General features: G+C 65.0%; 47 protein-coding genes (2 of these 47 running past the window's edge). 14 read left to right on the forward strand and 33 right to left on the reverse strand.

Going from position 1 to position 57671, the window contains the following annotated elements; all coding sequences use genetic code 11:
* The 6 genes from wecC to LFL96_RS23375 form a co-directional block, all read right to left on the reverse strand.
* Positions 1 to 1021 carry the 5' portion of a UDP-N-acetyl-D-mannosamine dehydrogenase gene (gene wecC / locus LFL96_RS23350; RefSeq protein WP_281003069.1) on the reverse strand. 233 nt of this gene lie to the left of the window's left edge, so only the first 1021 of its 1254 coding nucleotides appear in the window; its start codon is at positions 1019 to 1021; the stop codon falls past the left edge of the window.
* A 49-nt stretch (positions 1022 to 1070) separates the two neighbouring features.
* Positions 1071 to 2192, reverse strand: coding sequence for a UDP-N-acetylglucosamine 2-epimerase (non-hydrolyzing) (wecB, locus tag LFL96_RS23355; protein ID WP_281003070.1), 1122 nt, complete (start codon positions 2190 to 2192; stop codon positions 1071 to 1073).
* 43 nt (positions 2193 to 2235) lie between these two features.
* Entirely contained in the window at positions 2236 to 4443 is a 2208-nt protein-coding gene (locus LFL96_RS23360; RefSeq protein ID WP_281003071.1) for a polysaccharide biosynthesis tyrosine autokinase, read from the reverse strand.
* 3 nt (positions 4444 to 4446) lie between these two features.
* The gene (locus LFL96_RS23365; protein ID WP_281003072.1) at positions 4447 to 4884 is read right to left on the reverse strand and encodes a low molecular weight phosphotyrosine protein phosphatase; all 438 of its coding nucleotides are present in this window, start codon (positions 4882 to 4884) and stop codon (positions 4447 to 4449) included.
* Positions 4881 to 6035: a polysaccharide biosynthesis/export family protein gene (locus tag LFL96_RS23370; RefSeq protein WP_281003844.1), complete on the reverse strand. Its 1155-nt coding sequence runs from the start codon at positions 6033 to 6035 to the stop codon at positions 4881 to 4883. The genes LFL96_RS23365 and LFL96_RS23370 overlap by 4 nt, the downstream gene beginning before the upstream one ends.
* 158 nt (positions 6036 to 6193) lie before the next feature.
* Complete coding sequence (locus LFL96_RS23375; RefSeq protein ID WP_281003073.1) at positions 6194 to 7609, reverse strand: undecaprenyl-phosphate glucose phosphotransferase; 1416 nt, start codon at positions 7607 to 7609, stop codon at positions 6194 to 6196.
* Positions 7610 to 7943: 334 nt separating this feature from the next.
* On the opposite strand from LFL96_RS23375, the gene LFL96_RS23380 reads away from it, so the two are divergent.
* Entirely contained in the window at positions 7944 to 8921 is a 978-nt protein-coding gene (locus tag LFL96_RS23380) for a 2-dehydropantoate 2-reductase (RefSeq protein ID WP_281003074.1), read from the forward strand.
* Positions 8922 to 9036: 115 nt separating this feature from the next.
* On the opposite strand, the gene LFL96_RS23385 is transcribed toward LFL96_RS23380, so the two are convergent.
* The 3 genes from LFL96_RS23385 to oxlT all read right to left on the reverse strand — a co-directional run bounded on the left by LFL96_RS23385 (position 9037) and on the right by oxlT (position 13012).
* Positions 9037 to 10488, reverse strand: coding sequence for an aldehyde dehydrogenase family protein (locus LFL96_RS23385; RefSeq protein WP_281003075.1), 1452 nt, complete (start codon positions 10486 to 10488; stop codon positions 9037 to 9039).
* 103 nt (positions 10489 to 10591) lie between these two features.
* Positions 10592 to 11638, reverse strand: a complete 1047-nt coding sequence (locus LFL96_RS23390; RefSeq protein ID WP_281003076.1) for a LysR family transcriptional regulator — start codon at positions 11636 to 11638, stop codon at positions 10592 to 10594.
* Between the two features lie 30 nt (positions 11639 to 11668).
* Positions 11669 to 13012 carry an oxalate/formate MFS antiporter gene (gene oxlT / locus LFL96_RS23395; RefSeq protein WP_281003077.1) on the reverse strand — a complete coding sequence of 448 codons (1344 nt, stop codon included), beginning with the start codon at positions 13010 to 13012 and terminating at the stop codon, positions 11669 to 11671.
* Positions 13013 to 13346: 334 nt separating this feature from the next.
* Here oxlT and LFL96_RS23400 point away from each other — a divergent pair, with 334 nt between their 5' ends.
* Both LFL96_RS23400 and LFL96_RS23405 read left to right on the forward strand, forming a co-directional pair.
* Positions 13347 to 14294: a LysR family transcriptional regulator gene (locus LFL96_RS23400; RefSeq protein ID WP_281003078.1), complete on the forward strand. Its 948-nt coding sequence runs from the start codon at positions 13347 to 13349 to the stop codon at positions 14292 to 14294.
* Positions 14295 to 14390: 96 nt separating this feature from the next.
* Entirely contained in the window at positions 14391 to 14702 is a 312-nt protein-coding gene (locus LFL96_RS23405; RefSeq protein ID WP_281003079.1) for a hypothetical protein, read from the forward strand.
* Positions 14703 to 14903: 201 nt separating this feature from the next.
* On the opposite strand, the gene LFL96_RS23410 is transcribed toward LFL96_RS23405, so the two are convergent.
* From LFL96_RS23410 to LFL96_RS23430, 5 genes are all read right to left on the reverse strand, one after another.
* Positions 14904 to 15722 carry a fumarylacetoacetate hydrolase family protein gene (locus LFL96_RS23410; protein ID WP_281003080.1) on the reverse strand — a complete coding sequence of 273 codons (819 nt, stop codon included), beginning with the start codon at positions 15720 to 15722 and terminating at the stop codon, positions 14904 to 14906.
* A 55-nt stretch (positions 15723 to 15777) separates the two neighbouring features.
* On the reverse strand, positions 15778 to 17025 hold the full coding sequence (frc, locus tag LFL96_RS23415; protein WP_281003081.1) for a formyl-CoA transferase: 1248 nt from the start codon (positions 17023 to 17025) through the stop codon (positions 15778 to 15780).
* Positions 17026 to 17063: 38 nt separating this feature from the next.
* Positions 17064 to 18836, reverse strand: a complete 1773-nt coding sequence (locus tag LFL96_RS23420) for a thiamine pyrophosphate-binding protein (protein ID WP_281003082.1) — start codon at positions 18834 to 18836, stop codon at positions 17064 to 17066.
* A gap of 336 nt (positions 18837 to 19172) precedes the next feature.
* Positions 19173 to 19892, reverse strand: coding sequence for a GntR family transcriptional regulator (locus tag LFL96_RS23425; RefSeq protein WP_281003083.1), 720 nt, complete (start codon positions 19890 to 19892; stop codon positions 19173 to 19175).
* On the reverse strand, positions 19870 to 20091 hold the full coding sequence (locus tag LFL96_RS23430) for a hypothetical protein (protein ID WP_281003084.1): 222 nt from the start codon (positions 20089 to 20091) through the stop codon (positions 19870 to 19872). Before LFL96_RS23430 ends, LFL96_RS23425 begins: the two co-directional genes overlap by 23 nt.
* 280 nt (positions 20092 to 20371) lie before the next feature.
* Here LFL96_RS23430 and shiA point away from each other — a divergent pair, with 280 nt between their 5' ends.
* The 3 genes from shiA (at position 20372) to LFL96_RS23445 (ending at position 23587) form a co-directional block, all read left to right on the forward strand.
* Positions 20372 to 21691, forward strand: coding sequence for a shikimate transporter (gene shiA, locus LFL96_RS23435; RefSeq protein ID WP_281003085.1), 1320 nt, complete (start codon positions 20372 to 20374; stop codon positions 21689 to 21691).
* A gap of 353 nt (positions 21692 to 22044) precedes the next feature.
* Positions 22045 to 23448 (forward strand): OFA family MFS transporter, encoded by a 1404-nt coding sequence (locus LFL96_RS23440; protein ID WP_281003086.1) that lies wholly within the window; start codon positions 22045 to 22047, stop codon positions 23446 to 23448.
* Between the two features lie 10 nt (positions 23449 to 23458).
* A complete protein-coding gene (locus tag LFL96_RS23445; protein WP_281003087.1) occupies positions 23459 to 23587 on the forward strand; it encodes an oxalate:formate antiporter in 129 nt (42 codons plus the stop codon).
* A 170-nt stretch (positions 23588 to 23757) separates the two neighbouring features.
* On the opposite strand, the gene LFL96_RS23450 is transcribed toward LFL96_RS23445, so the two are convergent.
* From LFL96_RS23450 to LFL96_RS23460, 3 genes are all read right to left on the reverse strand, one after another.
* Positions 23758 to 27354, reverse strand: a complete 3597-nt coding sequence (locus LFL96_RS23450; RefSeq protein WP_281003088.1) for a YadA-like family protein — start codon at positions 27352 to 27354, stop codon at positions 23758 to 23760.
* A gap of 430 nt (positions 27355 to 27784) precedes the next feature.
* A complete protein-coding gene (locus tag LFL96_RS23455) occupies positions 27785 to 28210 on the reverse strand; it encodes a DUF3830 family protein (RefSeq protein WP_281003089.1) in 426 nt (141 codons plus the stop codon).
* 538 nt (positions 28211 to 28748) lie between these two features.
* The gene (locus tag LFL96_RS23460) at positions 28749 to 29660 is read right to left on the reverse strand and encodes an AraC family transcriptional regulator (RefSeq protein WP_281003090.1); all 912 of its coding nucleotides are present in this window, start codon (positions 29658 to 29660) and stop codon (positions 28749 to 28751) included.
* Between the two features lie 177 nt (positions 29661 to 29837).
* Between LFL96_RS23460 and LFL96_RS23465 the strand changes: the two genes are divergently transcribed.
* Complete coding sequence (locus LFL96_RS23465) at positions 29838 to 30839, forward strand: LuxR family transcriptional regulator (RefSeq protein WP_281003091.1); 1002 nt, start codon at positions 29838 to 29840, stop codon at positions 30837 to 30839.
* Positions 30840 to 31023: 184 nt separating this feature from the next.
* On the opposite strand, the gene LFL96_RS23470 is transcribed toward LFL96_RS23465, so the two are convergent.
* From LFL96_RS23470 to LFL96_RS23480, 3 genes are all read right to left on the reverse strand, one after another.
* Positions 31024 to 31416, reverse strand: coding sequence for a nuclear transport factor 2 family protein (locus LFL96_RS23470; RefSeq protein WP_281003092.1), 393 nt, complete (start codon positions 31414 to 31416; stop codon positions 31024 to 31026).
* An 8-nt stretch (positions 31417 to 31424) separates the two neighbouring features.
* Entirely contained in the window at positions 31425 to 32210 is a 786-nt protein-coding gene (locus LFL96_RS23475; RefSeq protein WP_281003093.1) for a glucose 1-dehydrogenase, read from the reverse strand.
* 67 nt (positions 32211 to 32277) lie between these two features.
* The gene (locus LFL96_RS23480) at positions 32278 to 33162 is read right to left on the reverse strand and encodes an alpha/beta fold hydrolase (RefSeq protein WP_281003094.1); all 885 of its coding nucleotides are present in this window, start codon (positions 33160 to 33162) and stop codon (positions 32278 to 32280) included.
* Between the two features lie 231 nt (positions 33163 to 33393).
* Between LFL96_RS23480 and LFL96_RS23485 the strand changes: the two genes are divergently transcribed.
* The 6 genes from LFL96_RS23485 to dmpG all read left to right on the forward strand — a co-directional run bounded on the left by LFL96_RS23485 (position 33394) and on the right by dmpG (position 40403).
* Entirely contained in the window at positions 33394 to 34344 is a 951-nt protein-coding gene (locus LFL96_RS23485; RefSeq protein WP_281003095.1) for an SDR family oxidoreductase, read from the forward strand.
* A gap of 150 nt (positions 34345 to 34494) precedes the next feature.
* Positions 34495 to 36069, forward strand: coding sequence for a DUF1302 family protein (locus LFL96_RS23490; RefSeq protein WP_281003096.1), 1575 nt, complete (start codon positions 34495 to 34497; stop codon positions 36067 to 36069).
* Positions 36070 to 36161: 92 nt separating this feature from the next.
* Positions 36162 to 37541, forward strand: a complete 1380-nt coding sequence (locus LFL96_RS23495) for a DUF1329 domain-containing protein (RefSeq protein ID WP_281003097.1) — start codon at positions 36162 to 36164, stop codon at positions 37539 to 37541.
* A gap of 112 nt (positions 37542 to 37653) precedes the next feature.
* Positions 37654 to 38436, forward strand: coding sequence for a 2-oxopent-4-enoate hydratase (gene dmpE / locus LFL96_RS23500; protein ID WP_281003098.1), 783 nt, complete (start codon positions 37654 to 37656; stop codon positions 38434 to 38436).
* Between the two features lie 34 nt (positions 38437 to 38470).
* Positions 38471 to 39367 carry an acetaldehyde dehydrogenase (acetylating) gene (locus tag LFL96_RS23505; protein WP_281003099.1) on the forward strand — a complete coding sequence of 299 codons (897 nt, stop codon included), beginning with the start codon at positions 38471 to 38473 and terminating at the stop codon, positions 39365 to 39367.
* A 10-nt stretch (positions 39368 to 39377) separates the two neighbouring features.
* Positions 39378 to 40403, forward strand: coding sequence for a 4-hydroxy-2-oxovalerate aldolase (gene dmpG / locus LFL96_RS23510; RefSeq protein WP_281003100.1), 1026 nt, complete (start codon positions 39378 to 39380; stop codon positions 40401 to 40403).
* 290 nt (positions 40404 to 40693) lie between these two features.
* Here dmpG and LFL96_RS23515 read toward each other — a convergent pair whose 3' ends face one another.
* Positions 40694 to 41638 (reverse strand): IS110 family transposase, encoded by a 945-nt coding sequence (locus LFL96_RS23515; protein WP_280999422.1) that lies wholly within the window; start codon positions 41636 to 41638, stop codon positions 40694 to 40696.
* Positions 41639 to 42282: 644 nt separating this feature from the next.
* Here LFL96_RS23515 and LFL96_RS23520 point away from each other — a divergent pair.
* Positions 42283 to 43131 carry a tyrosine-protein phosphatase gene (locus LFL96_RS23520; protein ID WP_281003101.1) on the forward strand — a complete coding sequence of 283 codons (849 nt, stop codon included), beginning with the start codon at positions 42283 to 42285 and terminating at the stop codon, positions 43129 to 43131.
* An 83-nt stretch (positions 43132 to 43214) separates the two neighbouring features.
* Here LFL96_RS23520 and LFL96_RS23525 read toward each other — a convergent pair whose 3' ends face one another.
* From LFL96_RS23525 to LFL96_RS23580, 12 genes are all read right to left on the reverse strand, one after another.
* The gene (locus tag LFL96_RS23525; RefSeq protein ID WP_281003102.1) at positions 43215 to 44291 is read right to left on the reverse strand and encodes a Rieske 2Fe-2S domain-containing protein; all 1077 of its coding nucleotides are present in this window, start codon (positions 44289 to 44291) and stop codon (positions 43215 to 43217) included.
* A gap of 133 nt (positions 44292 to 44424) precedes the next feature.
* Positions 44425 to 46929 carry an MMPL family transporter gene (locus LFL96_RS23530; protein WP_281003103.1) on the reverse strand — a complete coding sequence of 835 codons (2505 nt, stop codon included), beginning with the start codon at positions 46927 to 46929 and terminating at the stop codon, positions 44425 to 44427.
* A 109-nt stretch (positions 46930 to 47038) separates the two neighbouring features.
* Positions 47039 to 48133 (reverse strand): YCF48-related protein, encoded by a 1095-nt coding sequence (locus tag LFL96_RS23535; protein WP_281003104.1) that lies wholly within the window; start codon positions 48131 to 48133, stop codon positions 47039 to 47041.
* Positions 48134 to 48157: 24 nt separating this feature from the next.
* Complete coding sequence (locus tag LFL96_RS23540) at positions 48158 to 49363, reverse strand: acetyl-CoA C-acyltransferase (RefSeq protein ID WP_281003105.1); 1206 nt, start codon at positions 49361 to 49363, stop codon at positions 48158 to 48160.
* Between the two features lie 52 nt (positions 49364 to 49415).
* On the reverse strand, positions 49416 to 49976 hold the full coding sequence (locus tag LFL96_RS23545; RefSeq protein ID WP_281003106.1) for a MaoC family dehydratase: 561 nt from the start codon (positions 49974 to 49976) through the stop codon (positions 49416 to 49418).
* Positions 49976 to 50779 carry an SDR family oxidoreductase gene (locus LFL96_RS23550; RefSeq protein WP_281003107.1) on the reverse strand — a complete coding sequence of 268 codons (804 nt, stop codon included), beginning with the start codon at positions 50777 to 50779 and terminating at the stop codon, positions 49976 to 49978. Before LFL96_RS23550 ends, LFL96_RS23545 begins: the two co-directional genes overlap by 1 nt.
* On the reverse strand, positions 50776 to 52029 hold the full coding sequence (locus tag LFL96_RS23555) for an acyl-CoA dehydrogenase family protein (RefSeq protein ID WP_281003108.1): 1254 nt from the start codon (positions 52027 to 52029) through the stop codon (positions 50776 to 50778). The genes LFL96_RS23550 and LFL96_RS23555 overlap by 4 nt, the downstream gene beginning before the upstream one ends.
* Entirely contained in the window at positions 52029 to 53417 is a 1389-nt protein-coding gene (locus LFL96_RS23560) for an acyl-CoA dehydrogenase family protein (protein WP_281003109.1), read from the reverse strand. Before LFL96_RS23560 ends, LFL96_RS23555 begins: the two co-directional genes overlap by 1 nt.
* A gap of 4 nt (positions 53418 to 53421) precedes the next feature.
* Positions 53422 to 54297, reverse strand: a complete 876-nt coding sequence (locus tag LFL96_RS23565; RefSeq protein WP_281003110.1) for an SDR family oxidoreductase — start codon at positions 54295 to 54297, stop codon at positions 53422 to 53424.
* Positions 54298 to 54361: 64 nt separating this feature from the next.
* Positions 54362 to 55513: an acetyl-CoA C-acetyltransferase gene (locus LFL96_RS23570; RefSeq protein WP_281003111.1), complete on the reverse strand. Its 1152-nt coding sequence runs from the start codon at positions 55511 to 55513 to the stop codon at positions 54362 to 54364.
* A complete protein-coding gene (locus LFL96_RS23575; protein ID WP_281003112.1) occupies positions 55510 to 56574 on the reverse strand; it encodes an acyl-CoA dehydrogenase family protein in 1065 nt (354 codons plus the stop codon). Before LFL96_RS23575 ends, LFL96_RS23570 begins: the two co-directional genes overlap by 4 nt.
* 77 nt (positions 56575 to 56651) lie before the next feature.
* Positions 56652 to 57671: the 3' portion of an acyl-CoA dehydrogenase family protein gene (locus LFL96_RS23580; protein WP_281003113.1), read on the reverse strand. 162 nt of this gene lie beyond the right edge of the window; only the last 1020 of its 1182 coding nucleotides appear in the window; the start codon falls outside the window, past its right edge; it ends in the stop codon at positions 56652 to 56654.

A 57671-nucleotide genomic window follows, 5' to 3' on the forward strand; every position in this document is an offset into this window, starting at 1 on the left:
GTTCGAGCGTGATGTCGAGCGCGGGACTCTCGCGTAGATCGTCGATATTGGCCTTGAACGCCAGCCCGAGGCACGCGATCACCGGTTCCCGGAAACGCCGGGCCGCGCGCTCGACCCGCTCGATCACATGGCGCGGCTTGTCGTCGTTGACGTTTCTCGCGGTGCGGATCAGGCGCGCATGATCCGGCGCCGAATCGACGATGAACCACGGGTCCACCGCAATGCAGTGTCCGCCGACGCCCGGTCCCGGCTGCAGAATGCTCACGCGCGGATGACGGTTCGCGAGCCGGATCAGCTCCCATACATTGATGTCGAGCGTGTCGCAGATCACCGACATCTCGTTGGCGAACGCAATGTTCACATCGCGAAACGAGTTCTCGGTCAGCTTGCACATTTCGGCGGTGCGGGCATCGGTAAGAATGCATTCGCCACGCACGAAGCACTGGTAGAGTTCGCGCGCCAGCTCGCCGCAGCGCGGCGTCATCCCGCCGATCACGCGATCGTTCTCCACCAGTTCGCGCACCACATGTCCCGGCAAGACGCGCTCGGGACAATGCGCGACGCGAATGTCCGAATGCTCGCCCGCCTGCTGCGGGAACGTCAGATCGGCACGCAACGCAGCCATCCACGCCGCCATCTGTTCGGTTGCGCCGACCGGCGACGTCGATTCGAGCACGACCAGATCGCCCTTCTTCAGCACGGGCGCAATCGCCTCGCTCGCCGCCTGAATGAAACTGAGGTCGGGTTTGTTGCCGTCCAGGAATGGCGTCGGCACCGCGACCAGGAACGCCTCCGCCGGCTCCGGCGTCGAGCTGGCGCGCAGATAGCCTTGCGTCACCGCCGCGTGCACCAGCATGTCGAGTTCGGGCTCGACGATGTGGATCTCGCCGCGATTGATCGTATCCACCGCCTGCCGGTTCACGTCCACGCCGATCACCTGTTTTCTGCGCGCGGCGAACGCCGCCGCCGTCGGCAAACCGATATAGCCCAGACCGATTACCGATATCGTTTCGAAACTCATCGTTCTTCTCTCTTTCCGTTGTTGTGTTTTTTTCCGCGACGGTGTCGCGTCAGAACGCCGCCAGCGCCTGCGCGATCTGCTCGCAGGCGTGTCCGGTGCCATAGGGATTGCCGCCGCGCGTCATCGCGCGATACTGGCCGGCATCGTTCAACAGTTGCAGCGCGTTGTCGGCGATCCGCCGCGCGCTGGTGCCCACGAGCCGCACGACGCCCGCGTCGATCGCTTCCTGGCGCTCGGTCGTATCGCGCATCACGAGCACCGGTTTGCCGAGCGACGGCGCCTCTTCCTGCACGCCGCCGGAGTCGGTGAGAATCAGCGTCGCGCGGTCCATCAACCGTACGAAGGGCAGGTAGTCGAGCGGTTCGAGCAGATGAATGTTGGCGACACCCGTCAGCAGCCGATTGACCGGCTCGCGGACAGCCGGATTCAGATGCACCGGATAGACGATGTCGACATCGGGCTGCGCGCGTGCAATCTGCAACAGCGCCGCGCAGATCTGCTCGAAGCCGGCGCCGAAACTTTCGCGCCGGTGTCCCGTCACCAGCACCACGCGGCGTTCTGGCGCGAAGCACGGCAGCATGGCATCGGCGGCGCGGCACAGCGCGGCGTCGGTGGCGAGGCGCTGGCGCACCTGCAACAGCGCATCGATCACGGTATTGCCGGTCACCACGACGTGCCGCGCGGCGACGCCCTCGGCGAGCAGGTTGGCGCGCGCCTGTTCGGTCGGTGCGAAATGCAGCGCGGCCAGCACGCCGGTCAACCTGCGATTCGCTTCTTCCGGCCACGGCGACAACAGATCGCCGGTGCGCAGACCCGCCTCCACATGACCGACGGGAATCCGCTGATAGAACGCGGCGAGACTTGCCGCCATCGTCGTGGTGGTATCGCCATGCACGAGCACCGCGTCGGGCCGCCACGCGTTCAGCACGTCGCGCATGCCGAGCAGGATGGCCGCATTCAGGTCGTACAGATCCTGGCCGGGTTTCATCACGTCGAGGTCGAAGTCCGGGCGAATCGCGAACAGGTCGAGCACCTGATCGAGCATCTCGCGATGCTGGCCGGTCACGCACACCCGGCAATCGAAGCGGGCGTCCGTGCGTAGCCGCTCGACGAGCGGCGCCATCTTGATCGCCTCGGGGCGGGTGCCGAAGGTCAGCAGAATTCTTCTCATGCGTGCATCTCCATCTGTGCGTCTCGCCATCGCGACATGGCGCTCACGCCGCCGTGTCGGGCGTACTGTGGTAAGGGGAATAGGCGTAGTCGGAGGCACGCAGCGGCACGTCGCCCAGCACGACGCCGTCGATCGACACGCCCGCGGCACCCAGCAGGCGCGTGGTCTCGCGCAACTCGGCGGCACTGTGGCGCGCGTGGCGCATCACCAGCAGCGTCGTGCCCGCGTGCTTGCCGATCAGCGCCGAATCGGTCACGGCGAGAACAGGTGGCGTGTCGAGAATCACGATGTCGTAGGCCTGCGCGAACTGTTCGAGCAGCGTGCCGAGACGCTCGCCGTACAGCATTTCGGCAGGCATCGGCGAACCACGTCCACGCGTGAGCACGTCGAGACCCGGCAGCACCTGGCGGTGCAGCACGGCATCGAGTTCCGCGCCGGCGATCATGTCCGGCAACCCGCGTTCGCGCGACAATCCGAAGTACCGATGCAACTCGCCGCGCCGCATGTCGCCGTCGACGATCAGCACGCGCTTGCCCACCGACGCCAGCACCACCGCGAGATTCGCCGACAGGAACGACTTGCCGACGTGCGGACGCGGACCGGTGATCATCACGACGTTGTTCGGCGCTTCGGCGAGCCGGAACTGCAGCGCGGTGCGCAGGCTGCGCACGCCTTCCACCGCGATGTCGTCAGGCGCGCTCACGGCAAGAATGTGAGCGCCCTGTTCGCCCCGGCTCGCGGCGCGTTGCAAACGCATCTGCCGTTCGCTGTGCGAGATGACCGCATAAACCGGCGCACGCGCGATCTCTTCGATTTCGAGCGGACTGTCGAGGCCGTTGCGCAAGGCCCGCCGCACGAAGGCGGCAGCCGCGCCCAGCATCAAACCCAGTGCGCCCGCCGCCGCGATCACGAGCGCCTTTCTCGGCTTCACGGGCTGCTCGGCGGTGACCGCGTAATCGACCACGCGCACGTTGCCTAACTGGCCAGCCTTCAGCACGCCGAGTTGCTGCGCGCTATCCATCAGATTGGTGTAGAGGCCCGAATTGATATCGACCTCACGCAGCAGGCGCACAGCCGCTTGCTGCGTGTTCGGCAGCGCGGCGATCTTCGCGTCGAGCACGTTCTGTCGACGGCGCAGATCCGCCAGTTGAGCCTCGAGCGCCGTCACCGATGGATGCGTCGGCGTGAATCGTTGCAACAACTCCGAACGTTGCCGCTGCAACGCAAGGACTTGCGCGTTCGCGTCGGCGGCACCCTGCAACAGCAGACGGCTCTCCGCGTCGAGATCGATCGTGCCGTTGCGATTGCGGAACGTGTTGTAGCGCTGTTCGGCGTGCTCCAGATCGGCGCGCAACTGCGGCAACCGGTCGCCGAGAAATCCCAGCATCTGTTGCGCCCGCGCGGATTTCCAGCCGACATTGCGTTGCACGTAGGCACGCACGATCGCGTTGACGGTCGCGGTGGTACGCGCGCTGTCGTCGCCGTCGAGCCGGATGCCGATTACACCCGACTGTTTCGTTTTCTCGGCGACGTCCAGCGTTTTCTGCAATTGCACCGTGGTGAGCTGCGTCGATGTGCGGCTCAATCTGAACTCGGTGCCGCTTCGCGCGATCACGCTGTCCACGCGCAAACTGACGGGACCGTCCCCGGTCATGCCGGTGGCGACCTCGCCCACGCGTCCGTTGAGCACGGTCTCGCCGGTTGCACTTCTTAGCTCGAAATGTTCGTTGGTGCCGGCGATCAAGGTGAATCGCTTCGTGTACAACGTGGGCGGCACGTCGAACTGGGACACGCGCAGCGTCTCGCCGCCCCACGCGAAACGGCCCAGACCCCACACGGGCTCGGCGAGCGTGCCGTCCGCCGCCGTGCGCGCGATCGCCCGGCCGATCAGGGGAAAATAGCGCGGCTGCGCGTCGATATCCAGATGCAGCTGACGCACCGTATCGTCGACAACCGACCTCGAGCGGATCAGTTCGATCTCGGCGTCGGCCGTGCCCTTGCCGCTGAAAATCTGCGCGAGGTCGCCGAGCTTGTCGTTCAGCGCGCCGGTATCGTCGTCGACCTGGACCGTCGCGTCGGCGCGGTACACCGGCGTGCCGAGGAACGCGTAGCCGACGCCGAGCGCGAGCACCGTTGCAGTGATCGCCGCAATCAGCGTACGGTTTTCGATCAGCACGGACGTCACTTCGGAAAGATCGATTTCATCGTCACGATGCGCTACGACCGCGGTGGGATTGAGATGCATGCTCATGATTCAGCGCACCACCGCGGCGATCGCATCCAGCCAGCGCTGCACGCCCTGCTCGATCTGCGCGATGGCCAGTTCAAACGTGAAGCGGCCGCGCCGGTACGGATCGACGATATCGAGCCGCTCGTGCTCGCCGAGCCGGTAGACGCGGCCACGCGCGAAGGGAAACGCGTGCTCGATCAGCGCGCACTGCGCTCGCGTCATCGCCAGAATCAGGCGGGCGCCGCGTACCTGCGCCGGCGTCAACACGCTCGACACATGCGGACGCAGATCGATGCCCCGGCCGTCCATCAACTCGACGGCGAGCGCGGGGGCGCGACGCCCCACGAGCGCGCGCGTGCCCGCCGAATGCACGGCGACGCGCGGCAGCGCGGCGGCCAGCAACGCGGCCGCCATCGGACTGCGGCAGAGATTGCCTTCGCATACCATCAGCACGTCGGTCATTTCGCGATCACTCCCGCCGTCAGGCCCGAACTGATCAACGGCATCAGCAAACTCAGCACGCGATTGAAGCGAACCAGCCCACTACCGTCGACGTACACCACATCCTTCGATTGCAGCTCGAAATCCTTCGCGAGCAGCATCGCCACCGGCGAATGGCCGTCGAGGTGAAACACCTGCGGCGCGCCGTTCGTCGAGCCGCGAATCACGAACATCTGCGCGGCGTCCGCGGTCGACGCGTTCACGCTGCCGGCCTGCGCCAATGCATCGGCCAGCGTGATACGGCCGGTCCGGTGCGGCACGGCCGAGACGGGTTTGTTCACTTCGCCCATCACGTACACGTCGTTTTCATCGCGCGCCGTCACGCGCAGCAGGTCGCCCGGGTTCAGAAAGAGCCGCGACGGACTGACACCCTGCGCCAGCATCTGCGTCAGATTCACGCGATGAGACAGGCCATCGCGCACCAGCACCAGCGCGCTCTGATCGGCGCTGTCGCTGAAGCCGCCGCTGCGGCCGAGCGCTTCGTATAGCGTCATGGGCACGTCGTTGACGGCGAGCGCGCCGGGATTGCGCACCTCGCCATCCACATACACCTGACTCGCGCGGTACGACGCCACGCGCACCGTCACCTGCGGCTTGACGAAGTACTTCGCAAGCGCGGCGCTCAGACGCTGCTGGATCTCCTCGGTCCGCAAGCCCGCCACGCGCAGCGTGCCGGCATAGGGAAACGTGATCGTGCCGTTCTGCTCGACGGTGAAGCCGGACAGGGGATCGCCCGCGCGCGCCGACGAATCGAGTTGCGACGAACCGAGCGCCGCCGCGAATTCCGGATGGTCCCAGATCACGATGCGCAACACGTCGCCCGCGCCGACGGTGTAGGCGCGCGACGTACCGGCCAGCAGTTGCGACAGTTCGAGCTGCTGGCGCTTGCGGTTTTGCATCAGCCGCGCGACGAGCGCTGCGTCGATTTCCGTAATCGGGATGTCGGGCATGGCGGCGTTCGCGTCCAAGACGGCCTCGCTCGGGACGGTTCCGGTCGCGGCGATTTCATCCGTCGTCCCAGCCATCGAACGAGGCTCGACCGCCACTCGCGAGGTATTCATTCGCATGCCCGGCGCCACTGCGCATGCGCTATTCAACAATACCGCCGCCATCGACACATACAGCCGGAACCGGCGACAACTCTTCAATAATGCAAACATCGTGTTCAACCTGCTCCTCGAACGAGTGTGCAATCGCGCAACTCGTTATCACGCACATAATCAGCCATACCAACTAATCTGCAAAAACCGAATCACGCTCCATCTCTTCTTCAATAGGCATTGCGGTTCATCAAGCCCTTCACCACCGTCGCCACGACGATCCGCATGTCGAGCGCGAACGACCAGTTGCGCAGGTAATACAGATCGTGTTCCACCCGCCGCTGCATTTTCTCGATGCGGTCGGTCTCGCCGCGAAAGCCATTGACCTGCGCCCAGCCGGTAATACCGGGCTTGATCCGATAGCGATGGATGTAGCCGTCGACGATGGTCCGGTACTGATCGTCGTGCTCGATCGCATGTGGCCGGGGGCCGACCACCGACATCTCGCCGCGCAGCACGTTGAGAAACTGCGGCAACTCGTCGAGGCTGGTACGGCGCAGAAACGCCCCGACGCGAGTGACGCGCGGGTCGCGCCGCGTCGCCTGCCGGACCACGCCGGCTTTTTGCGCGTGCGCGCGCATCGAACGAAACTTGAAGATGCGGAACACGCGCCCGTTCGCCCCTTTACGGCGCTGCGTAAACAGCACCGGCCCCTTCGATGTGACCTTGACCGCAACCGCGATGGCGAGCATCAACGGCGCCAACGCCACCAGCACGGCCGCGGCGAACACGCGGTCGAACAGCGCTTTTTGCAGCAACGAATAAGGCGTCATCGGCGACGCGACGAGATTGATCGCGGGAGAACCCAGCAGATCGACCACGTGACGGTCGAACATCACGAGACCGCGCACGTCGGGCAGAAAGCGCAGGTTGACCAGATCGCCGCTGAATTCCGCGAGCACTCGCAGCAGCATGTCCTGCTCGGACATCGGCAGCGCGAGCCAGATTTCGTCGACCTGTTCGCGGCGCACCCAGTCGGCGAATTCGCCGAAACTCCAGAAGCCCGGCAAGCCGTGCACAGTCGTTTCGCCCCCGCCCGCCGTGTGAAAAATAGCCACGGCGCGAAACCCCGCTTGCGGCGATGCCGTGAGATTCGCGATCACACCGTCGCGATGCTTGCCCGCGCCCATCACCGCCACCGTGCGCAGATTGCGGCCCGCGCGCCGCATCCGGCCCAGCGCCGCATGCACCAGCAGCCGCGAGGTCACCAGACCGCCGGCGGTCAACGCGGTCCAGCTCACGCACCACAGCCGCGAAAGCGACGCGGTGCGATGCAGCAAAAACATCACCGCGAGACCGCAGACCTGCACCGCCAGCCAGCCGATGACGATGCGCACGCTCAAGTGCCATTTCGAGCGCCCGCGCCACGAGTCGTACACGCCGAACCACGGCAGCAACAGAATCGCGAGCGCCATATCGAACGCGACGAAGGACGCCTCGACGATCGCCCGGCCCGGCTCCGGCAGCCACAACCACGAAGCCAGCGTTGTGCCCAGGCCAATCAGCATGACATCGAGCAGGCGCGCGACCGCGCTTTCCATATCGGCGAACTCACGGCCTGTAGGCTGGCGAATCACTGTGTGCATGGCGTGGGTAACGCATCACTCTTTGAAGGGACTCGAATTCTGCCCGCGCTGTAGTGGCTTAGGTCTGAGAAATTTCCCAAATCGTCGCAGCATTCGCCGGGGCGCTCTGCGCGTTGCGATGGAGCAATCTGAGCGTAGTCCTGACCTTGTCAGAGCGGCTCTTACATAACCGATTCCTAATGCATCGACCGAGAAACTTTAACTATCCGTTTTCTCACTGCGTCCGTATCCTCAGGACGTGGCCCGCCGCCGGTCGTTGCGCATTGCATGCTGCTTTGCACGACGCACAGCCGGCATCGGGCGAGCGCTTTCTCATCGTCGCAGGAGCGGCATCATGAAGATCTGCATCTTTGGAGCGGGAGCGATCGGCGGGTTGATGGGCGTGCAACTGGCGCGCGCCGGCGCCGACGTGAGTTTCGTCGCACGAGGCGCGCATCTCGCGGCGATGCGCGAGCACGGCGCGCGTCTGATCATGGACGGCGAAACCTACACCGCGCCCGTGCGTTGCACGTCCGACCCGAGCGAACTCGGCGTGCAGGACGTCGTGATCGTCACGCTGAAGGCGCACTCGCTGCCGGGCGTGGTCGAGACCATGCAGCCGCTGCTCGGCAAGCACACGGCGATCGTCACGGGCGTCAACGGCATCCCCTATTGGTACTTCTACCGGCACGGCGGTAAGTTCGCCGGCACGCGCCTGGCCAGCATCGATCCGGACGGCACGCAATGGACCCGGCTGGGCCCCGAACGCGCTATCGGTTGCGTGCTGTATCCGGCAGCGGAGATCGTCGAGCCGGGCGTGATCAAGCACGTGTACGGCAAGAAATTCCCGATCGGCGAGCCGGATGGAGAACGCACGCCGCGCATTCAGCAGTTGCACGAGATCATGCAGGCGGCCGGGTTCGAGGCGCCGATCCGCGACAACATCCGCGACGAAATCTGGCTGAAGCTATGGGGCAATCTCTGCTTCAATCCGATCAGTGCGCTAACCCACGCGACGCTCGACGTGCTCACCAGCGACCCCGGCACGCGCGCCGCGTCGCGCACGATGATGCTGGAGGCGCAGCGCATCGCCGAACAGTTCGGCGTGCACTTTCGCGTGGATGTCGAGCGGCGGATCGACGGCGCGGGCGCGGTGGGCGCGCACAAGACGTCGACGCTGGTCGATCTGGAGAACCGGCGGCCGATGGAGATCGATCCGCTGCTGACCGTCGTGCAGGAGATGGGGCGGCTGGTGGCGGAGCCGACGCCGACTATCGATGTCGTGCTCGCGCTGATCAAGCTGCGCGAGAGGATGGCATTGCAGGGCGAGTGAACATGGCGAGTTTCGCGGCATAGGCATCAGGTGCTGAAATGACGTAAAAGGATCGAACGCGCGATGCGTTCGATCCTTTTTTCATGGCACCAGCTCTTGCCGCCGGCCGTTGCCGCTATTGATCGATCGCGAGCCACACCGCCTTCGGCTCGGTAAAGTTCTCGATCGCCATATCGCCGTGCTCGCGGCCAAACCCCGAATCGCCCGCTCCGCCCCACGGCAAACGCACATCGGTATAACCATAGGTATTGATCCACACGGTGCCCGCCTTCAGATCGCGCGCGACCCGATGCACCCTGCCGATATCCGCGCTCCACACGCCCGCCGCCAGACTGTATTGCGTGCCGTTGGCGATCCGCAGCGCGTCGGCTTCGTCGTCGAAACGGATCACGCTTGCGACCGGACCGAAAATCTCTTCCTGGGAAATGCGCATCTCGTGCTCGACGTTGGCGAACACCGTCGGCTCGACGAAGAAGCCGCGCTCGCCGATCCGCGCGCCGCCCGCGACCAGCGATGCCCCTTCGGCGCGCCCTGTTTCGACATAACCGAGCACCGTCTTCATCTGCGCGGCGGAAATCAGCGGACCCATCGACGTTTCGCGCTTCGACGGGTCGCCGACCTTGATCGATTTAGCGCGCGCCGCGAGCCGCTCGACCACGTCGTCGTAGATGTCGCGATGCGCGAGGATCCGCGAGCCCGCCGAACACACCTGGCCGGTGTTGAAGAAGATTCCCGAGGCCGCCGCGCGCACCGCGTTGTCGAGATTCGCGTCGGGAAAAATCAGGTTGGCCGACTTGCCGCCAAGCTCGAGCGTCACGCGTTTGAAGTTGCCGGCCGCGCCTTGCAGAATGCCGCGCCCTACCGAGGGCGAACCGGTGAAGGTGACCTTGTCCACGCCAGGATGCGCGACGAGCGCATCGCCCACCACACTGCCCTTGCCGGTGACGATGTTCAGCACGCCGGGCGGCACGCCCGCTTCGAGCGCGAGTTCGCCGACGCGCAACGCGGTGAGCGGCGTGATCTCCGCCGGTTTCACGATCAGCGTGCAGCCGCACGCAAGCGCCGGGGCGATCTTCCACATGCCGATCATCAGCGGGAAATTCCACGGCACGATCGCGGCGACCACGCCGACCGGTTCGCGCAGCGTGTACGTCAGCGCGTCGGGACGCACCGGCACGACCTGGCCGGTGATCTTGTCGCACCACCCGGCGTAGTAGTCGAGCGTATCGATCGCGGCCGGAATGTCCTGGCGCATCACGGCGGCGATCGGCTTGCCGGCGTCGAGACTTTCGAGCGCGGCGAGTTCGTCGAGATTCGCGCGCATCAATTCGGCGAGGCGCGCCAGAATCCGGCCGCGTTCCGCCGCGCGCATGCCGTTCCACACTTTCAGCGCGGCGCGCGCCGCGCGCACGGCGGTATCGACATCGGCGGCACTGCCCTGCGCGACCCGGGCGATGGGAGCCTCGGTGGCGGGGTTGATGTCGATCGAGTATTCGCCGGTGCCCGGAGGCAGACGCTTGCCGTCGATCAGCAGATCGTGGCGCTGGATTTCGGTTGCGGTATCCATCGTGACGCTCCTTGCGTGAGGTAGGGAGTGAATGTCGGAGTCGGGTTGCGTGGGCCGGTTATGCGCGGACCGCCCGGTGGCATGGCATGCGTGATCCGCGCGGTCAGGGCGAGGTGGTGGATCGGCGCTCGGGTTCGTGCGACGCGGCGCCGTCGCGCGGCGCAGCCTTGCGCGCGACACAGGATGAGCCTGCCGGTGCGTGTGTCGAGGATGAAGCCCGGCTTTGATCCGGCGATGCCGATACCGGTGCCGATGCCGATGCCGGTGCCGATGCCGCGAACTGTGCCCACACCTCGGCCGCATTCGGCCGAAGCGAACGCTTGCGCCGATGCACGAGCAAGGTGGTCAGCTTCATCTCCGGCACGAGCGGCCGGCTCACCAGCGCTGCGCCGAACGATGGCCAACGCGCATCCACGGGCAGCACACCGACGCCGAGGCCCAATTCGACCATTCGCGTTACCGCTGCGACGTGCCCCATTTCCTGCAGCGGCCGACGCTTCAGGCCGTTCGCGGCAAACGCGAGATCGAGCGCGGCGCGCACGCCCGCATCGTCGTTCAACGTCACGAGCGGCCACTCGTTCAGGCTCGTCCACGCGATGCCGGCGTGCCGCGTCAACGGATGCCCGCACGGCAACACGGCGTGCAACGGCGTGGAGAAAACCGCTTGCGCATGCAACTGATCGCCACTCAACGGCTGCGCCAGCGACACCACGCCGAAATCCGCCTCGCCCTGTTCGACGCTCGCGAACACGCTGCTCTGCGGCTGATCCTCGACCGACACGACGAGGCCGGGAAACGCCGACGCGCAAGCGGCCAACCCCTGCGCCACCCATGCCGACGACATCACCGGATTGCTTGCGATGACCACCACGCCGGTATGCCCATCGAACGCCGCGCGTTCCTCGCGCAAGGTCAGGTCGATCTCGTCAAGCAAGCGGCCGATCCGGCGTTCGAGACTCGCCCCCGCGCTCGTCAGCTCGACCTGGCGCGTGGTCCGGTCGAACAGCTTCAGTTCGACCGCCTCTTCGAGTTCGCGCACGCAGCGGCTCACCGCCGACTGCGTGAGATCGAAGCGGCGCGCCGCACGCGTGAAACTCCGCTCGCGCGCCACGGCCACGAAAACCTTCAGCTGTTGCAACGAAACGTTCATGACGTGCGCACCGATCGCGTTCGCTTCACGCTATTCCCCGGTCTGTTCCGGCCACCGGCCCAGACGCGAGGGCTTGCCGTTGCCGGCCACCGCCAGCACGCCCTGCGGTTCGTTGTGCGAGTCGACCCAGCGCGAGCGCATCGGCGCGAGCACGAACTTCGCCGCGATGCCGGCGGCGATCGTCACCACCGCCGATACGATGAACACCAGATTCCAGCCGCCGGTCGCGGACAACACCGAGGCGATCGGCACCAGCAGCGACGCCGTGCCCTTCGCGGTGTACAGCGTGCCGGCATTGGCGGCCGCGTATTTGCTGCCGAACGTATCCGCGCAGATGGCTGGGAAGATCGAGAAGATCTCGCCCCAGAACAGGAAGATCAGCGCGGCGAACGTCATGAACCAGTACGGATTGCTGCCGTATTCCATCAAGCCGAGCAGCGCCAGACCTTCGCCGATGAAGATCACGAACATCGTGTTCTCGCGGCCGAGCTTGTCGGAGATGAAACCGCACAGCGGACGCGTGAAGCCGTTGCAGATGTTGTCGATGGACAGCGTCGCGGTGAGCAGCGGCAAGGTCATGCCGAACATCGTCATCGGAATGCGCGCGAGGCCCCAATCTTTCGCGATCGGCCCGATCTGCGCGGTGGCCATCAAGCCACCGGCCGCCACCGCGACGAACGATACGTAGATCACCCAGAACACCGGCGTCTTGATCATCTGCCCCGGCGTGTAGTCCACCTTCGACACCGCGAATTTCCTGCGCGCCGCGGCTTGCTGACGCAAAGTCGGTTTCTTCAGCAACAACGCGAGCACGAAAATGCACGCGCCCTGCAGAATGCCGAAGAAGAAGAACGTATGTTCATAACCGGTGCGGGTAATCATGTTGGCGATCGGAATCACTGTCACCGCCGCGCCCGCGCCGAAACCGGCCGCCGTCAATCCCGCGGCAAGACCGCGGCGATCGGGAAACCACTTCAGCGCATTGCCGACGCAGGTGCCATACACGCCGCCCGCGCCGATCCCGGCAATGACCGCCGCCGTGTACAGCACCGGCAAGGTGGTCGCATACGAATTCATCACCCAGGCAAGACCCGCGCAAATCGCGCCGCCGGCGACCACGGGCCGAGGTCCAAATTTGTCGACCAGCCAGCCTTCGAGCGGCACGAGCCACGTTTCGGTCAGAATGAAGATCGAGAAGGCGAGTTGAATCGACGCTTCGCCCCAGTGGTGACGCGTGTTCATCGGCGTGACGAACAGCGTCCACGCGTATTGCAGATTGGCGACCAGGGCCATGCATACCATGCCGATGACAAGCTGCCACCAACGATTCGTCCAGAACGCGCGCGCCTTGGCCTGCTGATTGATATCGTCCATGAGCCTGTCTCCGCCATTTATCTCGTGCGGCTTTTCATGCTGCCGCGCCGTCTGCGTCCCACCTTATGGTTTTGACCCGAGAAGCCGTGCTCGTCGGGAATGCTTATTTTTCGTTTCCATACACCCGCTTTATTGACCGGAATGAACCCAAACGCATCGTCATGCTGTATTGCAAGAAGTACTTTATTCCGACCAATTACATTGCTTTTTACCGGAAAGTCCAATACGTAGTGGCATTTCCGCTTCTTATACGAACCCATGCTAGGGTCATTGCTGAATTACGAATAATTAAAGTTTGTTATTATGTCGATTCACGTTTGCTTATACATCGGCCATGACGATGCGCAATGCGACTCTGCGGCAACTGAAAGTGTTCGAGACGGTGGCGCGCCACCTGAGCTTCTCGCGCGCCGCGGAGGAATTGCATCTGACGCAACCCGCCGTGTCCACTCAGGTACGTCAACTCGAGGAACATGCGGGACTGCCGCTGTTCGAGCAACTCGGCAAGAAGATCTACCTCACGCCGGCCGGCACCGAGATGCTTCACTACAGCCGCGCGATCATGCAGCAATTCCACGAAGTCGACGAAGCGATGAGCCAGCTCAAGGGCGTCTCCGGCGGCAAGCTCAGCATCGCCGTGATCAGCGCGGGCGACTACTTCTTTCCCCGGGTACTGGCCGAATTCACGCGCCGTTATTCGGGCGTCGTGCTCAATCTCGCCGTGCACAACCGCGAGGAACTGCTGCATCAACTCGCGACCAATCAAACCGATCTGGCCGTCATGGTGCGCCCGCCGCACGAAACGGATGCCACCAACGAGCCGTTCGCGCCGCACCCGTACGTGATCGTCGCGGCGCCCACGCATCCGCTCGCGCACAAGCGCAACATCAAGATGAGCCAGTTGGCGAATGAAGCGTTTATCGTGCGCGAGCGCGGTTCGGATACGTGGAATTCGATGGAAGAAGGTTTCGCCGGACGCCTCGCCAATCTGAAGATCGCAATGGAAATCAAGAGCACCGAGACGATCAAGCAGGCGGTGATCGCGGGCATGGGCATCGCGTTTCTGTCCGCGCATACGATCAGCCTCGAATTGCAGCTCGGCCATCTCGTGGTACTCGACGTCGAGAGCTTTCCGGTCATGCTCAACTGGTACGTCGTGCATCGAAAGAACAAACGCTTGCCGCCGGTCGCGGTCGCCTTCAAACGCTTCCTGATGGAGGAAGGCGCGAATCTGATCGAGAAGATTACGCGCGTGAAGGAATTGAGCGTGTATAAACGCTAGGCTATGGCAATCCAATAAAACTTTAACTATTGCCAATCGTTCGGCGCTTCTATGCTGCAAGCGAGTTCTCTCACTCGCGTGCCCAGGAGGCCGGTCATGAATCACGCTTCGGTTGCATCCCCTTCCCTCGACAGTACTCACGGCGCGCGCGCGGTCGCGCAAACCGAAGACGATGCGCATCTGAGCGCGTATAACGCCGCGTTCAGCGATCTCGGTCTGCGCTTTCGCTGGGATCACGCGACGCTCGACGTACTGCGCGAATTCAATGGCGAAGCGGCGCGCATTACCGCGTACATCGAGCGCTTTCATGCGCATCTGCATCGCGCGTACGATGCCGATTTTCTCGCGCAACTGATTTTGCACAAGAAGGCGCAGTACTACGGCGAGTCCGTGGCGCACGACGAATGACGAATCACCGGCCGTCGACGTCGATGTCGATGTCGTCGACTTCGACGATGCGCCGGTGCATACGCTACGGTCGAACGCTTGCGGCATGCGGACTCCCCATGTTGCACTGCCATCGCACGCGGCCGATCGACCGCGTGCTTCTTTCTTTCGCTACATTCGCTTCTTTATCTTCTGCCTTCTTGCTTTCGCTCTCGCCGTCGCTCAGGTTGCAGCAACCGTTTGCGGTGCGAGGTGATGCAGGTCCGCAGCAGCCGTGGTCACCAGCGTATTACTGAGCGTGCCGATACCATCGATCGAAACCGACACGGTCGCGCCGTCCTTGATCGAGCCGACGCCGACCGATGTCCCGCACGCAATCACATCGCCCGCTTCGAGCGTGAGGTCTTGCGACAGCAGACTCACCTGCTGCTGCGGCGAAAACACCATATCGTCGAGCGGATAGTTCTGCCGCTCGACGCCGTCGAGCAAGGTCACGAGGCGCGCCTGTCGCCAGTCGAATCCGGAGACGATGGCCGGCCCCAGACAACAGAACGTGTCGAAGCCCTTCGCGCGCGTCCACTGCGGGAAATGCGGGTTCTCGTTCAACAGATCCGCGGCGGTCACGTCATTGACGAGCGTATAGCCGAAGATCGCCGCGGCTGCTTCGTCGACGCTTGCGTTTCGGCAACGCCTGCCGATCACGATACCGAGTTCGCCTTCGTAGACGATCTTGCCCGCGTAACCCGGGGGACGACGGATCGCCTCGCCTGTACCGATCACGGAAGCGGCGGGCTTCAACAGAAACAGCGGATGCGACGGCACCGGCTTGTCGAGCTTCGCGGCCAGCGCGTGATAGTTGTTCCACAACGCGACGATCTTGCCCGGCGCGCACGGCGCGAGCGGCGTCAGCGTGCGCATCGGCAGAACCGCGCCGGTCGGCACCGGGTGATCGAGACTCGCGTACTCGTGCAGATAGCCGCCTTCCACGCGCCCAAATACGACGCCGCCGTCGCTCGACATGAAACGCATCCACGTATCCATTGTTTCGCTCCGCGAACGTTACGGCGGTTCGGATTTACCCTGCGTCGATCAGCCCTCAGATCGCGCCGGCCGTGCGCAACGCGCTGATCTGCGCCGGCGAGTAACCGAGTTCGGCCATGACCTCGTCGGTATGTTCGCCGAGCAGCGGCGAGCGTTTGACTTCGGTCGGACTGTCGGACAGCTTGATGGGATTGCCGACCGTCAAATACTTGCCGCGAGTCGGATGATCCACCTCGACGATCGTGCCAGTCTTGCGCAACGACGGTTCCTCGGCGAGTTCCTTCATCGACAGGATCGGACCGCACGGTATGTCGTATTTGTTGAGCGTCTGCATGGCCTCGAACTTGGTCTTGGTCATGGTCCAGCGTTCGATCTCCGCGAAGATCTCCTTCAGGCGCGGCAGGCGCGCGGCAGGTGTCGCGTAGTCGGGATCGGTGGCCCACTCTTCCCTGCCGATCACATTGCAGATCTTTGCCCACACCGGCGCCTGCGTGATGAAGTAGATATACGCATTCGGATCGGTTTCCCAGCCCTTGCATTTCAGAATCCAGCCCGGCTGACCGCCGCCCGATGCATTGCCCGCGCGCGGCACCGCGTCGCCGAACGTGCCGTTCGGATATTGCGGGTATTCCTTCATCGTGCCGTTGCGGGCGAGCCGCTGCTGGTCGCGCAGTTTCACGCGGCACAGGTTGAGCACGCCGTCCTGCATCGCCGCGAGCACGCGCTGACCGCGTCCGGTTTGGGTGCGCTGATACAGCGCGGTGACGATGCCGAGCGCCAGATGCAGGCCCGTGCCGCTATCGCCGATCTGCGCACCGGTGACGATCGGCGGACCGTCGTCGAAACCCGTGGTCGAGGCGGCGCCGCCCGCGCATTGCGCGACGTTCTCATAGACCTTGCAGTCCTCGTACGGTCCCGGCCCGAAGCCTTTCACCGAAGCGACGATCATGCGCGGATTCAACTCCTGAATCCGTTCCCACGTGAAGCCCATGCGATCGAGCGCGCCCGGCGCAAAGTTCTCCACCAGCACGTCGCATTTCTGGATCAGCGCTTCGAGTACCTGTTTGCCTTCGGGATGTTTCGTGTCGATCGTGACCGAACGCTTGTTGTGATTGAGCATCGTGAAGTAAAGGCTGTCCACGTCGGGGATATCGCGCAGTTGCTCGCGCGTGATGTCGCCCGCGCCGGCCCGCTCCACCTTGATCACATCCGCGCCGAACCACGCGAGCAATTGCGTGCAGGTCGGACCCGATTGCACGTGCGTGAAATCGAGAATGCGCACACCGTCCAATGCTTTCGTCATGTCTGTCTCCCCATGCCACGTCGTGGCAAGTCACTGGTTTACTTGTACATGGTTTGGTTTTTGGTCCCCGGCGCGTACTCGCGCGGATCGACCCAGATGTTGACCACCGCCGAGCGCCCGGTCCGATGAATCGCCTCGCGCGCACGCTGCAACGCGCCAGCGATCTGCGCCGGATCGCGCACCTCCTCGCCGTGACCGCCCAGCATGTCGGCGAACTTGCTGAACGGCACATCGCTCAGCAGATTGCCGACGCTGCCGCGCTCGTCGCCATATTTGGCGAGCTGCCCGTAGCGGATCTGATTCATCGCCGAGTTATTGCCGATCACCGCGAGATACGGTGCGCCGAAACGGTTGGCGGTTTCCATGTCGAACGCGGTCATGCCGAACGAGCCGTCGCCGTAGTAGCACAGCACTTCCTTGTGCGGATGCGCGAGTTTCGCGGCAAGCGCGAAGCCGGTGCCGACACCGAGCGAGCCCAGCGCGCCGGGGTCCATCCATTGCCCCGGACGGCGCGGCCGCACCGCCTGCGCGGAAATCGTCACGACGTCGCCGCCGTCGCCGATGTACACGGTGTCGTCGGAGAGAAATTCATTGAGTTCGTACGCGACGCGATACGGATGGATCGGCATGCTGTCCGATCTGAACAAGGGCATCAGCTTTTCGGTCGCGGCGGCTTCGGCGTTCTGCAACTGCGCCATCCATTTGCGCCGTGCCTGACGCTTGTCGTCTTTCAGACGCCCGCTCGCGGCCTGCAATACGGCGGCGAGAATCGCGCCCGGATCGCCGACGAGCCCGAGGTCGATATCGCGATTCTTGCCGACCGTGCGGTAGTCCATGTCGATCTGCACCAGCGTCAACTCCCGGCTGATGCGCTTGCCGTAACCCATGCGGAAATCGAACGGCGTACCGACGACGATCAACACGTCGGCATTCGCGAAAGCCTGCGAACGAGTGCGGTCGAAGTGATGCGGATCGCCCGGCGGCAACAGGCCGCGGCTCGCGCCGTTGAAATACCCGGGCATGTCGATGCCGCGCAGCAGCGCGATCGCTTCCTCGTGCCCACGCGCGGTCCACACCTGCTGGCCGTACAGAATCGCCGGACGTTCGGCGTTCACGAGAATGTCCGCGAGTTTTTCGATGTCGCGCGGATCGCCGATCGATTTCGTCGACGCGCGATAGTGGCCAGGTTGCGGCACCACCGCGCGCGTCAGATCGATTTCGCGATCGAGCACGTCGCGCGGAATTTCCAGGTAGGCCGGACCAGGCGCGCCGTTGAAGCACTCGCGCGCGGCCATCGAGATCATGTCCGCGACGCGCTCGGTGCTCGGCACGCTGGCGGCGAACTTGGTGATGGGCGCCATGATGTCGACGTGCGGCAAGTCCTGCAGCGAACCCATCTTGTGCTGCGTGAGTGCGCCCTGCCCGCCGATGTGCAGGATCGGACTCTCCGAACGGAACGCGGTGGCGATGCCGGTGACGGCGTTCGTGCAACCGGGACCGGCGGTGGTGACCACGCAGCCGAGCTTGCCGGTCTGGCGCGCGTAGCCGTCGGCGGCATGCGCGGCGACCTGCTCGTGACGCACGTCGATGATGCGGATGCCTTCGTCGACGCAGCCGTCGTAGATATCGATGATGTGGCCGCCGCACAGCGTGAAGATCGTGTCGACCCCTTCGTTTTTCAGCGCCTTCGCCACCAGATGGCCGCCGGAGACGACGCCCGCGTTGCGGGTCTTCTGCCTGAGCGTGTCTTCCGCCGTCGTGCTGCCTGAACTGCTTGTCGCGGGGTTCGGGGATGTAACAACTGCGGACATGGTCGTCTCCTGGTCATGGACGTTCAGCCGGCCTCGCCTCATACCGTATGTGATATATCACATTCAATCAAGGCCGATTTCGAGAGGCGCTTGCTTGCGCCGCAATGCGTGTGTTGCTTATCCAGCTTGGTGTTGACGGTGAAAAGCCGAAAACGGAACGGCGCTCGGCGAGGGAAAACACCGACGCAGGGAAGCTGCCTTTTCCGTTGTTGATATATCACATACTATATTTTCAAGACCGTCAAGCGCGGCTTTTCCCGCATCGCACGAAGCGAGCGGCAACAAAAAAGCCCGCGGTGCTTTCACACCGCGGGCCTGATCGAAGCGTTGTTCCGCCTAGTCCAGAAAATCGCAGTTCGCCTCGACGAAGGTCGCCAGATCCAGCGAATGCTGCCGCGTCAGCCGCTCGGCGAGTTCGGTATCGCGCTTCTCCAACGCCTCGATGATGCGCAGATGATCGACGATGGAACGCGACGCGCGATCGCTCTGCGAGATCGTCATGCGCCGGATCGCGCGCACGTGGATGAAGATGTTCTTGATCGTGTCGAGAATGATCTGCGACTTCGACAACTCGACGATCGCCTGATGAAACGCGATGTTGGCGTCCGAGTATTCGGCGATATGCTCGGCCGGGGTGGCGTCGCGGAAATTGTCGAACATGTGGCGCAGACGGGCGATTTCCTCGTCGCTCGCATGCAGCGTGGCGAGCCGCGCGGCCATGCTTTCGAGCGCCGCCCACATCTGGATCATCTCGACGATTTCGCGCTTGCTCTTGCGCACGATGTAGATGCCGCGCCGCGGCACCATGCGCAGAAAACCTTCCTGTTCGAGCAGCGTCATCGCCTCGCGCACCGGCGTGCGGCTCACGCCGAGCGACTCGCTCAGCACGCGTTCGTCGAGACGGATTTCCTCGCGGCTCTGGTAGATGTCCGCGTCGGCGATCGCCTGGCGCAACATCGCGTACGCCTGATCGCGCAAGCTCGCGCTCGCGCCGATCGGCTGCAACGACAAAGTCAGCGGCGTACCCACTGCTTCAGTTTGAAGTTCTGACGACATGCATCGCCTCTTGTTGACCCTGCGCACGATGCGGCACGGGCGCCGCTCCGCCGTATTGTTCACCCAAACCGATGAACCGGCCATGCTGCGCCGCGCGTTGCGCGACCGGTTGCGGAATCCAGCGCGTCAGCAAAACCGTGGCGGCGGCACCCAGACCCACGGCCGCGAAGGCCAGCAGCGCGAGAGAAGCAAAGTCCATTTCCAGCTCCAGATGATCGAGTGAACGAATCGCTCAATCATATGCTGCGCCGCCGCATTTATCAATATTCCGTATGTAGTATATCAACGACGATCGCCGTCGAGATTACCTCTGCAAAGTAGCACGGACATCGCCCAAACACGCTCGCCTCGGTGTAAACGCGCAAAACGCGCGCTATGCGCGCACGCGCGTTCGATGATCGCGCATTTCGACCTCGATGCGGATTGTGCGAAGCGTCGCGCATCACTAACCTTCGGGGAAAGTTATCTGGAGACACGTCATGAGCACGATCCACCCGGCGGCCGCCCCGGCCGACAACCGCGCAACACGCAGCCAGGCGCGCAAGGCCGCGCTCGGCAGCTTCGTCGGCGCGGTCGTCGACTGGTACGACTTTCTGCTGTACGGCATCGTCGCCGCGCTGGTCTTCAACGCCGAGTTCTTTCCGAAGGTCAGCCCGGCGATGGGCACCCTCGCCGCATTCGCGACCTTCGGCGTCGGCTTCCTGTTCCGGCCGCTCGGCGGTTTCGTGTTCGGCCACTATGGCGACCGGCTCGGACGCAAACGCATGCTGGTGCTGACCGTGATGATGATGGGCCTGTCGACCGCGGCGATCGGACTATTGCCGGCGTTCTCGTCGATCGGCTGGTGGGCGCCGGTGCTGCTCGTCACGCTGCGCGCGATCCAGGGTTTCGCGGTGGGCGGCGAATGGGGCGGCGCCGCGTTGATGGCGGTGGAAAGCGCGCCGGAAAAGAAAAAGGCGTTCTACAGCAGTGGTGTGCAGGTCGGCTACGGCGTCGGCCTCGTGCTGTCGACCGGGCTCGTCGCGATCATCAGCCGGTCGATGGACAACGCGTCGTTCCTCAGTTGGGGCTGGCGGCTGCCGTTCCTGTTCAGCGTGGTGCTGGTGCTGATCGCGCTGTGGATCCGCTCGAGCATGGAAGAGTCGAAGGAGTTCGTCGAGAAGGTCGGCCAGCATGGCGAACGCAGCGTGCGCCTGCCGATCGTCGAAGCGCTGCTGCGTCATCCGAAGGCGTTTCTGCTGATCATCGCGCTGCGGCTCGCCGAACTGTTCACCATGTATATCGTCACCGCCTTCGCGCTGAACTACTCGACCGCGAATCTGCACATGCCGCGCGAGTTCTTCCTCACGATCGGTCTGCTGGTCGGCGCGCTGAGCTGCGTGACGATTCCGTGCTTCGCGTTGCTCGCGGACCGCTTCGGCCGCCGCCGCATCTACATGATCGGCGCGGTGGTCGGCATGCTGAGCGCGGTGCCGTTCTTTCTCGCACTCGATGCACGCGCAACCATCTGGATCGTGGTCTTCGCGGTGATGCTCGCGAACGTCGCGCACGACATGGTGGTGAGCGTCCAGCAGCCGATGTTCACCGAACTGTTCGGCACCGAGTACCGCTATAGCGGCGCGGGCGTCGGCTACCAGGTGGCGAGCGTGGTGGGCGGCGGCTTCACGCCTTTCATCGCGGTTGCGCTGGTCAGCTTCGCGGGCGGCTCGTGGCATCCGGTGGCCGCATACCTTGCGATCGGCTGTCTGATTTCGGTGCTGGTGGCCGCAAAAATGAAGACCGGGCGCGGCGTCGCCTGAGTTTTACTTCCCTCGTTTCGAGCCGGGCCGGGGTGGCGAATTTGCCACCGCCGGCCCGTTTCATTTGCGACGCCCGGTAATGCATTCCGGATTAACCATTCGCGAAGCCGGCTTTCGACAGATTACGGTCGCATTTCACCAGGCAAAAGCCTTATGTGTTTGCATCTCATATTGCAAACCAAAAGTGAGCGACCTATCGTTCGACGAAGCGCATCCTCGCCAGGATTTGCCTACGTCATATGAAATACAAATACATATATTGACGGCCTACAAAACTGTAATTTTTACGCCGCGATGCCTAAAGCATTTTGTATGAAAGCCGATAACAAAGAATTCGTAACCGGAGACCGACCATGAGCAGCATCACCGAGCCGGGCGCAAGCTCAGGCTCCTCACCCTTCTTTTCCAAACAGGCCACCGTTGCGAAGCCGGGATTTTCGCGCTGGATGGTGCCGCCCGCCGCGCTTGCCGTGCATCTCTGTATTGGCCAGGCGTACGCGTTTTCCGTGTTCAACGGTCCGCTGACCAAGGTGATCGGCATCACGCAATCCGGTCCGGACGACTGGTCGCTGACATCGCTCGGCTGGATCTTCTCGCTGGCGATCGTGTTCCTCGGTTTGTCGGCTGCGTTCGCCGGCAAGTGGCTCGAACATGTCGGCCCGCGTCGCACGATGTTTACCGCTGCGTGCTGCTTCGGCGGCGGCTTCCTCGTGTCGGCGCTCGGTGTGCATCTGCATCAGATCGTGCTGCTGTATCTCGGCTATGGCGTGATCGGCGGGATCGGACTTGGGCTCGGCTATGTGTCGCCGGTGTCGACGCTGATCCGCTGGTTTCCGGACCGCCGCGGGATGGCGACCGGAATGGCGATCATGGGCTTCGGCGGCGGCGCGATGATTGCCGCGCCGTTGTCGGTCGCGCTGATGAACCACTTCAAGAGCGCGAGCAGCGTCGGCGTGGCCGAGACCTTCGTGGTGCTCGGCATCGCGTACTTCATCTCGATGTCGATCGGCGCGCTCGCGATTCGCGTGCCGCCGGCGGACTGGAAACCGGCCGGCTGGACGCCGCCCGATACCACGCAGAAGAAGATGATCTCGCGCAATCACGTGCATATCGATCAGGCGCTGAAGACGCCGCAGTTCTATCTGATCTGGCTGGTGCTGTTTCTCAACGTGACGGCCGGCATCGGCATTCTCGGCCAGGCGTCGGTGATGATTCAGGAGAGCTTCAAGGATTCCGTGAGCGCGGCGGCGGCGGCCGGATTCGTGGGTCTGCTGTCGCTGTTCAACATGAGCGGGCGTTTCGTGTGGGCGTCGGCGTCGGACTGGATCGGCCGCAAGAACACCTACTTCATTTTCTTCGCGCTCGGCGCGGTGCTGTACTACCTGGTGCCGAGCTTCGCCGCGAGCGGCCAGATCGCGCTCTTCGTGCTCGCCTACTGCATCATCCTGACGATGTACGGCGGCGGTTTCGCGACCGTGCCCGCGTATCTCGCCGATATGTTCGGCACGGCGTACGTCGGCGGGATTCATGGACGCCTGCTGACCGCGTGGGCCGCGGCGGGCGTGGCCGGTCCGGCGCTGGTGAACTACATTCGCGCGTATGAAGTCGCGCACGGAGTCGCCAAGGCGGACGCGTACACGATGACCGTTCACATCATGGCCGTGCTGCTGGTGCTCGGCTTCATCTGCAATTTGCTGGTCAAGCGCGTCGACGACAAGCATCACATGACCGACGCGGAACTCGCCAAGGGCGTCTAAGGAGAATCGTATGTCCACCGTTCAAGCCGCGCATCCGACCAACAAGGTCATGCTCGCCGTCTTCTGGCTGTACGTGCTGGCGCCGCTCGCATGGGGCGTGTTCAATACGCTCTCGCAAGCGATGAAGCTGTTCCATTGAGTACAGCCTTGTAGTTTGATGGGCGTCCGCGCCGCCGCGCGCAAATGTGCGGCGGCGCGGACGGCGGCGGGGACCGTTCGTGTCGCCACGTTCATTCCAACGCACCCGCCGCCTCTGTTGCGATACTTCCCGACGCGCCGTTCAGGCGCGTTTCGCTTTCTCCCCTTGCTTTACCACTGATACGCCGCGCCGGCGCCGACCGTCGTCGTGGCGGCACTGATGCCCGCGCCGAGCTTCACCTTCAGGTTCTGCGTGACGCGCGCCGACAACCCCACGGCCACCGCCTGATAACCCTTGTAGCCCGCCGTGCCGACGCCGATCGCGAGGTTCTTGTTGGCATCGACTTCCGGCACCATGGTCAGCGCGATCGCCGACGCCGTGCCCGAGTACGCGTTGCGCGCGATCTCGTTCATGCCGCCCTGAAACTGCTGCATGTTGACCGCATCGGTGGGCGCCTGACCGTTGGCGACATTCGTGATCCGGCGCTCGCTGCCCGCCGAACCGACCGACACCGTCCCCGTCTGATCCGCGATCGATCCTTCGCCGAGCGCGACCGCATTCGGCGCGGACGCGACCGCGCCGCCGCCGATCGCCACCGAGCCGTTGCCGATCGCCTGCGCGGCATTGCCCGCGCTGTTGACCGACACGTACGCGTTGCCGTTGGTCTGCACGTTCTGCACCGCCTGATTGACGAGACCGATCTGCTGGTTGGTCTGCCAGAGCTGCGCGCCGGTCACGGCATCCGTGCTGGTCGCGGACAATTCGCCATCTTGAAGGTTGGTCAGCCGCACCGCCGACGTATTGGCCGCCGTACCGCCGAGCGTGATGCGATCGTGCGCGGCGCTGTCGTACTGCACCGCGTTCGCGACCGCGCCGTTCAGATTGCCGACGGTGGTCTGCAGACCGTCGATCGCGTTGCTGTTCTGCGTGACGCGGCTGTCCAGATTGCCGATTGCGCTGCCCACGTTATTCACCACCGTTCCGCCGACGCTGTACGAAGGTGCGTTGAGCGATCCGTCCGGATTGACGCTCGCTCCACCGCCGAGCGCCGCTGCCGTGCTCGCGGCCTGCGCGTAAAGTTGCGAACCGTTGACCGCGTCGCTGCTGGTCGCACCGATTGCGCCGCGCGCCACGCCGGTGACGACGCGATTGCCCGACGTGCCGGCCAGGTTGATCAGCGCGCCGTCCGTCGCCGATCCGACGTTGATGACGCGCGACAGCGGGTCTTGCGTGACGAGGCCGATGCCGCCGCTCGCCATGTCCTGCTGCAGCGTGCTGAGGCCGCTGTCGAGCGAGCCGAGCGCGTCGCCGACGGTGGACTGCGTGCCGCCCTGCACGTGATACGTGGGACCGGTCAGCGAGCCGTCGGCGTTGAGTTGCGCGCCGCCGCCGAGTGCCGCGACCATCGGCCGGAACTGCGCGAGGTTGATCGCGGAGGTGTCCGTGATGCCCGCCGCGACGCCCGTCAATTCACGCGCGCCGCCACTGCCGGAGAAGTCGATGCGTGCGCCGTCCGTGTCTTTCGCCACGCTCAGGTTGCGCGACGCCGCGTCTTGCTGGACGAGACCGATTTCGCCGTTGTTGATCTGGTTCGTGATGTGGGTCACGTCCCCTTCGATCGTCGTGGCGCGAGCGTCCAGGTTGCTGATCGCGGTCGTGTTGTCGGTGACGCGCTGATCGAGGTTCGTGATGCTGCCGGTGTTCTGCGCGACCGCCTGATTCGTCGAGAACAATTGCGCGCCGTTGACGGCCTCCGCGCTGTCAACCGCAAGCTTGCCCGCCCGCACGTTGGTCACGCGAACCGGCTTGGCGCTGGTCCCGAGTGTCACCGAATCGTGCGCGTTCGAATCGTATTGCACCGCATCGGCACCGGCCTGGGCGCTGGTCGTGACGGCCGCCGCGAGCGCCGCGCCGACATCGTGATAGGTCGCGCCGCCGACCGTGTACGACGGCGCCTGCACGGTCCCGTCCATATTGACGATCGTGCCGCCGCCCAATGCCGCCGCGGTGCTCGCCGCGTTCGCATACAACTGCGAGCCGTTCACGGCCTCGACGCTGATCGAATTGATCCTGCCGTTCGCCACGCCCGACACCACGCGATTGCCCGCGGTGCCCGCCAGATTCACGCGGTCGCCGCCGGTCGTGGCGCCGACCATGATCTCCTGGGTCTGCGGATGCTGCGTGACGAGGTTCGCCGCGACCTGCTTCTGCACCGACGTCAGGCCCGTGTCGAGCGCATTCAGCGCACTGCCCACCGTGGTCTGCGTGCCGGCCTGCACGTGATACGTGGGGCCGGTCACCGTCCCGTTCGCGCTGACCGACGCGCCGCCGCCCAACGCCGCGACCACCGGGCTGAGCTGCCCGAGATTGACCGCCGATTCCGCGGCGGTGCCTGCCGCCACGCCGGTCAGTTCGCGCGACCCCGCCGTGCCGCCGAAGTCGACGCGTTGGCCGTCCGTCGCCTGACCGACGCTCAGATCGCGCGACACCGCGTTTTGCCGGACCAGACCCGTCTTGCCGCGATTGAGGTCGCTGTCGAGGTTCGCGATATCCGCCGCGTTTTGCGCGACCGCCTGATTGGTGCCGTAAAGCTGCGCACCTGTCACGGCCTCCGAACTGTCGGCGCTCAACGTGGCGTCCGCGAGGTTCGCGAGTTTGACCGGGACGTTCACGTTGCCGAGCGTGGCGACATCGTGCTTCGCGGTGTCGTAGCGCAGCGCGTCGGCACTGCCGGCCGCGCTGCCGGTGGCGATAGCCGCCAGCGCCGCGCCCACGTCGTTATACGTCTTGCCACCGACATCGTAGGCGGGCGCGACGACCGTACCGCCCGGATCGAGCATCGCACCGCCGCCGAGCGCGGCGACCGCGCCCGCGAGCTGGCCGACGTTGACCGCATCCGTCGTCTGGGTGCCGGCCGCGACGTACACCAGTTGGCGACGCTGCGCGTTGCTGCCCACCGCCACCGCGTTGACGCGATCCGCGATCGAGCCGCCGCCGAGCGCCACCGAGTTCGTGCCGCTCACCGACGCGTTCGCGCCGAAGGCCATGCCGTTCGTCGCGCTCGGGTTGACGAACGCGTTGTAGCCGATGGCGACCGAGCCGGTGCCCGTGGCGCTGGCGAATGCACCGATCGACATCGTATTGAACGCGCTGGACCGCGCGTTGTAGCCGATCGCGACCGAGTTGTCGGACAGCATGCCGACCGACGAACCAGCGCCGACCACCGTCGAGTTGGTCGACAGCGCGCCCGCGCCCTGCCCGACCGCGGTCGACGCGACGCTGCCGGCCGCCGAGCCCGCGCCGACCGCGAGCGCATTGATCGCGGTCGCGGCGGCGGTAGGTCCGATCGCCATCGCGTTCAGATCCGTCGACGCGCTGGTGCGCGTGCCTTGGACGACGTTCGGGCTGACGGAGATATAGTCGGTGACGGGAGGCGCCGACGCTGCCAGCAGGTTGAGCTGGTTCACTTTCAGCGGGCTTTGCGTAGCCGCTGGCGCACCTGATTGCCCGACGGTGCGCACCAGATCGTCCGCCTCCACAGCCTCAGTCGTCTGCGAAGTCTCCAAGGTCTCCGAGGTCCGCACGGTCTGCACGGTCTGCGCTTCCACCGGTTGCGCGAACACGAGCGCGCTCAACAGCCCCGCACTCGCGGCCACCAGCATGCCGCACACCGACACACCCTTCGCGCCCCGGCTTTTCGCCGTTTCCGACGCCGCCACATAGGTTCGCGTCGCGCGGTTCCAGACTGTTTTATAGGATTTATTCAAGCATCCCTCCCACTCTTCTTATCGATGATTCATCCACCAAGTCTTTCTTATGCGTTCCTAAATAAATAGCCGAAAAAGATAGAAATTTAAGAGCACGTCGCGCTTTCACCTGGTCGAAAAAAAACGCAGCGCCAAGTGTGCCGCCGCGTTTTCCCATCGCGAATACGAATACTCCGAAAAGCTAATTTTTAGCTTCAAAAAGAAAAATTTATATAACACCTGCTCAGCAAAAACCGGCAAATTTCTTAGGCTAAACAATAGATATTTAGGACGTTTTAGAATTGCGCCTAATTCGTCCGATGAACGATTTGAAGAGATGAGATGGGATGGGATCAGTCAGCGCGCGCCAATCACCGATGGACTTTCGGCAAGCCGGAGGACGGCCCGCCCAAAACGGTCCCATTGCGGGACCGTTATTCGATGCATGCGCTCAGATCTTTTCGAACAGCACTTCCTGCGCGCCTTCCCACAACACCTTGGTGCCGAGTTCGCGCAGCTTTTCCTTGCCTTCGACGATGGTCAGGAAATGGTTGCCCGCGAGCTGCCCCATCTTGCTCGCGAAACAGCACGAGCCGTACGCGAGGATGATTTCGGTCTCGCTATAACCGCCCGGATAAAACAGAATGTCGCCGACCGACGGATGGCTCGTGTGATTCTCGAAGCCGACCGGCACGCCGTCGTTTTCGAGCTTGAAGTCGCCGAGCGGCACCCAGCAGCCTTCGCCGCTCCAGCGCACGTGAATGATCTTCTGCCGGTACGGCAGCAGCTTCAGGAAGGCAGCCACGGTCTGCGGCGCATCGGGATGGGTTTCGGCGGTGAAGGTGTGGCCGCAGGAGGTGATACGAAGTCGGGTCATCGCTAGGTTTCCGCTGTGACGGTTGATCAAAAGGCCGGTCGGACGATGGCTCGGGTCAAGCCATGGGGCGAGGCTATTCTGTCGTCCGGTGCAAGGCTTCTACAAGATACAGTTGCCGCGCATCTGGTCAGGCCAGTTGGACCAGTTGGTTCGCCCCGTCCGCTATGCGCTCTAAATCGTGGGATGCCCAGCCCATGCCAGCTTCAAGCACGCCCGGCCACGAAAGTTCGTAGTTTGCAAGCCGCGCAATGCACAGCACACTGCGAAAAGTGCGTGATTACCCTCAGGACGGTTCATCGGCCCTGGTTGCCCGATGAGCCACCCCCGGCCCGCCGCCGGATTCATCGCGGCAAGCCGGTGCGGCGGCGCAGCATCGCCGCGCCGCTGACGGCGACACCGGCTGGCGATCCGGTGCCTTCATCCAGTGTACTCAAGCGTCGGCGGCTCACTCAGGCATCGTTCGCGAACGGGCCCGAGCGCCCCGGTGTCGAAGCGCCGGCCCATCCGGTCCCTCCCCACCGCCGCGCCTCCCGCACCGTCAGCCGCGCAGCCGGTAGGCAAGCGGCGTCACACCGTAGCCACGCTTGAACTGCACGGAGAAATGACTGGCATTCTCGAAACCAACCGCAAGAGCAATCTGCAACACAGTGTGATCGGTGGCGCGCAGCAGTCTCGCCGCTTCGTCGAGCCGTAAACGCGTCACGAACTGATGCGGCGTCTCGCCGGTTTCGCGGCGAAACACCCGCGCGAAGTGAAAGCTGCTCAGCCCCGCCTGCGCGGCCAGCTCGTCGATCGCCAGATCGGCCGCGAGATGCGTACGGATGTAGTCGGTCACCCGGCGGATCCGCCGCGGCACCAGCCGTTCGGGTGGCGCGGGCAGCGCGGCGCCGGCCCGGCGCTCGCGCGAGTAGTGCTGCAGCAGATGCGCGGCGAGCGCGTGCATCAGCGCGTCGACGTAGAGCCGCGAGTCGGCCGGATCGGCGGCGGCGCGATGCAGCGCGGCGAGCGTCGCGGCGACGAACGGATCGTGAAACTGCATCGCGTCGCCGAGCGACAGTTCACGCGAACCGCCCAGCTCCATCTGTTGCGCGACGCTATCGATCAGGGCCCGCTCGATATGCAGATGAACGGTCGACAGCGGTTCGCCGCCGATCGAACGCCAGCGCCACGAAATCGGCGTGGGCGGCACGAACCAGACATCGCCCACGCGCAGGTCGGCGCTTTCCCAGCGCCCGTTCAGGTTGCGTTCGAGGTGTTCGGCGCCGCTCGCGAGCGTCATCAGCGTCAGGTCCTGCAGACCGGGCGCTTCCAGCAGTTCCTGCTCGTTCGGTTCGAGATACGAGCGCAATACCAGATGCCGCCATGGGCGGTCGACGCTCGACACCAGTTTCTGGCCCGCCATATAGCGATCGTAGGCGAGCGTCGTAGTCAGCTTTGGAATTCGTGCCATCACGTCTATTTCCAGGAGGTGCCGTATGCAAATGAAAGTCACTACACCCGCGCCGGTCCGTTGTCAGAGCAAGAACTCAAAAATGATAGCAAGGAACCGGCTACCGTAATTTTCGGAAATAGCTAATCATTCAGGTTGTCGTCTTTCACGCGTCTAGAACGCTGGAGCTACCGTTTCATGGAACACGAATGCGATACGCTGCCGCATTGGTTGACCGGCTCGCCGTCAGGTGAGGCCGGGCATCCGCAGGCAGCCTACAACGCCGTCGTCACCGCTCAACCGGCTTACCCGGCCGGCGCGCGGCAACCCGGCAAGTCGGCCCACGCGGCCGACGCATCGAGGGCGTCAAGCCGTACGTCGGCGAGCGCGGCGCCCACCGGTTTTCTCACGCTGTTTACCGAGGAGGAGATCGGCACGCCCTCGCCCGCGGCACGGCGAGCGGCGCCGGTCATCAGTCCGCTGGTGCGGTTCGGCAGTGCGCAGGACCGCATCGAATTCGTCAGGCAACGCATCAGGCAGTTGGGCTTCGACTCGTTCAGCTACACGGCCACGCGCACGTCCGCGCATCACAAGACGATGTTCGTGCTGACGAGCTACGAGTCGCAAAGCTGGCTCACGCGCTATTTCCGCGAGCGTTATTTCGAGCTCGACCCGCGCGTGGCGCTGGCCTCGCCCACCGGTTTGCCGTTCATCTGGAATACGGCCGACATGCGCGCCGACCTGCCGCGCGCGCAGATGCGCAGCGAGCGTCTGGGCGGCTTGATCGACATGCTGGAGGCGACCGGCCGCAAGAGCGGCATCCTCACGCAGATGCCGTTGCCGGAGCCGGAATTCACGGCGAGCCTGTGCTTCAACTCGGAGATCGGCAACCCGCGCTGGATGACGGAGTCGATCGTGGCGGAAACGCTGATGTTCGCGCATACGATCCACGAGTTCATCTGGACGCACGCGAAGAGCGTGATCGGCATCGCGCCGGAGCAGCAGCGGCGCGTGACGCTGAGCGAGTTGCAGCACGCGGTGTTGCGGGCAGTCGTGCAGGGGCAGCGAGACAAGGAGATCGCGTATTTCCTCGGCCTGTCGCCGCATAACGTCGACTATCACCTGCGGCGCTTGCGGCAGTTGTTCAACGTGCGCAACCGCGTGCAGTTGATCAATGTCGCGCAGGGGTATGTGTCCTAGGCGGCGCGTCGGTACAGTGGTGATGCGCCGGGCAGTACAGCGGGCTTGTAGTTAGCCCGGGTAGTTAGCTCAGATAGTCGGCCGCGGTTGCTCAACGGCAGCCGATCGACTCAGGCAGGCAGTTCCGTAGTACGAGTCGCGGCCCGCGTGTTCGCCGGCCGCGACTTTCATTTCTACTTCAATCTCAACCCGCCTGCCCCGCCACGTGATAATCGTCGGCGCCCCAGTACGCGCGCATCCGCACGATCTTGCCGGCCGCGTCGAAGTCCATCACGTCGGTCACGTCGATGTACGCGGCTTGCCCTTCCGGCGTCTTCACATGCACGCGAAAGCTGATCGACGCGCTGTTGCCGTGCGAGCCGCGCGGCGGCGCCATCAGTTCGAGCCGCGCGCCCACCGAGGTCGCGTACGCGTAGAACGCGTCGATCTCGCCGCGGCCTTCCTTTTGCGGTGTTCCCACCGGGTCTTCGATGCTCGCGTTATCGGCGAACAGGGCCGCGACGCGTGCGCCGTCGGCTGCGTTGAAGGCGTCGATATAGTCGGCCAGACGCGCCTTCATGGTTTCGCTGGTGTTCATATGGGCTCCTAGCGCGCGGTATAGCCGCCGTCGATCACCAGTTCCGTGCCCGTCACATAGCGGCCGGCCGGCGACACCAGATAGAGGATGCCCGCCGCGATGTCCTGCGGATCGCCGATCTGCGCGAGCGGCACGAGCGTTTTCATGTGCGCGAAAATCTGCTCCGGGTCGCCGAGCTTGGCGAACGCTTCCTCGAGCAGCGGCGTACGGATGAAGCCCGGGTGCACCGAATTCGCGCGGATGTTCTGCGCCGCGTACAGCATCGCCTCGGTCTTCGCCATCAGCCGCACCGCGCCTTTCGACGCGTGATACGCGGGCACGTCCGGGCCGCCCACCAGCCCGTACATCGACGACAGGTTCACGATCGAACCGCCGCCCGCCGCCAGCATGTGCGGGATCGCGTACTTCGTGCAGAGGAACACGCCATTCACGTTCACGTCGATCACTTTCTGCCACTGCTGCAGCGTCATTTCGTGAGTCGGCAGGTTCACGCCTTCGATGCCCGCGTTGTTCACCAGCGCGTCGAGCCGGCCGAAGCGCGCGGCGATTTCGCCGAACACGCGCTGCACGTTGTCTTCCTGCGTGACGTCCATCTTCCAGAACGCCGCCTTGCCGCCCGCGCCGTTGATCTCGGCGACCAGTTCCTCGCCCGCGTCGCTCAACACGTCGAGCACCGCGATCGCCGAGCCGGCGGCGGCCAGCGTGCGCGCGGTCTGTGCGCCGATGCCGCGCGCGCCGCCGGTGATCGCGCTCACCTTGCCGGTCATGTCGAATAGTTGCTGGGGAAATGCCATATCGTCTCCTTCGTGTTTTGATTGACTGATCGGGCCGCGCACGCGCCGCCGCAGCCCGCAGGATGCCTTAAACGGCGTGCCGCTCCGCGAGAAATTCCAGACATTCGCGATTGAAATAACCGCGATGCTCGACCATCACCCAATGGCCGCAGCGGTTCATCAGCACGAAGCGCGCGTCGGCGCAGTGCTCGAGAAAACGCATCGCGCCGCTGGCGGGGTTGAAGCGGTCGTCGCTCCCCCAGAAACCCAGCACCGGGCATTTCAGTTCGGCGAGGCGGCCGGTGAGGTTCGGCACGCGCATCGTCGACAGCACTTCGGGCGGCTGCTGCTCGCACACGCGCAAGCGTTCGTCGACCAGCGCGTCGGTCACGAGGCTGCGGTCGTACACCAGCATTTCGAGCAGTTGCCGCATGGTCAGACGGTTCATCTGCTGGTTCGTGAAGAGCGACACCATCTTCTGGATGCCGTCCATCCTGAAGTACGTCTCGCGCTCCTCGACGCCGCCCGGCGCCATCATGATCAGGCTGTCGACGTCCTCCGGATAGTCGAGTGCGTATTGCAGCGCGATCGCGCCGCCGAGCGAATTGCCGAGCAAGGTCGCGCGGCCGATGCCGTTCGCCACCAGTTGCGCGCGCAACGCATCGACGAAGAAGTCGAGCGTGTAATGCGCGTCGGCCGGTTTCGACGACGCGCCGTAGCCCGGCAGATCGACCACCACGGCCCGGTAACCGGCCTCGGCGAACTGCGGATAGTTGTGTTTGAAGTTGCTGAAGCCGCTGGCGCCGGGGCCGCTGCCGTGAATGAACACGACGGGCGCGCCGCTGCCGGCTTCGAAGTGATGGAGCGTGAGGCCGCCGGGCACCTCGGTGAACGTGCCGACCGGCGCCTGCGAAGGCGGGCGGTGCGGGGTTTTCGGCGCGGCTTGCTGAAAGCCGGTGGACGTGACGGTCATGCGCGCTTGTCTCCTGTGTCGAACGGAACGGCGCTCGCGCGCCCGCTCCGGTCCCACGAATAGTTGGCGATCCGCGCCGCGCTCTGTGGCGCGGCAGCCGGCGCGAGGCTCGCCGGCTGCACCATCATCGGGGCGACGGCGTGCGCCGGCATCGTCTTTTCAGACTACGAGGCGCGGCCGCATTTCTCCTACCATCGGGCCCACATGAACTGAGGGATGGAGATGACGGCAATGACGGGATTCGATTTCAGCGGCAAGGTCGTGCTGGTGACGGGCGGCACCAAGGGCATCGGTGCGCGTATCGCGCAGGCGTTCATCGCGGCGGGCGCGACGGTGTACGTGTGCGGACGCACGGCGCCCAGCGCGGATGGGAGCGAACCGCCACAACAAGCACAACAAGCACAACAGAAGCAGGAGCCGCTTCGCGCGGCGGCGTCGAGCCCTTCCTTTGGCGCACCGCGCTTCATCGCCGCCGACGTGCGCGACATCGACGCGATCGACGCGCTGCTCGCCCGCATCGAACACGAAACCGGCCGGCTCGACGTGGTCATCAACAACGCGGGCGGCGCGCCGTTCGCGCTCGCCGCCGAGGCGTCGCCGCGCTTCACAGAGGCGGTGATCCGCCTCAATCTGCTCGCGCCGCTGCAACTCGCGCAGCGCGCGAACGCGCGGATGCAGCAGCAAAGCGACGGCGGCGTGCTGTTGTTCATCGGCAGCGTGAGCGGTTTGCGCGCGTCGCCGGGCACCGCGGCTTATGGCGCGGCGAAGGCGGGCCTGCTCAACGCCGTGCGCTCGCTCGCGGTCGAATGGGCGCCGAAGGTGCGCGTGTGCGCGGTGAGTCCGAGTCTCGTCGACACCGAGTCGGCCACGCAGGGCCACACGGGGTCGGGGTCGGCGTCGGCACGATCGCAGGAAGCGGCGCAAGCGCACGGATCGCAAACCACGCACGATCAGCACGAACCGCAGGTCCCACTCGACCCGCTCGCCGCCATTGCCGCGACGATTCCCGCCGGCCGCCTCGCGCAACCCGACGACATCGCATCCGCCTGTCTGTTCCTCGCATCGCCGCTTGCCGCCTACGCATCGGGCAGCAACCTGGTGCTCGAAGGCGGCGGCGAGGTGCCCGCCTTTCTCGCCGCGACAGGTCAACTGAACAACGCGAAACCACCGGCCCGCACTTAACGCTGCCCCCACGCACGACCCCGACTGCGGACTCCCCCGCAGTCCCTCCCCCAGGACAAGCGACTAGTCCGTTTTGACGATTCCCGCCCCGCACACGGCCCCTAACCTCTGATCACAACAAATTTCAGACGTGACCACAGAGGAGACAGGATGCAGATCAACGAAACACAGGAGCGCGCACCCACCCTGCGCGCGGTGTGCGCGGCGTGCAAGCTGACCATGCTGGCGGCAACGGCGCTGAGCGTGGCGCCGGCTTACGCGGGCGATACGCTGAATCTCGGCGCGGACACCACGCTCGATTACACCTTCACGGTGGGCTACGGTCTCGGCATGCGTACGCGCGCGCCGAGCGGCGACCTCCTGACGCCCGCGAACATCAACGGCGACGACGGCGACCGCAACTTCGCGAAGAACAAGCTGATCGAAAACCAGGTGAGCCTGCTCGGCGAAGTGAACCTCAAGCACGACGACTGGGGTGTGTTCGTGCGCGCCAACACCTTCTACGATCAGGCGTATCAACACTCGAACTACAACGACGCACCGGGCACGGTGAACCACAGCGGCGTCTACAACAACTTCAGCGAACAGGCGAATTACTGGGCCGGCGGGCGCACGCAACTGCTCGCGGCCTATGTGTACAACACTTTCAAGCTGGGCGGCACGAGCCTGAACGTGAAGGTCGGCGACCAGGTGCTCGCGTGGGGCGAAAGCGTGTTCTTCCCGAACATCGCCGGTGCGCAAGGCCCCGCGGATGCAACCAAATCGTTCGTCGCGGGTGCCGAAGTGAAGGACGTGCTGCTGCCCGTCCCGCAGATTTCGACGCAGTGGCAGATCACGCCGAACTTCAGCCTGCTCAGCTACTACCAGTTCGCGTTCGAGCCGAACCAGCTGAGCGCGCCAGGCAGCTACATGAGCTATACCGACGTGGTCGGTCCCGGCGCGCAATACATCATCGGACCCGGCGGCGTGCAGATTCCGCGCGCGCCCGACAGCCGTCCCGGCAACAGCGGCCAATGGGGCGTCGGCGCCCGCTGGCGCGTGCTCGGCGACACCGAGATCGGCGCGTACTACCTGCACTACAACGACATGAATCCGAATGTCGTGACGACCTACTTCCCCACGCTGTCGTATCAGGAAAAGTTCTTCGACAACATCAAGCTCAGCGGCCTGAGCTTCTCCACCGAACTGAACGGCGTGAACATCGCCGGCGAAACGTCGTACCGCCAGGGCGCGGCCGTACTCGTGAACACGCCGGCCGGCGCACAGGCGACGCGCGGCGACGTCTGGCAATCGAACCTCTCGGCGATCTATTCGATCGGGCCGACGTTCCTCGCCGCATCGCAGTCGCTGGTGGGTGAAGTCTCGTACGTACACGCCGGCAACATCACGCCGATGATGGGTTCGACAACGCTCACCAACTCGCGCAATGCCGCCGCCTTCGAAGTGGCGTGGACGCTCAGCTACAAGAACGTCTTCAACGGCTGGGATCTCGATGTGCCGATCACCTATTCCGACGACTTCACCGGCAAGTCGCCGCTCGCGGGCGCGCTCGGTTCGCTGACCGGCGTCGGCGATCACCGCGCGACCATCGGCGTGACCTTCACGCGCCTGAGCAACCTGCAACTCGCGCTGGTCTACGCGAAGTTCCTCGGCAGTCCGGACCCGGTCAACCGTCCGCTCGCCGATCGCGACTACGTGCTGGCCACCGCGAAATATTCGTTCTGACAGCGCGTGGGCCGCGCCGCCGCGGCCCACGCCTTCCGGAACCTGCATCACCCTTTGAATCAGCCGTCTTTTTACTGCAAGAGGATTTGGTCATGAGTCGAATTTTCACACCCGCCCTGCGTGTCTGCGTGTTCGCCGCGGGCGCGGCGCTCGCCGCTGCATCGTTCGCGAAAACCAGCCAGGAAGATCTCGCCAAACTCGACGGCCCGCTCACGCCGATGGGCGCCGAGCGCGCGGGCAACGCCGACGGCACGATTCCGGCATGGAGCGGCAAATGGTTCGGCACGCCGCCGGACGTCGACTACAAGCCGGGCCAACGCTTCCCCGATCCGTACGCCAACGAGAAGCCGCTGTTCGTGATCACCGCGCAGAACATGCAGCAATACGACGCGCGTCTGACCGACGGCGAAAAAGCGCTGCTCAAGAAATACCCCGACACGTTCAAGATTCCGGTCTATCCGAGCCATCGCGATTTCCGCTACAGCGAGTCCGAATACAAGGACATCAAGCTGTACGCGCCGAATACCACCATGACCAAGGACCAGAACGGCCTGAAGGATTTCCCGCCGGTCACGCCGTTTCCGGTGCCGAAGAACGGCGTCGAGCTGATGTGGAATCTGCGTTTCGCGTCGGCGATCGAAGGTGAAACGGCGACCTACGATCAGGCCGTCGTCTACCCGGACGGCAACATCGCCTGGGGCAAGGTGCAGTACTCCATTTACGGTCCGCGCAGCGCGCCGAACTACGACCCGAAGAACCCGCTGAACGCGAAGAGCTACTTCCGCCAGACCACCATGCTGCCGCTGTCGGACCGCGGCACGATCCTGACCGGCTACGAGATGTGGGATCAGGAAGGCTCCGACACGCGCCGCACCTGGTCGTATAACCCCGGCACGCGACGCGTGCGCCAGGCACCGGAGTTCGGCTTCGATCAGCCCGAAGGGCCGGGCGGTTTCCGTACCGTCGACGACGATCGTCTGTTCAACGGCTCGGGCGAACGTTACGACTGGAAGATCGTCGGCAAGCGCGAAGTGTATGTGCCGTACGACAACTACAAGCTGATGGACCCGTCGATCAAGTACACCGACATTCTGACCAAGGGTCACGAGAATACGCAGTACATGCGCTTCGAACTGCATCGCGTGTGGGTGTTGCAGGCGACGCTGAAGGCCGGCTATCGCCATCAATACGCGAAACGTGTGCTGTATCTCGACGAGGACACCTGGAACGCCGTGGCCGCCGACAACTACGACGCACGCGGCACGCTGTGGCGCACCAACCTCGCGCCGACGCTGTACGCGTTCGACGCCAAGTCGTTCTACTCGACCGCGGTGTTCTATCACGACCTGATCTCCGGCGCTTACTACGCCGACCGCCTGTCGAATCAGGAACCGATGCCGGTGCTCACGCGCGGCTCGCAGATGAACGAAGCGTTCTTCTCGCCCGACGCGATTCGCGGCGCGGGCAACTGAACCCGGGGGCATCAAGACGTGCGGCAAGCCAGCCATGCAGCAGCGGCCGGCATGCCGCACGTCTCCTCGCGGCCCGCTTCATTTCTTTCCTCGTTTTCGATCCGTCTCTGCGATGACCTCGACCCTACACGCCGAACTCGGCGACACGCTGTATCGCGCGTGGCTCGACCGCGCGCCCATCGCGCCATTTTCCGCGCAAGCCGGCGGCCTCGCGATCGCCGACGCCTATCGCGTGCAACAACACTTCATTGCTCGCCGTATCGCCGCGGGCGAAACCGTGGTCGGCAAGAAGATCGGGCTGACGAGCGCGGCCGTGCAGAACATGCTCGGCGTGCACCAGCCTGATTTCGGCATGCTGCTCTCCGGCATGCATTACGTCGCCGGCGAAGCGATTCCGATCGACACGCTGATCGCGCCGCGCGCCGAGGGCGAAATCGCCTTCTATCTGAAACACGATCTGCGTGGCCCCGGCATCACGCGCGAGGCGGTCCTCGCCGCGACCGATTCCGTGGGCGCGTGCTTCGAAATCGTCGACTCGCGGATTCGCGACTGGGCGATCCGTATCGGCGACACCGTGGCCGACAACGCGTCGTGCGGCGTCTACGTGCTCGGCCACGAACGCGTGCCGCCCGCCTCGCTGGATCTCGCCGCCTGCCGCATGACGCTCGACAGGAACGGCCAACGGGTAGCCGAAGGGGTCGGCGCGGCGGCGCTCGGCCATCCGGCGGACGCCGTCGCCTGGCTCGCCAACACGCTCGGCGAGCACGGCGTGCCGCTGCTCGCGGGTGAAGTCGTGCTGTCGGGTTCGCTGGCCGCGCTGATTCCCGTTGCGGGCGGCGACGTGCTGGACATGCATATCGAAGGCATCGGCGGTTGCTCGGTGCGCTTCGTCTGACTGCTTGACCGTCTTTCACTAAAGGAAGCATTGAATGAGCAAGATCAAATGCGCATTGATCGGCCCCGGCAACATCGGCACCGATCTGCTGTACAAGCTGCGCCGCAGCGCGGTGCTCGAACCGGTCTGGATGGTCGGCGTCGACGCCGCCTCCGAGGGACTCGCGCGCGCGCGCGAATTGGGCCTGAAGACCACGGCCGACGGCATCGACGGCCTGCTGCCGCATCTCGCCGACGACGACATCCGCATCGCCTTCGACGCCACCTCGGCCTACGTGCACCGCGAGCATTCCGACAAGCTGACCGCGCGCGGCGTGCGCGTGATCGACCTGACGCCTGCCGCGATCGGCCCGTTCTGCGTGCCGCCGGTGAACCTCGCCGCGCAGATCGATCGGCAGGTGATGAACGTCAACATGGTCACGTGCGGCGGCCAGGCGACGATCCCGATGGTGCATGCGGTATCGCGCGTGCAGCGGGTCGTGTACGGCGAGATCGTCGCGACCGTATCGTCGCGTTCGGTTGGACCCGGCACGCGCAAGAACATCGACGAATTCACGCGCACCACGGCGCAGGCGATCGAACAGATCGGCGGCGCGGCGGTGGGCAAGGCGATCATCGTGATCAACCCGGCCGAGCCGCCGTTGATCATGCGCGACACGATTCATTGTCTGACCGAGAGCGATCCCGACATCGACGCGATCACGGCCTCCGTGCATGCGATGGTCGACGAGGTGCGCCAGTACGTGCCCGGCTACAAGCTGAAAAACGGGCCGGTATTCGACGGCCGGCGCGTCTCCGTGTTCATGGAAGTGGAAGGACTCGGCGACTACCTGCCGAAGTACGCAGGCAATCTGGACATCATGACGGCGGCCGCCGCGCGTACGGCCGAAGTATTCGCGCAACAGATGCTGGCCGCATCCACCACTGCATAAGGAGCTGACGATGTCATTGGCAGGAAAGAAGATTACCGTGCACGACATGACGTTGCGTGATGGCATGCATCCGAAGCGTCATCAGATTTCGCTGGATCAGATGCGAAGCATTGCACGCGGACTCGATGCGGCGGGCGTGCCGTTGATCGAAGTGACGCACGGCGACGGCTTGGGCGGCGCGTCGGTGAACTATGGTTTTCCGGCGCACACGGACGAGGAATATCTGAGCGCCGTGATCGGCGAATTGAAGCAGGCGAAGATTTCGGCGTTGTTATTGCCGGGTATCGGCACGGTCGATCATTTGCGGATGGCGCATGAGCTGGGTGTGCATACGATCCGGGTGGCGACGCATTGCACCGAGGCGGACGTATCCGAGCAGCACATTGGGCTGGCGCGCAAGCTTGGGATGGACACGGTTGGCTTTCTGATGATGGCGCACATGTCGGCGCCGGAGCAACTGGTCGAGCAGGCCAGGCTGATGGAGTCGTACGGCGCGAACTGCATCTACATTACCGACTCGGCGGGATACATGTTGCCGGACGACGTGACCGCGCGGATCGGGATGGTGCGTGGCGCGTTGAAGGCCGAGACGGAGCTTGGGTTTCACGGGCATCACAATCTGGCGATGGGGGTGGCCAATTCGATTGCCGCTATCGCGGCGGGCGCCAACCGGATCGATGCTGCCGCGGCGGGGCTCGGGGCGGGGGCCGGGAATACGCCGATGGAGGTGTTGGTCGCGGTTTGCGAGCGGATGGGAATCCTGACGGGGGTGGATGTTTTTGCTATTTCCGATGTGGCTGAGGATCTGGTTATTCCTATCATGGATGCGCCGATCCGGATTGATCGGGATGCGCTGACGCTTGGGTATGCTGGGGTTTATTCGTCGTTTCTTTTGTTTGCTAAACGGGCTGAGGTGAAGTATCGGGTTCCTGCGAGGGATATTCTTGTCGAGCTTGGGAGGCAGCGGCTCGTGGGGGGGCAGGAAGATATGATTGAGGATGCGGCTTTGACTATTGCTCGATCACGAGGGGGGTGACTGGTTTTTTGTTTGCCTGCGCGGCGCTTTTTTTTGGTCTGGAATTTTTTGGCTTTTTCTTGTCTGGAATTTTTGGCCTTTCCTTGTATTGCTAGTGGTTTATTAGCGTTGCCCCTGTGCGGGGCGGCACCTACTTCTCTTTGCCGCGGCAAAGAGAAGCAACCGTATTGGAAGTCAAGCGACGGGTATCGGGTGGGCGGCGGATCACATGTCGATCCGCCGGCGACGTACAGGCGAGCGCATGCCGCACGATCTCCGATCGCGCCTTCGGTAAGAACGCTTGAAGAAGTTCAGATGATCGACGGCCTCCAGTGCGTGTCATGCTGGACCATCGTATTGAGTGTGACGATGAGCTTGCGGATGCACGCCGTGATGGCGACCTTGAACGGCTTGCCCGCCTCGCGTAGCCGGTCATAGAAAGCGCGAATGGTCGGATTGAAGCGCAGCGCGGGCACGCAGGCCATGTAAAGAGCGCGCCGTACGACGGCTCGCCCGCCCTGAATGCGACGCCTGCCGATGTGTTTGCCGCTGTCGCTATTGAACGGAGCGACGCCGGTGAGCGCGGCGATCTCGCGGCGGTTCAGCGAACCCAGTTGCGGCATGAAGGCGATCAGCGTTGCGGCGGCGCCGGGACCGATACCGGGCACGGAGCGCAGCAGATCTTCCTTCTGACGCCACGCGGGAGACGAGCGCAGGAACGAGTCGATATCGTTGTCCGCGATCCTGATCTGCTGCTTGAGCCATTTGATGTGGTCATTCAGGCTTTCGCGGGCGGCGGCGTGGGCGCGCTCAAGACGGGCCTTCTCGGCCACGAGCATGTCCACGAGCTGGGCGCGGCGCAGCAGCAGGGCCTGCAACTGCTCGGTCTGCACATCGGTGAGCGGGCGCACCACGGGCTTGATGACCGCGGCGAAACGGGCGATGGCAAAGGCGTCGATGCGATCGGTCTTGGCCCGCATGCCGGTCGCGCGGGCGAAGTCGCGCACCTGCCGGGGATTCACGGCGACAGCGGGCAGACCCGCCTCGCAGAGGGCTCTGAGCACGGCGAGTTCGAGCTTGCCGGTGGCCTCCATCACGATCAGGGTGGGGTTCAACGCGATGAGACGTTGTACCAGTTGATCGATGGCGGTCTGCTCATTGTCGACACGAAAATGGTCGGTCGTGTCGTGAATGGCGATGTCGAGCGTTGTGCCGCTGACGTCGATGCCGATATAAACGGAAGAAACAGGATTCATCGTGGTACCCATACTTGCAGGAAAATACGAGCTCGAGGCTCCGTCAACTGTTCGGGTTATGAGGATGAAAAGGACAGTCGCTCAAGCTTCTCTGCGTGCTCGAAGCACTGAAGGCAGACGAGCTGACTGTCCCTGTGGCGACAACTGATCGGGTCGTCGTCACAGGAGGGAATATACAAGTAGGCAAGAGAAAGCCGCTCAAACCGCTAATTCTTAAGCGGGCCCCTCGCGCAGCCACGGTAGTGGTCCATCTGGAATCTGTGTTCTCGCGCATTTTGCGGTGATGGTACAGCAGTCATGCTTCCGGCGGCGCTGCGCGCGCCCCCGGGTAAATCCAACGCCGCCCTCCGGTTTTGGATGGACCGCCCCGCCGAGCGCGCAGCGCGAGACGGGATGAATGAGTCCTTTGTCACGAACGCGGAATGCGCGAGGGCACGGATTCCAGATGGACCACTAACAATACTGTGCGAGGCGCCCACTTATGAGCTGGCGGTGTGAGCGGCTTTCTCTTGCCTACTTCTCTTTGCCGCGGCAAAGAGAAGTAGGTGCCGCCCCGCACAGGGGCAACGCTAATAGACCAATAACAATACAAGGAAAGGCCAAAAATAATCCAGACCAACCCAAACAACAACATCGAGCAAATTATGCACCCCTCCCTAAAAAAAACGCTGGCGACAGCCCTACTAGCAACAACAATCCAAGCCCCAGCGCAAACCCAAACCCAAACCCAAACATCATCAGACCACTACCTCCCCCTGGAAAAAGTCCAAAACACCAGAGACCTCGGCGGCATAACAACCCCTGAAGGGAGTCAAATAAAACCCCACCGTCTCTACCGCAGCGGCAACCCCTCCTCAGCGTCGCAGACAGACATAGCCAAACTGCAATCGCTAAAACTGGACACCATCCTGGACTTCCGCGCTGAAAGCGAAAAACAACCCCAAGAATCCCAATTCGGAAAAACGTTCAACTGGCAAGCCGACCCCGTGCTAGCCGGCAACCTGGCGCCCTCGGCAATCATCCCGCTGCTGAAACGCTCCACGCCAGCCCAGATGCACGACTTCATGGTCGACCTCTATCGTCAATTCCCCACCCAATATCAACCCCAGTTCCGCCACTTCCTGCAACTCGCGGAACAGAACCAGACCTTCCTCTATCACTGCACCGCAGGTAAAGATCGCACCGGCTTCGCCACCGTCCTCCTGCTCTCCGCGCTCGGCGTCGATCGCGCTACCGTCATCGACAACTATCTGGAATCCAATCGCTATAACGCCGCCGGCAACGCACAAGCCACCGCGCAACTTCAAAAGATCGGCGTCAACCCCGAGGTCCTTCAACCCCTCCTCGCCGTCGACCCCGACTATATCGGCGCCGCCATCCAGATCATCGATCAGCAATACGGCGGCATGCAGCACTATCTCGTCGACGTCCTCCACGTGAACGTCCAGAAAATCCGCGCGAACTATCTCGCGCCGCCCGCGCAGCCGTCCTGAAACCACGCGCCCATACGGTCGCAAAACAGAAAACGGTGCACATGTGCACCGTTTTTCGTCTCATCCGGGAATCCCGAGTCCGATCAGGCTTCGAACACGTGCCGCAACGGCGGCGGCGTGCCGCCCTCCCTCACCTTGATCTCCACCACCTTGCGCGCGGTGCTCGATGGTCGCACATCCGCCGTGTCGAGATAGAACTGCGAGTACCAGTCCCGCATCTGGTATAGCGGACCATCGCCCTCGCACAGCAACGGATTGTCGATTCGCGTCTTCGTGTCCCAGATCGCCACGTCCTCGTAGAACGCGGCCTGCGCCTGCTTCGCGTAGGCGCGCGCAATCTCCATGTTCTGCTCGTCCGATAATCCCGGCACCTTCTTCACCATCACGCCATAGCGCAACTCGAAACTGTTCATGTCGATCGGCACGTGACAGTTCAACAGGATCGAATTGATCGGATGGCCACCGCTCTGCCCCGTCATCTCGGTGATGTGATACGCGGGGCCGAAATACGTCGACAGCGCAATCAGTTCGTCGCCGCCCAGCCGCTCGCTGCGCCCCACCAGCAGTTGCGTCGCCTTGTGGCCTTCGAACAGATTCGCGAAATAGTCCACCGGCGCGCCATGCACGGTCGCGAAGTGCGCCATGTCGGAAATGTTGTCCACCAGCTCGCGGCAGTTCGTGCCGATCTCCATCCGGTCGATCACCCAGTCCGACCACTCGTCGGAAAAACACGCGTCGATGCGCGGAATCGCGACGGTTTCATCCGGCAGACTGCCTTCGGGGTCGTTCCACACGAACAGCAGGTTGTTCTGCTCGCAGGTGGGCCACGTGCCGATCTTCGCCTTCGGCGGAATACGCTTGCAGTACGGAATCGACTGGCAATTGCCGTCGCCGTCCCATTGCCAGCCGTGAAACGGACACACCAGCGTGTCGCCATCCACGCGGCCCGCGCTCAGGTCGCCGCCCATGTGCGGGCAGAAACCGTCGACCACGTTCACGCGGCCCTGCGTATCCATGAACGCGGCAAGGCGCTGGCCGAAAATATTCAGCGTGTGCGGCTTGCCGTCCTTGTACTCGCTCGCGAGTCCGAGGCAATGCCAGCCGCGCGCATAACGCTGCGCAAGCGGTTGCGCTTCGATCTTGTAGGGACGTGCGGACATCTTCTTATCTCCTCCGATGGAAAAAGCGGCGCGGGTCGCGCGCCGCCGTCACGGGTATGGGTTGGATAGCGCGCAACACGCGCCTGGGTCTGACGATAAACGCCGCTCGCGCCGCGTTCATCGTCTCGACGGACTAGGTATTTCCGCCAGCCTCGACACGTTCCCGGCGCGCCGCGAGCGCGCCTGGCGCGGCGGCACCCGCAGCCGCGCCCGAGACCGTCCCCGCCGGCTCAGGCGCCCCACCCCGCTCCGCCCGCTCGACCCCGAGCCACGCAGCCAGCGCCGGCAACAGGAACACCGCGCCGAACAGATTGACGAGGAACATGAAGGCCAGCAGCACGCCCATGTCCACCTGGAACTTCAGCGCGGAAAACGCCCACGTGCCCACGCCGATGAACATCGTCACCGCGGTGAACAACGCCGCCGTGCCGCGTTGCCGCATCGCCGCCGCGAAGGCCTCGGGCAGGCTCGCGCCGTCGCGCAACTCGTGCTGCATGCGCTCATACAGATAGATGCCGTAATCCACCCCCACGCCGACGCCCAGCGTAATCACCGGCAACGTGGCCACCTTCAGCCCGATGCCGAGCCATGCCATCACCGCGTTGCATAGAATCGACACCACCGTCAGCGGCACCACGATGCACAGCACCGCGCGCCACGAGCGGAACGTCACCACGCACAGCAGCGCGATCGCGCCGAAGATCGACAGCAGCATCGCGATCTCGGCGTCGGCGACGGCCTCGTTGGTCGCGGCCATCACGCCCACGTTGCCGCCGCCGAGCCTGAACGCCACGTTCGGCGTGTGGTCCTGCGCGGCGAGCCGCTTGATCTCGTCGACGATGTGCGCAATGGTCTTGCCCTCGTGATTCGTCGTGTAGATCAGCACCTGGATCACCTGGCAGTTTTCCGTATTCATGCCGTTGTCGGGATCGAAGGCATTCGCGCCCTGCGTGAGGCCATCGCTCGAACGCGGCAGCGCACCCCAGCGCGGATTGCCCTCGTTGAACGCGGCAATCGAGATCTTCGCCAGCGACGGCACGCTCACTACCGACTGCACGCCCGCCACGCCGCGCATCGACATTTCGAAACGCTCGATCGCGCTCATCACCGGATAGTGCAGGCAGGCATCGTCGAAGCCCTTCGTTTCGACGAACACGGACAGCGCATCCACGCCGATATCGTATTGACGCGTGATGCTCGCGTTATCGAGGTTGTAGCGCGAGTCGGCGCGCAACTCCGGCGCGCCGGAACCGATATCGCCGATCTGCAGATCGCGCGACGCCTTCGCGCCGAAGCCGAGCAGCACCAGCGCGACGACGAACACGCCGAGCGCCGGCACGGGCCGCGCGAAGGCCGCGAAGCGCGTCCACAGACGGCTGCCGCCGGCCGCCGCGCGGCGCTGCGCGCGCGCCAGCGTGGTTTTTTCGAGCCGCGTGTACGACAGCAGGATCGGCAGAAACACTTTGTTGGTGACGATCATCAGCAGCACGCCGAGGCAGGCGGTCACACCTAGCTCGCGCACGATCTCGATCTGGATGCGCATGATGACCATGAAGCCGAGCGCATTGGTCAGCAACGCGACAGTGCCGGGCACGAACAGTTTGCGGAATGCGTCGCGCGCGGCATCGACGGACGGCATGCCGCTCACCAGCGCCTGCTTCCACGCATTGGTTATCTGCACCGCGTGCGATACGCCGATCGAAAAGATCAGGAACGGCACGAGGATCGACATCGGGTCGATGCCGAGTCCGAGCACCGGCAGCGCGCCAAGCAGCCACACCACCGGCAGCAGGGCGACGAACAGCGCGAGCGCGGTGGTCTTCAGCGAGCGCGTGTACAGCAGCAACAGCGCGGCGGTCACCGCGAACGCCAGCGCGAAAAAGCCGATCACACCGCTGATGCCCGACTCGACGTCGCCGACCAGTTTGGCGAAACCGATGATGTCGACCTCGACGTCCTGATTCGAATAGCGCGCGCGAATCCGTTCGAGCTGCCGCGCGACCGCGCCGTAGTCGAGTTGCTTGCCGGTGGTGGGATCGGTCTCGCGCAACTCCGCGCGAATCAGGGCCGAGTGCAGATCGTTGCCGACCAGCCGGCCGATCTGCCCCGAACGCGCGACGTTGCGGCGCACGGTGGCGAGATCGCGCGGATTCGCGCTGCTGAACTGGCCGGGCACCACCACGTCGCCGCGAAAGCCGGCTTCGGTCACTTCGGTGTAGCGCACGTTCGGCGTGAACAGCGAGAACACGCGCGAGCGATTCACGCCGGGAATGAAGAACACGTCGTCGGTCGCGTGGCGCAGGTCGTCCATGAACGCCTGGTTGTAGATGTCGCCCTGGCCTCTCCAGCGCAGGCTCACGAGAATCGTATTCGCGCCGGGAAACGCGCTCGCGTAGCGATTGAACGCCTGCATGTACGGGTGCTGCATCGGGATCATCTTGTTGAAGCCCGGGTCGAGCCGCAGACGCGTCGCGGAGAATCCGAGCGCGACGGTCAGCGCGAGACACAGCGTCAGCAGCAGACGACGATGCAGCATGATCGCGTCGGCGCAACGTTCGACGAAGCGCGACAAACGCGTGGGCGCCGTGGAGGCGGAACGGGAGGAAGAATGACGGGAAGGACGGAACGGTGCATTCATGATGCGTCTCACGGCAAGGCAACGGGGAGCCCCGCGAACGCCGCCGGGGCACGGCGGACGAACGCGCGGCGAGAGATCGTCTGGCGCCTGGCGAACCAGGCGGCGGGGATCAGGAAGGCGGCGTGCCGGACGCAGCGGAGGCAGCGGAGGTAGCGGAGGTAGCGGCTGAAGCGGCGGCCGGAGCCACCGCTGAAATCGCAGCCGGCGCGGCCCCACCCGCGGCGGAGCGTGCGGTCACCGGCAGCAGCGAAATACCCGCTTCGCCACCGAGCGCGAGTTCGCCATGCCCCACGTCGACCACGGCGGCGAGACTCTGCACGCCGCCCACCTTGCGCACCGCGAAGCTCGCGCCGTCGTCGCGCGACGTGACGATCGCACCGCCCTGGCCGACCAGCACCAGTTCGCCATCGGCCAGTTGCACCGCGCCGAAATACGACGTGCCGACGTGGCTATCCTCATGCGTCCACGTCTCGCCCTGATCGGTGCTGCGCAAGACGTTGCCGCGCATCCCGTACGCGAGCCATGTGCCGTCCGCGAGCGGCAGCACGCCGAACAGCGAGCCCTGGTAGGGCACCGGACGCTTGTCCCACGTCACGCCGCGATCGGTGGAGCGCAGCAATGTGCCGGTCTCGCCCGCGATCATCAGCGTGCCCTTCGCGTCGCCGGCGATGGCGTTCAGGTGACGGTCGTCGGCGGGCGTTTTCTGCTGGGTCCATGTCGCGCCCGCGTCGTGCGAGACGAACAGCTGACCGAAGCTGCCGGCCGCGAACACGAGGCCGGCCGCGTTGCCCCACACGGATAGCAGCGGGTCCGAATGCGCATGGTCGAAGTGCACCTCGCTCCAGTGCGCGCCGGCATCGACGCTGCGCAGAATCCAGCCGTCGTGTCCCACCGCGATGCCGACGCGCGGCGACACGAAGAACACCTGGGTGAGCGCGGACGCTTCATCCGAGGCGACACTCGCCTGGCGCCACGAGGCGCCCGCGTCGTCGCTGAGCAGGATCACGCCGCGCTCGCCGACCGCGACGAGCCGCATGCCCGCCGGCGTGCCCGCTTGTTCCAGCTTCGCGAGTCCGTTGATCTGCAGACGATCGGCCTGGATGGCCGTGGCCGCGAAAGCCGGCAGCGGACGCGGCGAGAACGCGAACAGCGCCGCGCCGAGCACGGCCGCCGACATCAGCAGGCCTGGTAGAGTCGATTTCATATTTTGTCTCCTCCGATCCGCGATCTATGCCGCTGTGTCGAAGAGTGCCGCCGCACCCATGCCGCCGCCCACGCACATCGTGACGACGACGTAGCGTTCGCCGCGCCGGCGCGCCTCGAGCAGGCCGTGCATCGTCATGCGCGTGCCCGACATGCCGAACGGGTGCCCGACCGAGATCGCGCCGCCGTTCACGTTCAGGCGGTCCTGCGCGATGCCGAGCTGATCGCGGCAATAGATCACCTGGCACGCGAACGCCTCGTTCATTTCCCACAGCCCGATGTCTTTCACGGCGAGACCGTACCGCGCGAGCAGCTTCGGCACCGCGAGCGCCGGGCCGATGCCCATCTCGTCGGGCTCGCAACCGGCCACCGCAAGGCCGCGGAACAGACCGAGCGGCGTGAGGCCGCGCTGTTTCGCTTCGGCCGCGCTCATCACGACCACGGCCGCCGCGCCATCCGACAGTTGCGACGCGTTGCCCGCCGTGATGAACTCGCCCTGCGCGACCGCCGCGCCGCCGCTCCACACCGGTTTCAACGCGGCCAGACTCGCGGCGCTGGTGTCGGCGCGGTTGCCTTCGTCGCGCGAGGCTCGCACGTTTTCGCTGCCGGTCTGCTTGCCTTCCTTGTCGAACAGCGCGCGTTGCACGTCGAGCGGCACGATTTCGTCGTCGAAACGGCCGGCCGCCTGGGCCGCCGCCGTGCGCTGCTGGCTCAGCAGCGCGTACTCGTCCTGCGTCTCGCGCGAAATGCCATAGCGGCGCGACACGATCTCGGCGGTCTCGATCATGGCCATATACGCGGCCGGTTGATGCGCGAGCACCGCGTCCGAGCGCGCCCGGTACGCGTTCTTGTGCTTGTTCTGCGTGAGCGAGATCGATTCGACGCCGCCCGCCACCACGATCCGCGCGTCGCCGCACTGAATGGCGCGCGCGGCGCTCGCGATCGACATCAGGCCGGACGAGCACATGCGATCCATCGCCATGCCCGGCACCGAGGCGGGCAGACCCGCCGCCGCCGCCGACAACCGGCCGATGTTGTAGCCCTGGGTGCCCTGCTGCGCGGCGCAGCCCATCAGCACGTCGTCCACGTCGGCGCCGTCCAGATGCGCGCGTTGCAGTGCCGCGCGCACCACGTGGCCGCCCAGCGCGGGCGCTTCGGTATCGTTGAACACGCCGCGATACGCTTTGCCGATCGGCGTGCGTGCAACCGATACGATGACCGCTTCGTTCATGAGCTTGTTTCCTCTACGGGTAATGCAGCTGACTACGGGTAAATACAGCGAATCACAGGTAATAGCGGCTGATGGTGTCGGCCACGCAGCCGGGTTTCGCCTCGCCGTCGATCTCGACGGTCACGCGAATCCACGCCTGCACGCCGCCTTCGAACGCTTCGGCGCGCAGCAGCTGGCCGGCTCCGCGCACGCGCGCGCCGACCCGTACCGGCGCGGGGAAACGGATCTTGTCGCAGCCGTAATTGACGCCCAGTTGCGCGCCGTCGATCCGCACGATCTGCGGCAGGAAGTAATTGACGAGCGAGAGCGTGAGGAAGCCGTGCGCGATGCACGCGCCGAACGGACCGCGCGCCGCGCGTTCGGGATCGACGTGCACCCATTGATGATCGAGCGTCGCATCGGCGAACAGATCGATGCGACGCTGGTCGAGCGCGAGCCACGCGCTTGCGCCGAGCGCTTCGCCGACGGCGTCGATCAATTCGCCGGGATGGGCGAACACGCGGGCCGGGGGTTGGGCCGATTCATGGCCCGATTCACGGGCCGATTCGTGGCCCAACTCCTGGCCCGGTTGTGCAGCGCCGGCACCGGCGCTTTCAGCGAGGACGCGTTCCATCACGCGTGCTGGCTGCTGACCGACAGCACTTCGCCGGTCATGTACGACGCGTAGTCGCTTGCCAGAAACACCATCACGTTGGCCACCTCCCACACTTCGGCGGCGCGACCGAACGCTTCGCGCGACGCCAGTTGATCGAGCAGATCGGCCGAAGCCGACTTCTTCAGAAAATCGTGCAGCGCGATGCTCGGCGCGACCGCGTTGATGCGCACGCCGTGCGGCGCGGCCTCCAGCGCCGCGCAGCGCGTCAGCGCCATCACGCCGGCCTTGGCGGCCGCGTAGTGCGCCTGTTCCGCCTGCGCGCGCCAGCCGAGCACCGACGCGTTGTTGACGATCGCGCCCCGGCCGCGTTGCTGCATGTGCGGCAGGATCGCCCGCGTCATCCGGAACGTGCCGGTGAGGCTAATGTCGATGACCCGCGACCATTCGGCATCGTCCATTTCGACGATGCGGCGCGAACCGCCGAGACCCGCGTTGTTGATCAGCACGTCGACGCCGTCCAGCTTCGCCTCGGCGTCCGCCACCAGCGCGCGCACTTCGTCTTCCACGGCGACGTTGCACAGGCGGCCGTGCACGGCCTGCAGACCGGTTTCGGCGCGCAGCGTGTCGACCGCCTGGGCGAGTCGCCGTTCGTGGATGTCGGAGATGAACAGCGCGCGGCACCCTTCTTCCGCGCAGCGCTTGGCCGCGGCGAAACCGATGCCGACGCCGGCGGCCGCGGTGATCAGCACCGACTTGCCCGCCAGCAACTGGTGACCGGGCACATAGGCGGGTGCGCTGCGCACCGTTTGAGACTCGTTCATAGCGTTCCTCTGGGTTCCTTCGGCATGCCGAGCCCGCGCTCGGCCATGATGTTGAGCTGGATTTCGTTGGTGCCCGCGTAGATCGTGTCGGCGCGCGAGAACAGGAAAACGCCTTGCAGACGGGTACGTTTGCCGCCGCCCTCACGATCACCGGCTTCGTCGGCGACGATCACGTTGGCGTCGGGGCCGAGCACGTCCATCGCCAGCTGCCCGAGCTCGCGGTGCCAGTTCGACCAGTAATACTTGTAGATCAGCGCTTCACGGCCGAGCGCGCCGTCGCCATCGCCTTGGTCCGTGCCGGCCAGCATGCGCAGCGCGTTGTAGCGCATCACGCGCAAGCCGCTCCATGCCTTCGCGATGCGCTGGCGGATCGACGGATCGCGCGCCATGCCCGCGGCGTGCGCGGCGTCCACCACCCAGTCGAGTTCGCGGATGAACTGCATCTGCTGACCGAGCGTCGACATGCCGCGCTCGAAACCCAGCAAGGTCATCGCGATGCGCCAGCCGTCGCCGGGCGCGCCGACCAGATCGGCGCCGGCCGCCAGCGCGCCGTCGAAGAACACTTCGTTGAATTCGGCGCCGCCGTTCATCTGGCGGATCGGGCGGATCTCGATGCCGGGTTGATCGAGCGGCAGCAGCAGGAACGACAGTCCGCGATTGCCGCGCGATTCGGGATCGGTGCGGGCGACGACGAAGATCCAGTCGGAATCGTGCGCGAGCGAGGTCCAGACTTTCTGGCCGTGCACGCGCCAGTTGCCGTGCTCGTCGCGCACCGCGCGCGTGCGGATGTTGGCGAGATCGGAACCCGCGCCGGGCTCCGAATAGCCCTGACACCAGAACTGTGTGCCGTTCAGAATGCCGGGCAGAAAACGCGCGCGTTGATCGTCGGTACCGCACGCAATCAGCGTCGGACCGAGCAGACCTTCGCCGATGTGTCCCATGCGGCCGGGGCCGCCGGCGCGCGCGTATTCCTCGTGGAAGATCACCTGATCGGCGACACTGAACGCCCGGCCGCCCGCGCTGGCCGGCCAGCCGAGGCCGGTCCAGCCGCCCTTCGCCAGTTCCTGTTCCCATTGTTTGCGCAAGGCGGGATACGCTTCCTCGTCGCCGGGGCCGCCGCGATATTGCAGGCATGCGAACTCGCCGGTGAGATGCGTGCGCATCCAGCCGGCGACTTCGTCGCGCAGGCGTTGTTGGTGCGGCGGTTGTTGTTGCGGTTGTTGCCGCTGTTGCTGCAATTCACTGTTCATCAAAGCACTCCTGCGAGCACGTTCTGCGTGGGCTCGGCGAGCGGACTGGACAACGTGCCGCCCTCCGCCGGCGCATTGCGCGCCATCACCCGCTGCGCGATCCACGACCACATCTGCGCGCTCGTGCCGAACATCGCGCTCGCGGCCTGCGCGCGCTTGAAGTAGAGCTGCGGGTCGTATTCCCACGTGAAGCCGACGCCGCCGTGCAACTGGATCGCTTCCTGCGCGCAGAAACGGAACGCGTCGTTGGCGCTGGCCTTGGCCGATGCGATGTCGGCGAGCACATCGGCATCGCGCGACGTAGCGGCCCTCGACGGGTCCGATGCCGGGTCCGATGCCGGGTCCGACGTCTGGTCCGACGTCTGGTCCGACGTCTGGTCCCAGGCCTGCGCCGCGCCGAGCACGATCGAGCGGCTGGCTTCGATCTCGACCATCATCTGTGCGCAGCGGTGTTTGACCGCCTGGAACGAGGCGATCGAGCGGCCGAACTGCACGCGCTCCGCCGTATAGGCGAGCGTGAGATCGAGGCACTGCTGCGCGCCGCCGACCTGTTCGGCCGCAAGCGCCAGCGCGGCGAACCACGCGGTGCGCGACAGCGCGCGTTCGGCCTGGGTGCCGGACGCGAGCAACGCCGCACGCGGCACTTCGACCGCGCGCAGATCGAGCCGCGCGAGCGGCCGCGTCGCATCGAGCGTGACGAGCGGCGTGCGCGTCAGGCCATCGATCTGCGTGCCGCTCAACGCGAACAGCGCAATCGATTGCGCTTCATTCGCGATGCGCGCGGGCAACAGCAACAAGTCCGCGCTCGCACCGTCGAGCACCTGTTCGAACGTGCCGGACAGCCGGTAGCCGCCGGCCGTTTCTTCCGCGAGAAGCGAAACAGCGCGTGCGCTGAAATCGAAACCAAAGCCTTGATCGACACTCGCGGCAACACGCGCAGCGGTGCCCGTCTCGTTGCCCAACGCCGCCCGCATCGGCAACGCCAGCGTCGCGCTCGCCTCGCCACTCGCGATCCGCGCGAGGTAGTCGTGCGCGGTGTCGAGATCGGCGCCCTGACCTCCCGCTTCGGCACGCTGCGCTGCCACCGACGCCAACGCCGTCGCCGCGAGACACACCGTGCCGAAGTACGGCACGCAAGCGAGCCGCCGGCCCAGCTGTTCCATCAGCAGCACCAGTTCCATCGCGCCCAGGCCCGCGCCGCCCGCCGCTTCCGGCACCGTCAGCGCGCACCAGCCGAGTTCGCCCGCCACGGTGCGCCACAATGCGTCGTCGCGGCCCGCGTGTTGCTCGATCGCGCGCCGCACGTCCGCCGACGCGCTGCGCTCCGCCAGCACCTCGGCGGCCGCGTCGCGGATCATGATCTGTTCCCCGGAGAGAGCGAGGTTCATCGCATCAGCTTCCGTACACGCGTTGCGCGGGCTCGCGCTGCGAGATCAACGCGGCCACCGCGCCACCGATCTCGCCGACCTGCCAGCGCGCGCCGTTGTCGATGCGCGGACCGGTGCGCCAACCCTCGGCGACCGCGATCATGCCGCCCGCCGCTTCGAACACCTGGCCGGTCACATCGCGCGACAACGCACTGCCGAGCCACACGACGAGCGGCGCGACGTTGGCCGGATCGAAATAGTCGAAGCCGTCGGCGGGCTTTTTCATCATGTCGGCGAACACGCCCTCGGTCATCGAGGTGCGCGCGGCCGGCGCCAGCGCGTTCACGCGCACGCCGTAGCGTTGCAGCTCGGCGGCCTGCATCAGCGTGAGCGCGGCAATTGCGGCCTTCGCCGCGCCGTAGTTGGCCTGGCCGATCGAACCTTGCAGGCCCGCGCCGGAACTCGTATTGACGATGCGCGCATCGATCTCGGCGCCGCCCTTCGACGCCTCGCGCCATTCGCGCGCCAGCAGTTGCGCGAGACAGAAATGGCCGCGCAGATGGACGCGCATCACGTCGTCCCAATCGGTTTCGGTCATGCTCGCGAACATGCGGTCGCGGCAGATGCCGGCGTTGTTCACCAGCACGTGCACGTCGCCGAACGTCGCGTGCGCGGCATCGACGATCTGTTGCGCGGTGTCGAGGCGCGTGATGTCGTCCGCGTTGGCGAGCGCCCGGCCGCCCGCGCGCGCGATCTCGTCGCACACGGCCTGCGCGGCATCCGCGCGAATGTCGTTGACCACGACCGCCGCGCCTTCGGCGGCGTACGCCAGCGCATATTCGCGGCCCAAACCGCCTCCCGCGCCGGTGATGATCACGGTGCGGCCGTTGCAGATTCCCATGCTTGATCCTTCCTTTTGAGTGACACGCGTCGCGGCATGCCCGGCGACATGCCTGGCGATGTATTTACAGGCGCTCGATGATCGTGACGTTGGCGAGCCCACCGCCTTCGCACATCGTTTGCAGGCCATAGCGGCCCTGGATGCGTTCGAGTTCATGCAGCAGGCTCGTCATCAGCCGCGCGCCGGTCGCGCCGAGCGGATGACCCAGCGCGATCGCGCCGCCGTTCGGATTGGTGCGTTCGTGCGGATAGCGCGTCTCGGCGAGCCACGCCATCGCGACGGAAGCGAACGCTTCGTTGAGTTCGACCACGTCGATGTCGTCGAGCGTGAGACCCGCTTTCTTCAGCGCGTGACGGGTCGCGGGAATCGGCGCGGTGAGCATCCACAGCGGATCGTCGCCGAGCACGCTCAGGTGATGGATGCGCGCGCGCGGCGTCAGGCCATAGCGCTTCAAGGCCTCCTCGGAGACGATCAGCAGCGCGGCGGCCGCGTCGCAGGTTTGACTCGACACCGCGGCGGTCAACGCGCCGCCCGGCATCAACGGTTCGAGCGAGGCCATCTTCGCGAGCGTGGTGTCCTTGCGCGGCGTCTCGTCATGCACGACGCCCGCGACCGGCGCGATCTCGCGCGCGAAGTAACCCGCCTCGATCGCGGCCAGCGCGCGCCGGTGGCTTTCGAGCGCGTACGCCTCCATGCTTTCGCGCGACAGGTTCCAGTGATCCGCGATCCGCTGCGCCGCGTGGAACTGCGAGACCGGCGCGTCGCCGAAACGCGTGCGCCAGCCGGTGCTGCCCGAAAACGGATCGCTGAAACCGAGCGGCACCGCCGCCGTCATCGCCGACGAAATCGGAATCTGCGTCATGGTCTGCACGCCGCCCGCCACCACCACGTCCTGCGTGCCGCTCATCACCGCCTGCGCGGCGAAATGCACCGCCTGTTGCGACGAACCGCACTGACGGTCCACCGTCACGCCGGGCACCGTCAGCGGCAAACCGGCCGCGAGCCAGCAGGTCCGCGCGATGTTGCCCGCCAGCGGGCCGATCGTATCGACGCAGCCGAACACCACGTCGTCGTATTCGTCGGCGGGGATCGCGTTGCGCGCCACCAGTTCGCCCAGCACGAAGCCGCCCAGGTCCGCGGCATGCACGTTCGCGAGTCCGCCCTTGCGGCGGCCGGTCGGCGTGCGCAGCGCGTCGACGATATAAGCCTGTCTCATCGCGACTCCAGTTCGAAAGTGCGGGACGGCCCGATCGGCGCGCGATCCTCGATCAGCGCGGCGGCGACACGGGCCTTGTGAAACGTCGCGTCGCCCCAGCTGCTGGCGAGCGCCCAGATCCGCTTCATGAAGATCTGCAGATCGAGTTCCCACGTGTAGCCGATCGCGCCATGCACCTGCATCGCGTGCCGCGCGGCAAGCTGCGCGGCGGCGGTGGCGGCGAGTTTCGCGTGGGACACGTAGAGCGCGCGCCGCGGATCGCGATCGGCGATCGCGCATGCGGCGCGATACAGCACCGGCCGCGCGAACTCGTAGCGGATCGCGACGTCGGCGAGCAGATGCTTGAGCGCCTGATACGAGCCGATCGGTTTGCCGAACTGCTTGCGCTGCGCGCTGTAGTCGATCGCGACATCCAGCACGCGCTGCGTGAGGCCGAGCAGTTGCGCGGCGACACCGAACGCGCCACGGTCCAGCGCATCGGCGAGCAACGGCGCGGCGGTTTCGCGCGACGCCACGCGCGTGTCGGCGGACGGGGTCCAGTCGAACTCGAACAGCCGCCGCGACGGATCGACACTGTCCACCGCATTCAAACGGCACGCGTGCGGGGTCAGCCAATGCAATTCGCCGTCACGCTCGGCGAGAATCACCTGGGCGACATGCGCATCGGCCACGAAGGGATTCACCGGATGCGCCACCGCCACGCGCGCCGAGCCCGCCGCGATCTCGCGCAGCAGCGCGTCGCGCCGCTCGCTCGCGGGCAAGCCTTCGAGCATGCCGGCCGCCACCAGCGCGGTATCGAGCAGCGGCTCGGGGCTCGCGAAATAGCCGTAGGTCTGCGCGAGCAGCGCCCACTCCACCTCGCCGAGACCGAGGCCGTCGTGTTGCTCCGGCACCGACACGGCCGTCAGACCCTGCGCGGCGATCATCTGCCACAGCACATCCGAACGGCCCGTCGGCGTCTGCCATAACTCGCGGATCAGTTCGGGCGTCATCTCCGTCATGAGAAAACGCCGCACGCTGTCCGCCAGCGCTTCCTGATCCTCGTTGAATACGAACTCCATAGTTCCTCGCTCAATCGTTTAAGCGTCCGGCGTTGCCGCGTTGCGCGCCTACCCCGCCGGGGCGGCGCGCACCGGCATCACGAGCGCGGCATGCCCAGCATCCGTTCCGCGACGATGTTCCGCTGGATCTCGTTGGTGCCGGCGTAGATCGGCCCGGCCTGCGCGAACAGGAAACCGTCGAGCCAGTTGCCGAGCGCGGCGTGTTGTTCATCGGTGCGCGGCAACACTTCGGCACGCGGCCCGAGAATGTCGAGCGCGGTCTGGTGCATGCGCAGATCGAGTTCGGACCAGAACACCTTGTTGGTGCTCGACTCCGCGCCGATATGACCGCCCTTCTGCAGGCGGCTCGCGGTGGCGTAGGTGGACAACGCGTAGGCCTGGGCGTCCATCCACGCCGAGCTCACCCGATCGCGCAAGGTAGGATCGCGGTCCGCCTCCGCGCGATGCGCGAGGTACAGATCGCGCAGCGCCTGGGCCGTGCGTTGAAAACGCGCGGGCGAGCGCAGCATCAAGCCGCGTTCGAAACCGGCGGTGGCCATCGCGACCTGCCAGCCCATGCCTTCGCCCGCCAGCCGGTTTTCGACCGGCACGCGCACGTCGTCGAAGAAAATTTCGGCGAAGCCGGTGTGGCCGTTCAGTTGCCGGATCGGCCGCACGGTGATGCCGGGCGTCGACAGCGGCACCATCAGAAAGGTCAGACCGTGGTGACGCGTGGATTGCGGATCGCTGCGAAAGAGACCGAACAGCCAGTCGGCCCACACCGCGCGCGTCGACCAGATCTTCTGGCCGTTGAGGATGTATTCGTCGCCGGTGCCGCCTTCGGTGCGGATCGCGCTCGCGCGGATCGCCGCCATGTCCGAACCCGCATTCGGCTCGGACCAGCCTTGCGCCCACACGTGGTCGCCGGCCGCCATCGCCGGGAGAAAGCGCGCTTTCTGTTCGGGCGTGCCGAAGTCCATCAGGGTCGGGCCGAGCAGAAAGATGCCGTTCTGATTGACGCGCATCGGCGCGTCGGCGCGCCAGTACTCTTCCTCGAAGATCAGCCACTCGATCAGGTCGCAACCGCGTCCGCCCAACTCGCGCGGCCACGTGACCAT

Source organism: Paraburkholderia sp. D15, from assembly GCF_029910215.1.
Taxonomy (GTDB): domain Bacteria; phylum Pseudomonadota; class Gammaproteobacteria; order Burkholderiales; family Burkholderiaceae; genus Paraburkholderia.

Excerpts from the sequence above, each read along its gene's own strand:
- wecB (WP_281003070.1), bottom strand. The coding sequence starts at position 2,192 with ATGAGAAGAATTCTGCTGACCTTCGGCACCCGCCCCGAGGCGATCAAG.
- LFL96_RS23360 (WP_281003071.1), bottom strand. The coding sequence starts at position 4,443 with ATGAGCATGCATCTCAATCCCACCGCGGTCGTAGCGCATCGTGACGAT.
- LFL96_RS23365 (WP_281003072.1), bottom strand. The coding sequence starts at position 4,884 with ATGACCGACGTGCTGATGGTATGCGAAGGCAATCTCTGCCGCAGTCCG.
- LFL96_RS23370 (WP_281003844.1), bottom strand. The coding sequence starts at position 6,035 with ATGGCGGCGGTATTGTTGAATAGCGCATGCGCAGTGGCGCCGGGCATG.
- LFL96_RS23375 (WP_281003073.1), bottom strand. The coding sequence starts at position 7,609 with ATGCACACAGTGATTCGCCAGCCTACAGGCCGTGAGTTCGCCGATATG.
- LFL96_RS23380 (WP_281003074.1), top strand. The coding sequence starts at position 7,944 with ATGAAGATCTGCATCTTTGGAGCGGGAGCGATCGGCGGGTTGATGGGC.
- LFL96_RS23385 (WP_281003075.1), bottom strand. The coding sequence starts at position 10,488 with ATGGATACCGCAACCGAAATCCAGCGCCACGATCTGCTGATCGACGGC.
- LFL96_RS23390 (WP_281003076.1), bottom strand. The coding sequence starts at position 11,638 with ATGAACGTTTCGTTGCAACAGCTGAAGGTTTTCGTGGCCGTGGCGCGC.
- oxlT (WP_281003077.1), bottom strand. The coding sequence starts at position 13,012 with ATGGACGATATCAATCAGCAGGCCAAGGCGCGCGCGTTCTGGACGAAT.
- LFL96_RS23400 (WP_281003078.1), top strand. The coding sequence starts at position 13,347 with ATGACGATGCGCAATGCGACTCTGCGGCAACTGAAAGTGTTCGAGACG.
- LFL96_RS23405 (WP_281003079.1), top strand. The coding sequence starts at position 14,391 with ATGAATCACGCTTCGGTTGCATCCCCTTCCCTCGACAGTACTCACGGC.
- LFL96_RS23410 (WP_281003080.1), bottom strand. The coding sequence starts at position 15,722 with ATGGATACGTGGATGCGTTTCATGTCGAGCGACGGCGGCGTCGTATTT.
- frc (WP_281003081.1), bottom strand. The coding sequence starts at position 17,025 with ATGACGAAAGCATTGGACGGTGTGCGCATTCTCGATTTCACGCACGTG.
- LFL96_RS23420 (WP_281003082.1), bottom strand. The coding sequence starts at position 18,836 with ATGTCCGCAGTTGTTACATCCCCGAACCCCGCGACAAGCAGTTCAGGC.
- LFL96_RS23425 (WP_281003083.1), bottom strand. The coding sequence starts at position 19,892 with ATGTCGTCAGAACTTCAAACTGAAGCAGTGGGTACGCCGCTGACTTTG.
- LFL96_RS23430 (WP_281003084.1), bottom strand. The coding sequence starts at position 20,091 with ATGGACTTTGCTTCTCTCGCGCTGCTGGCCTTCGCGGCCGTGGGTCTG.
- shiA (WP_281003085.1), top strand. The coding sequence starts at position 20,372 with ATGAGCACGATCCACCCGGCGGCCGCCCCGGCCGACAACCGCGCAACA.
- LFL96_RS23440 (WP_281003086.1), top strand. The coding sequence starts at position 22,045 with ATGAGCAGCATCACCGAGCCGGGCGCAAGCTCAGGCTCCTCACCCTTC.
- LFL96_RS23445 (WP_281003087.1), top strand. The coding sequence starts at position 23,459 with ATGTCCACCGTTCAAGCCGCGCATCCGACCAACAAGGTCATGCTCGCC.
- LFL96_RS23455 (WP_281003089.1), bottom strand. The coding sequence starts at position 28,210 with ATGACCCGACTTCGTATCACCTCCTGCGGCCACACCTTCACCGCCGAA.
- LFL96_RS23460 (WP_281003090.1), bottom strand. The coding sequence starts at position 29,660 with ATGGCACGAATTCCAAAGCTGACTACGACGCTCGCCTACGATCGCTAT.
- LFL96_RS23465 (WP_281003091.1), top strand. The coding sequence starts at position 29,838 with ATGGAACACGAATGCGATACGCTGCCGCATTGGTTGACCGGCTCGCCG.
- LFL96_RS23470 (WP_281003092.1), bottom strand. The coding sequence starts at position 31,416 with ATGAACACCAGCGAAACCATGAAGGCGCGTCTGGCCGACTATATCGAC.
- LFL96_RS23475 (WP_281003093.1), bottom strand. The coding sequence starts at position 32,210 with ATGGCATTTCCCCAGCAACTATTCGACATGACCGGCAAGGTGAGCGCG.
- LFL96_RS23480 (WP_281003094.1), bottom strand. The coding sequence starts at position 33,162 with ATGACCGTCACGTCCACCGGCTTTCAGCAAGCCGCGCCGAAAACCCCG.
- LFL96_RS23485 (WP_281003095.1), top strand. The coding sequence starts at position 33,394 with ATGACGGGATTCGATTTCAGCGGCAAGGTCGTGCTGGTGACGGGCGGC.
- LFL96_RS23490 (WP_281003096.1), top strand. The coding sequence starts at position 34,495 with ATGCAGATCAACGAAACACAGGAGCGCGCACCCACCCTGCGCGCGGTG.
- LFL96_RS23495 (WP_281003097.1), top strand. The coding sequence starts at position 36,162 with ATGAGTCGAATTTTCACACCCGCCCTGCGTGTCTGCGTGTTCGCCGCG.
- dmpE (WP_281003098.1), top strand. The coding sequence starts at position 37,654 with ATGACCTCGACCCTACACGCCGAACTCGGCGACACGCTGTATCGCGCG.
- LFL96_RS23505 (WP_281003099.1), top strand. The coding sequence starts at position 38,471 with ATGAGCAAGATCAAATGCGCATTGATCGGCCCCGGCAACATCGGCACC.
- dmpG (WP_281003100.1), top strand. The coding sequence starts at position 39,378 with ATGTCATTGGCAGGAAAGAAGATTACCGTGCACGACATGACGTTGCGT.
- LFL96_RS23515 (WP_280999422.1), bottom strand. The coding sequence starts at position 41,638 with ATGAATCCTGTTTCTTCCGTTTATATCGGCATCGACGTCAGCGGCACA.
- LFL96_RS23520 (WP_281003101.1), top strand. The coding sequence starts at position 42,283 with ATGCACCCCTCCCTAAAAAAAACGCTGGCGACAGCCCTACTAGCAACA.
- LFL96_RS23525 (WP_281003102.1), bottom strand. The coding sequence starts at position 44,291 with ATGTCCGCACGTCCCTACAAGATCGAAGCGCAACCGCTTGCGCAGCGT.
- LFL96_RS23530 (WP_281003103.1), bottom strand. The coding sequence starts at position 46,929 with ATGAATGCACCGTTCCGTCCTTCCCGTCATTCTTCCTCCCGTTCCGCC.
- LFL96_RS23535 (WP_281003104.1), bottom strand. The coding sequence starts at position 48,133 with ATGAAATCGACTCTACCAGGCCTGCTGATGTCGGCGGCCGTGCTCGGC.
- LFL96_RS23540 (WP_281003105.1), bottom strand. The coding sequence starts at position 49,363 with ATGAACGAAGCGGTCATCGTATCGGTTGCACGCACGCCGATCGGCAAA.
- LFL96_RS23545 (WP_281003106.1), bottom strand. The coding sequence starts at position 49,976 with ATGGAACGCGTCCTCGCTGAAAGCGCCGGTGCCGGCGCTGCACAACCG.
- LFL96_RS23550 (WP_281003107.1), bottom strand. The coding sequence starts at position 50,779 with ATGAACGAGTCTCAAACGGTGCGCAGCGCACCCGCCTATGTGCCCGGT.
- LFL96_RS23555 (WP_281003108.1), bottom strand. The coding sequence starts at position 52,029 with ATGAACAGTGAATTGCAGCAACAGCGGCAACAACCGCAACAACAACCG.
- LFL96_RS23560 (WP_281003109.1), bottom strand. The coding sequence starts at position 53,417 with ATGAACCTCGCTCTCTCCGGGGAACAGATCATGATCCGCGACGCGGCC.
- LFL96_RS23565 (WP_281003110.1), bottom strand. The coding sequence starts at position 54,297 with ATGGGAATCTGCAACGGCCGCACCGTGATCATCACCGGCGCGGGAGGC.
- LFL96_RS23570 (WP_281003111.1), bottom strand. The coding sequence starts at position 55,513 with ATGAGACAGGCTTATATCGTCGACGCGCTGCGCACGCCGACCGGCCGC.
- LFL96_RS23575 (WP_281003112.1), bottom strand. The coding sequence starts at position 56,574 with ATGGAGTTCGTATTCAACGAGGATCAGGAAGCGCTGGCGGACAGCGTG.